Source organism: Megasphaera micronuciformis F0359 (assembly GCF_000165735.1).
Lineage (GTDB): Bacteria > Bacillota > Negativicutes > Veillonellales > Megasphaeraceae > Megasphaera > Megasphaera micronuciformis.
In genome coordinates, this window is sequence record NZ_GL538177.1 from 57,672 (window position 1) to 115,342 (window position 57,671).

The 57,671-nt window shown below is 42.8% G+C and carries 58 protein-coding genes and 1 other annotated feature (2 of these 59 cut by a window edge); of the genes, 36 read left to right on the plus strand and 22 right to left on the minus strand.

Annotation, left to right across the window (positions count from 1 at the left end):
• A protein-coding gene (locus tag HMPREF9429_RS00445) for a hydratase (protein WP_006940794.1) crosses the window boundary here: on the minus strand, nucleotides 1-766 show its beginning. 1,511 nt of this gene lie to the left of the window's left edge; only the first 766 of its 2,277 coding nucleotides appear in the window; its start codon is at nucleotides 764-766; its stop codon lies off the left edge, out of view.
• A gap of 289 nt (nucleotides 767-1,055) precedes the next feature.
• Between HMPREF9429_RS00445 and HMPREF9429_RS00450 the strand changes: the two genes are divergently transcribed.
• The 3 genes from HMPREF9429_RS00450 (at nucleotide 1,056) to HMPREF9429_RS00460 (ending at nucleotide 4,440) form a co-directional block, all read left to right on the plus strand.
• Nucleotides 1,056-2,396 carry a citrate synthase gene (locus HMPREF9429_RS00450; protein WP_006940795.1) on the plus strand — a complete coding sequence of 447 codons (1,341 nt, stop codon included), beginning with the start codon at nucleotides 1,056-1,058 and terminating at the stop codon, nucleotides 2,394-2,396.
• Between the two features lies 1 nt (nucleotide 2,397).
• A complete protein-coding gene (locus HMPREF9429_RS00455; RefSeq protein WP_006940796.1) occupies nucleotides 2,398-3,393 on the plus strand; it encodes an isocitrate/isopropylmalate dehydrogenase family protein in 996 nt (331 codons plus the stop codon).
• 87 nt (nucleotides 3,394-3,480) lie between these two features.
• Nucleotides 3,481-4,440: an NAD(P)H-dependent glycerol-3-phosphate dehydrogenase gene (locus HMPREF9429_RS00460; protein ID WP_006940799.1), complete on the plus strand. Its 960-nt coding sequence runs from the start codon at nucleotides 3,481-3,483 to the stop codon at nucleotides 4,438-4,440.
• Nucleotides 4,441-4,492: 52 nt separating this feature from the next.
• Here HMPREF9429_RS00460 and HMPREF9429_RS00465 read toward each other — a convergent pair whose 3' ends face one another.
• The 9 genes from HMPREF9429_RS00465 to dnaA all read right to left on the minus strand — a co-directional run bounded on the left by HMPREF9429_RS00465 (nucleotide 4,493) and on the right by dnaA (nucleotide 14,846).
• A complete protein-coding gene (locus tag HMPREF9429_RS00465) occupies nucleotides 4,493-5,854 on the minus strand; it encodes a hemolysin family protein (protein ID WP_040773056.1) in 1,362 nt (453 codons plus the stop codon).
• Between the two features lie 21 nt (nucleotides 5,855-5,875).
• Nucleotides 5,876-6,616, minus strand: a complete 741-nt coding sequence (locus tag HMPREF9429_RS00470) for a hypothetical protein (RefSeq protein ID WP_006940803.1) — start codon at nucleotides 6,614-6,616, stop codon at nucleotides 5,876-5,878.
• 16 nt (nucleotides 6,617-6,632) lie between these two features.
• The gene (locus tag HMPREF9429_RS00475) at nucleotides 6,633-7,796 is read right to left on the minus strand and encodes a pyridoxal phosphate-dependent aminotransferase (protein ID WP_006940805.1); all 1,164 of its coding nucleotides are present in this window, start codon (nucleotides 7,794-7,796) and stop codon (nucleotides 6,633-6,635) included.
• Between the two features lie 10 nt (nucleotides 7,797-7,806).
• Complete coding sequence (gyrB, locus tag HMPREF9429_RS00480) at nucleotides 7,807-9,720, minus strand: DNA topoisomerase (ATP-hydrolyzing) subunit B (protein ID WP_040773060.1); 1,914 nt, start codon at nucleotides 9,718-9,720, stop codon at nucleotides 7,807-7,809.
• 93 nt (nucleotides 9,721-9,813) lie between these two features.
• Nucleotides 9,814-10,677 (minus strand): DUF721 domain-containing protein, encoded by an 864-nt coding sequence (locus HMPREF9429_RS00485; RefSeq protein WP_156780680.1) that lies wholly within the window; start codon nucleotides 10,675-10,677, stop codon nucleotides 9,814-9,816.
• Nucleotides 10,649-11,761, minus strand: a complete 1,113-nt coding sequence (gene recF / locus HMPREF9429_RS00490; RefSeq protein ID WP_006940810.1) for a DNA replication/repair protein RecF — start codon at nucleotides 11,759-11,761, stop codon at nucleotides 10,649-10,651. The genes HMPREF9429_RS00485 and recF overlap by 29 nt, the downstream gene beginning before the upstream one ends.
• A 3-nt stretch (nucleotides 11,762-11,764) precedes the next feature.
• Complete coding sequence (locus tag HMPREF9429_RS00495) at nucleotides 11,765-11,983, minus strand: RNA-binding S4 domain-containing protein (protein WP_006940811.1); 219 nt, start codon at nucleotides 11,981-11,983, stop codon at nucleotides 11,765-11,767.
• Between the two features lie 7 nt (nucleotides 11,984-11,990).
• Nucleotides 11,991-13,109 (minus strand): DNA polymerase III subunit beta, encoded by a 1,119-nt coding sequence (gene dnaN, locus HMPREF9429_RS00500; RefSeq protein ID WP_006940812.1) that lies wholly within the window; start codon nucleotides 13,107-13,109, stop codon nucleotides 11,991-11,993.
• Nucleotides 13,110-13,328: 219 nt separating this feature from the next.
• The gene (dnaA, locus tag HMPREF9429_RS00505) at nucleotides 13,329-14,846 is read right to left on the minus strand and encodes a chromosomal replication initiator protein DnaA (RefSeq protein ID WP_156780681.1); all 1,518 of its coding nucleotides are present in this window, start codon (nucleotides 14,844-14,846) and stop codon (nucleotides 13,329-13,331) included.
• A 336-nt stretch (nucleotides 14,847-15,182) separates the two neighbouring features.
• On the opposite strand from dnaA, the gene rpmH reads away from it, so the two are divergent.
• The 16 genes from rpmH (at nucleotide 15,183) to HMPREF9429_RS00585 (ending at nucleotide 29,646) form a co-directional block, all read left to right on the plus strand.
• Complete coding sequence (gene rpmH, locus HMPREF9429_RS00510; RefSeq protein ID WP_006940814.1) at nucleotides 15,183-15,317, plus strand: 50S ribosomal protein L34; 135 nt, start codon at nucleotides 15,183-15,185, stop codon at nucleotides 15,315-15,317.
• A gap of 74 nt (nucleotides 15,318-15,391) precedes the next feature.
• Nucleotides 15,392-15,745 carry a ribonuclease P protein component gene (gene rnpA / locus HMPREF9429_RS00515; RefSeq protein WP_006940815.1) on the plus strand — a complete coding sequence of 118 codons (354 nt, stop codon included), beginning with the start codon at nucleotides 15,392-15,394 and terminating at the stop codon, nucleotides 15,743-15,745.
• 2 nt (nucleotides 15,746-15,747) lie between these two features.
• A complete protein-coding gene (gene yidD / locus HMPREF9429_RS00520; RefSeq protein WP_040773063.1) occupies nucleotides 15,748-15,957 on the plus strand; it encodes a membrane protein insertion efficiency factor YidD in 210 nt (69 codons plus the stop codon).
• Between the two features lie 83 nt (nucleotides 15,958-16,040).
• The gene (locus HMPREF9429_RS00525; RefSeq protein ID WP_006940817.1) at nucleotides 16,041-16,694 is read left to right on the plus strand and encodes a YidC/Oxa1 family membrane protein insertase; all 654 of its coding nucleotides are present in this window, start codon (nucleotides 16,041-16,043) and stop codon (nucleotides 16,692-16,694) included.
• Nucleotide 16,695: 1 nt separating this feature from the next.
• Nucleotides 16,696-17,415, plus strand: coding sequence for an RNA-binding cell elongation regulator Jag/EloR (gene jag, locus HMPREF9429_RS00530; protein WP_006940818.1), 720 nt, complete (start codon nucleotides 16,696-16,698; stop codon nucleotides 17,413-17,415).
• Nucleotides 17,416-17,469: 54 nt separating this feature from the next.
• Nucleotides 17,470-18,849, plus strand: a complete 1,380-nt coding sequence (gene mnmE, locus HMPREF9429_RS00535; RefSeq protein WP_006940819.1) for a tRNA uridine-5-carboxymethylaminomethyl(34) synthesis GTPase MnmE — start codon at nucleotides 17,470-17,472, stop codon at nucleotides 18,847-18,849.
• Nucleotides 18,850-18,860: 11 nt separating this feature from the next.
• Nucleotides 18,861-20,753 carry a tRNA uridine-5-carboxymethylaminomethyl(34) synthesis enzyme MnmG gene (gene mnmG / locus HMPREF9429_RS00540; RefSeq protein WP_040773066.1) on the plus strand — a complete coding sequence of 631 codons (1,893 nt, stop codon included), beginning with the start codon at nucleotides 18,861-18,863 and terminating at the stop codon, nucleotides 20,751-20,753.
• A complete protein-coding gene (rsmG, locus tag HMPREF9429_RS00545) occupies nucleotides 20,740-21,453 on the plus strand; it encodes a 16S rRNA (guanine(527)-N(7))-methyltransferase RsmG (RefSeq protein WP_006940821.1) in 714 nt (237 codons plus the stop codon). Before mnmG ends, rsmG begins: the two co-directional genes overlap by 14 nt.
• A gap of 16 nt (nucleotides 21,454-21,469) precedes the next feature.
• Nucleotides 21,470-22,441, plus strand: a complete 972-nt coding sequence (locus tag HMPREF9429_RS00550; RefSeq protein WP_232216628.1) for a D-alanyl-D-alanine carboxypeptidase family protein — start codon at nucleotides 21,470-21,472, stop codon at nucleotides 22,439-22,441.
• Between the two features lie 198 nt (nucleotides 22,442-22,639).
• Nucleotides 22,640-23,398, plus strand: coding sequence for a DeoR/GlpR family DNA-binding transcription regulator (locus tag HMPREF9429_RS00555; protein ID WP_040773069.1), 759 nt, complete (start codon nucleotides 22,640-22,642; stop codon nucleotides 23,396-23,398).
• Nucleotides 23,395-24,306 (plus strand): 1-phosphofructokinase, encoded by a 912-nt coding sequence (pfkB, locus tag HMPREF9429_RS00560; RefSeq protein ID WP_040773072.1) that lies wholly within the window; start codon nucleotides 23,395-23,397, stop codon nucleotides 24,304-24,306. Before HMPREF9429_RS00555 ends, pfkB begins: the two co-directional genes overlap by 4 nt.
• Nucleotides 24,307-24,317: 11 nt before the next feature.
• Nucleotides 24,318-26,228, plus strand: coding sequence for a PTS fructose transporter subunit IIABC (locus HMPREF9429_RS00565; protein WP_006940825.1), 1,911 nt, complete (start codon nucleotides 24,318-24,320; stop codon nucleotides 26,226-26,228).
• A gap of 72 nt (nucleotides 26,229-26,300) precedes the next feature.
• Nucleotides 26,301-26,558 (plus strand): HPr family phosphocarrier protein, encoded by a 258-nt coding sequence (locus HMPREF9429_RS00570; protein WP_006940826.1) that lies wholly within the window; start codon nucleotides 26,301-26,303, stop codon nucleotides 26,556-26,558.
• Between the two features lie 11 nt (nucleotides 26,559-26,569).
• Complete coding sequence (gene ptsP, locus HMPREF9429_RS00575; RefSeq protein ID WP_006940827.1) at nucleotides 26,570-28,201, plus strand: phosphoenolpyruvate--protein phosphotransferase; 1,632 nt, start codon at nucleotides 26,570-26,572, stop codon at nucleotides 28,199-28,201.
• Nucleotides 28,202-28,394: 193 nt separating this feature from the next.
• Nucleotides 28,395-29,063, plus strand: coding sequence for a DUF6803 family protein (locus HMPREF9429_RS00580; protein ID WP_006940828.1), 669 nt, complete (start codon nucleotides 28,395-28,397; stop codon nucleotides 29,061-29,063).
• Between the two features lie 244 nt (nucleotides 29,064-29,307).
• Nucleotides 29,308-29,646 (plus strand): helix-turn-helix transcriptional regulator, encoded by a 339-nt coding sequence (locus HMPREF9429_RS00585; RefSeq protein WP_006940829.1) that lies wholly within the window; start codon nucleotides 29,308-29,310, stop codon nucleotides 29,644-29,646.
• 108 nt (nucleotides 29,647-29,754) lie between these two features.
• Here the strand turns inward: HMPREF9429_RS00585 and HMPREF9429_RS00590 are convergent, their stop codons facing one another.
• The 6 genes from HMPREF9429_RS00590 to HMPREF9429_RS00615 form a co-directional block, all read right to left on the minus strand.
• Nucleotides 29,755-32,529: a heavy metal translocating P-type ATPase gene (locus tag HMPREF9429_RS00590; protein WP_006940830.1), complete on the minus strand. Its 2,775-nt coding sequence runs from the start codon at nucleotides 32,527-32,529 to the stop codon at nucleotides 29,755-29,757.
• Between the two features lie 8 nt (nucleotides 32,530-32,537).
• On the minus strand, nucleotides 32,538-32,852 hold the full coding sequence (locus tag HMPREF9429_RS00595) for a metal-sensing transcriptional repressor (protein WP_040773073.1): 315 nt from the start codon (nucleotides 32,850-32,852) through the stop codon (nucleotides 32,538-32,540).
• A gap of 271 nt (nucleotides 32,853-33,123) precedes the next feature.
• Nucleotides 33,124-33,552 (minus strand): OmpH family outer membrane protein, encoded by a 429-nt coding sequence (locus tag HMPREF9429_RS00600; RefSeq protein WP_006940832.1) that lies wholly within the window; start codon nucleotides 33,550-33,552, stop codon nucleotides 33,124-33,126.
• A 105-nt stretch (nucleotides 33,553-33,657) separates the two neighbouring features.
• Nucleotides 33,658-34,077: a GerW family sporulation protein gene (locus tag HMPREF9429_RS00605; protein ID WP_006940833.1), complete on the minus strand. Its 420-nt coding sequence runs from the start codon at nucleotides 34,075-34,077 to the stop codon at nucleotides 33,658-33,660.
• Nucleotides 34,049-34,798: a hypothetical protein gene (locus tag HMPREF9429_RS08795; RefSeq protein ID WP_006940834.1), complete on the minus strand. Its 750-nt coding sequence runs from the start codon at nucleotides 34,796-34,798 to the stop codon at nucleotides 34,049-34,051. The genes HMPREF9429_RS00605 and HMPREF9429_RS08795 overlap by 29 nt, the downstream gene beginning before the upstream one ends.
• 51 nt (nucleotides 34,799-34,849) lie before the next feature.
• Nucleotides 34,850-35,956, minus strand: a complete 1,107-nt coding sequence (locus HMPREF9429_RS00615) for an NADH:flavin oxidoreductase (RefSeq protein WP_040773074.1) — start codon at nucleotides 35,954-35,956, stop codon at nucleotides 34,850-34,852.
• A gap of 225 nt (nucleotides 35,957-36,181) precedes the next feature.
• Between HMPREF9429_RS00615 and HMPREF9429_RS00620 the strand changes: the two genes are divergently transcribed.
• On the plus strand, nucleotides 36,182-37,465 hold the full coding sequence (locus HMPREF9429_RS00620) for an adenylosuccinate synthase (RefSeq protein ID WP_006940836.1): 1,284 nt from the start codon (nucleotides 36,182-36,184) through the stop codon (nucleotides 37,463-37,465).
• Nucleotides 37,466-37,527: 62 nt separating this feature from the next.
• Here HMPREF9429_RS00620 and HMPREF9429_RS00625 read toward each other — a convergent pair whose 3' ends face one another.
• The gene (locus HMPREF9429_RS00625; protein ID WP_006940837.1) at nucleotides 37,528-38,184 is read right to left on the minus strand and encodes a hypothetical protein; all 657 of its coding nucleotides are present in this window, start codon (nucleotides 38,182-38,184) and stop codon (nucleotides 37,528-37,530) included.
• Between the two features lie 152 nt (nucleotides 38,185-38,336).
• On the opposite strand from HMPREF9429_RS00625, the gene HMPREF9429_RS00630 reads away from it, so the two are divergent.
• Genes HMPREF9429_RS00630 through HMPREF9429_RS00655 form a run of 6 tightly spaced genes read left to right on the plus strand, consistent with a single transcriptional unit; the run spans nucleotide 38,337 to nucleotide 42,364 of the window.
• Nucleotides 38,337-39,113 (plus strand): ParA family protein, encoded by a 777-nt coding sequence (locus tag HMPREF9429_RS00630; RefSeq protein ID WP_040773076.1) that lies wholly within the window; start codon nucleotides 38,337-38,339, stop codon nucleotides 39,111-39,113.
• Entirely contained in the window at nucleotides 39,103-40,005 is a 903-nt protein-coding gene (locus HMPREF9429_RS00635; protein ID WP_006940839.1) for a ParB/RepB/Spo0J family partition protein, read from the plus strand. The genes HMPREF9429_RS00630 and HMPREF9429_RS00635 overlap by 11 nt, the downstream gene beginning before the upstream one ends.
• 58 nt (nucleotides 40,006-40,063) lie before the next feature.
• Nucleotides 40,064-40,588 (plus strand): DUF4446 family protein, encoded by a 525-nt coding sequence (locus HMPREF9429_RS00640; RefSeq protein WP_040773078.1) that lies wholly within the window; start codon nucleotides 40,064-40,066, stop codon nucleotides 40,586-40,588.
• A 12-nt stretch (nucleotides 40,589-40,600) separates the two neighbouring features.
• Entirely contained in the window at nucleotides 40,601-41,563 is a 963-nt protein-coding gene (locus HMPREF9429_RS00645; RefSeq protein WP_006940843.1) for a M23 family metallopeptidase, read from the plus strand.
• Nucleotides 41,564-41,591: 28 nt separating this feature from the next.
• The gene (locus HMPREF9429_RS00650; protein WP_006940845.1) at nucleotides 41,592-42,068 is read left to right on the plus strand and encodes a peptidylprolyl isomerase; all 477 of its coding nucleotides are present in this window, start codon (nucleotides 41,592-41,594) and stop codon (nucleotides 42,066-42,068) included.
• Nucleotides 42,068-42,364 carry a GIY-YIG nuclease family protein gene (locus tag HMPREF9429_RS00655; RefSeq protein WP_006940847.1) on the plus strand — a complete coding sequence of 99 codons (297 nt, stop codon included), beginning with the start codon at nucleotides 42,068-42,070 and terminating at the stop codon, nucleotides 42,362-42,364. Before HMPREF9429_RS00650 ends, HMPREF9429_RS00655 begins: the two co-directional genes overlap by 1 nt.
• A 52-nt stretch (nucleotides 42,365-42,416) precedes the next feature.
• Here HMPREF9429_RS00655 and cysK read toward each other — a convergent pair whose 3' ends face one another.
• Together cysK and cysE are read right to left on the minus strand one after the other, a co-directional pair.
• Nucleotides 42,417-43,352 (minus strand): cysteine synthase A, encoded by a 936-nt coding sequence (cysK, locus tag HMPREF9429_RS00660; RefSeq protein WP_006940849.1) that lies wholly within the window; start codon nucleotides 43,350-43,352, stop codon nucleotides 42,417-42,419.
• A gap of 139 nt (nucleotides 43,353-43,491) precedes the next feature.
• Nucleotides 43,492-44,187: a serine O-acetyltransferase gene (gene cysE / locus HMPREF9429_RS00665; RefSeq protein ID WP_040773081.1), complete on the minus strand. Its 696-nt coding sequence runs from the start codon at nucleotides 44,185-44,187 to the stop codon at nucleotides 43,492-43,494.
• Nucleotides 44,188-44,234: 47 nt separating this feature from the next.
• Nucleotides 44,235-44,457 (minus strand) — a binding site (T-box leader).
• 177 nt (nucleotides 44,458-44,634) lie between these two features.
• On the opposite strand from cysE, the gene HMPREF9429_RS00670 reads away from it, so the two are divergent.
• The 5 genes from HMPREF9429_RS00670 to HMPREF9429_RS00690 all read left to right on the plus strand — a co-directional run bounded on the left by HMPREF9429_RS00670 (nucleotide 44,635) and on the right by HMPREF9429_RS00690 (nucleotide 49,125).
• Nucleotides 44,635-45,333, plus strand: a complete 699-nt coding sequence (locus HMPREF9429_RS00670) for an AzlC family ABC transporter permease (RefSeq protein ID WP_006940853.1) — start codon at nucleotides 44,635-44,637, stop codon at nucleotides 45,331-45,333.
• Nucleotides 45,333-45,668 carry a branched-chain amino acid transporter permease gene (locus HMPREF9429_RS00675; RefSeq protein ID WP_040773110.1) on the plus strand — a complete coding sequence of 112 codons (336 nt, stop codon included), beginning with the start codon at nucleotides 45,333-45,335 and terminating at the stop codon, nucleotides 45,666-45,668. The genes HMPREF9429_RS00670 and HMPREF9429_RS00675 overlap by 1 nt, the downstream gene beginning before the upstream one ends.
• A gap of 169 nt (nucleotides 45,669-45,837) precedes the next feature.
• Nucleotides 45,838-46,533, plus strand: a complete 696-nt coding sequence (locus HMPREF9429_RS00680) for an MBL fold metallo-hydrolase (protein WP_040773084.1) — start codon at nucleotides 45,838-45,840, stop codon at nucleotides 46,531-46,533.
• A 38-nt stretch (nucleotides 46,534-46,571) separates the two neighbouring features.
• Nucleotides 46,572-47,837, plus strand: coding sequence for a DUF445 domain-containing protein (locus tag HMPREF9429_RS00685; protein ID WP_006940859.1), 1,266 nt, complete (start codon nucleotides 46,572-46,574; stop codon nucleotides 47,835-47,837).
• Nucleotide 47,838: 1 nt separating this feature from the next.
• Nucleotides 47,839-49,125: a DUF445 domain-containing protein gene (locus tag HMPREF9429_RS00690; RefSeq protein ID WP_006940862.1), complete on the plus strand. Its 1,287-nt coding sequence runs from the start codon at nucleotides 47,839-47,841 to the stop codon at nucleotides 49,123-49,125.
• A 33-nt stretch (nucleotides 49,126-49,158) separates the two neighbouring features.
• On the opposite strand, the gene HMPREF9429_RS00695 is transcribed toward HMPREF9429_RS00690, so the two are convergent.
• Entirely contained in the window at nucleotides 49,159-49,896 is a 738-nt protein-coding gene (locus HMPREF9429_RS00695) for a gamma-glutamyl-gamma-aminobutyrate hydrolase family protein (protein ID WP_006940865.1), read from the minus strand.
• Nucleotides 49,897-49,984: 88 nt separating this feature from the next.
• Here HMPREF9429_RS00695 and HMPREF9429_RS00700 point away from each other — a divergent pair, with 88 nt between their 5' ends.
• Nucleotides 49,985-51,391 (plus strand): FAD-binding oxidoreductase, encoded by a 1,407-nt coding sequence (locus HMPREF9429_RS00700; protein WP_006940866.1) that lies wholly within the window; start codon nucleotides 49,985-49,987, stop codon nucleotides 51,389-51,391.
• Nucleotides 51,392-51,430: 39 nt separating this feature from the next.
• Here the strand turns inward: HMPREF9429_RS00700 and HMPREF9429_RS00705 are convergent, their stop codons facing one another.
• Both HMPREF9429_RS00705 and HMPREF9429_RS00710 read right to left on the minus strand, forming a co-directional pair.
• Nucleotides 51,431-52,351: a 4Fe-4S cluster-binding domain-containing protein gene (locus HMPREF9429_RS00705; protein WP_040773087.1), complete on the minus strand. Its 921-nt coding sequence runs from the start codon at nucleotides 52,349-52,351 to the stop codon at nucleotides 51,431-51,433.
• 107 nt (nucleotides 52,352-52,458) lie between these two features.
• Nucleotides 52,459-54,336: a carbon starvation CstA family protein gene (locus tag HMPREF9429_RS00710; protein ID WP_006940868.1), complete on the minus strand. Its 1,878-nt coding sequence runs from the start codon at nucleotides 54,334-54,336 to the stop codon at nucleotides 52,459-52,461.
• 334 nt (nucleotides 54,337-54,670) lie between these two features.
• Between HMPREF9429_RS00710 and HMPREF9429_RS00715 the strand changes: the two genes are divergently transcribed.
• The 4 genes from HMPREF9429_RS00715 to HMPREF9429_RS00730 form a co-directional block, all read left to right on the plus strand.
• Nucleotides 54,671-54,994: a thioredoxin family protein gene (locus tag HMPREF9429_RS00715; RefSeq protein WP_006940871.1), complete on the plus strand. Its 324-nt coding sequence runs from the start codon at nucleotides 54,671-54,673 to the stop codon at nucleotides 54,992-54,994.
• Between the two features lie 176 nt (nucleotides 54,995-55,170).
• Complete coding sequence (locus HMPREF9429_RS00720; protein WP_006940873.1) at nucleotides 55,171-56,175, plus strand: nicotinate-nucleotide--dimethylbenzimidazole phosphoribosyltransferase; 1,005 nt, start codon at nucleotides 55,171-55,173, stop codon at nucleotides 56,173-56,175.
• A 124-nt stretch (nucleotides 56,176-56,299) separates the two neighbouring features.
• On the plus strand, nucleotides 56,300-57,292 hold the full coding sequence (locus HMPREF9429_RS00725; RefSeq protein WP_006940875.1) for a DNA polymerase III subunit delta': 993 nt from the start codon (nucleotides 56,300-56,302) through the stop codon (nucleotides 57,290-57,292).
• Nucleotides 57,293-57,671 carry the beginning of a PSP1 domain-containing protein gene (locus HMPREF9429_RS00730; protein WP_006940877.1) on the plus strand. Its footprint extends 464 nt past the window's final position, so the window shows 379 of its 843 coding nt (coding positions 1-379); the start codon lies at nucleotides 57,293-57,295; its stop codon lies off the right edge, out of view.

Here is a 57,671-nt window from a genome sequence, read left to right on the forward strand (position 1 = left end):
AGGTTGTTTCCGTTGTCATGACATCAACACTGTTTCTGTAATCCGTATTCATAGATGCCACTCCGGGACCTATAAATTCCATGACCTTATTTTTAACATAACCATTCTTAAATACGGCTCCGACCAAGGCAATGGCAATGTCATGAGGCCCTACGGCCGGATTGGGCTTTCCGTCCAAATACACACCGACAATATCGGGATAGGCGATATCATAGGTATCTTCCAATAATTGTTTTACCAGCTCACCGCCACCTTCACCCATAGCCATAGTTCCAAGAGCTCCGTAACGAGTATGACTGTCTGAACCTAAAATCATGCTGCCGCAGGCAGCCATTTTTTCACGCATATATTGATGAATAACGGCTAAATGAGGCGGCACGAAAATACCGCCGTATTTTTTAGCTGCCGACAGACCGAAAACGTGATCATCTTCATTAATCGTACCACCGACAGCACACAAAGAATTGTGACAGTTAGTCAACACATAAGGTAAAGGAAACCGCTCCATTCCCGAAGCGCGTGCCGTTTGAATAATACCTACATACGTAATATCATGGGAAGCCATAGCGTCAAAGCGAATTTTTAAATGTTCTTGCGAATTCGCCGTATTATGGTTCATCAAAATAGAGTAGGCAATGGTTCCCTTTCGTCCTTCTTCAGGTGTTACACAACAGCCGCAAGCTGCTTTCAATTCATTTTCATTACTGGCTTCTACAATTTGCATACCGTTAATTAAGTACGCTCCGTTTTTATACAGTTTAATCACAGCGTCCTCCTCCGTTATTCCTAAATTAATTCCTTATTTCGAAAATTATGTAATCGAATTTCATATTGTAAAATAATAAACTCATATAGCTTATATTATATCATATTTATTCTACTACAAACATCCGACAATCCATTCGCTACCATTTAATTTTATTTTACAGAGCGTGTTTTTATGCTATAATTACAAGTGTATTATTCGTAGTTCGTAACGTTTCTTCTTGTTTGGATATTTATAAAATCAAAGGAATATTTACCAATACCCAGCCCCTAGGAAAGGAGCCTACGGCATGACTCAAAATATTCAATTAGCCCAATTCTACGGAAAGTCTCAAAACTATACTCAAATTCCCAGAGAACTTTACAGTCAATACGGTGTTAAGCGAGGTCTTCGTAATGAAGACCATACCGGGGTTCTTGTCGGATTGACTCGTATTGCCGATGTTGTCGGATACAAACGCGACACGGATGGTAATAAGGTTAATAGCGACGGTATCTTGTATTACAGAGGCATAAACATTAACGATATTGTAAATAAGGATACTTATAGCGGTTATTTGTACGAAGAAGCCTGTTTTCTACTTCTTTTCGGCTATTTACCGAATAGGGCTGAACTGAGGGAGTTCTGTAAGACCTTATCCGACTCTTACCAACTTCCCGATGATTTTCTGGAAATGAATCTGCTCCGTATGCCCGGAAAAAATTTGATGAACAAACTCCAACATGCTTTGTTAACCTTATATAACTACGATCCCGATCCGGATAATACGGACGTGTATCAAATGCTGGGTAAGGGGCTGGACATTATGGCTAAGTTACCCTCTATTGCTTGCTATGCCTATATGTCCAAAGTCCATTATTACGACCGACACAGCTTGATTATACACTATCCGCGCAAAGATTACTCGACAGCTCAAAATATTTTGTCACTTTTACGATCCGATGGGGTCTTTTCGGATGCGGAAGCTAAACTTTTAGATATTCTGCTCTTCCTTCACGCCGATCACGGTGGCGGTACAAACTCGACTTTTACCAATGTCGTCGTCGCTTCGACGGATACGGATATTTATTCCACTATGGCCAGTTCCATCGGGGCCTTAAAGGGCCCCCGTCACGGCGGCGCCAATATTCGTGCCTCTAAGATGATGCATGCTGTTATAGATAAAATAGGCCTGGATGCATCCAATGAAAAGATGGAAGAAACGGTACGGGAAATTTTAAACAAGACCTTTCCTCAAACAGACGGATTAGTATACGGTTTCGGACATGCCGTTTATACTCTCTCAGACCCGCGTGCGGAAATTATGCGTAAGTACTGTGGTGAAATCGCTAAAAAGAAGGGCTTGGAAAAGCAGTTCGACTTTTATCGCCGCTTTGAAAATGTAGCTAAAAAAATAATCAGTGCCGAAAAGGGTATGGATATTTGCAGTAATGTTGACTACTACAGCGGATTCTGTTATCAATTACTCGGTATTCCGCAGGACTTGTATACACCCTTATTTGTCGTCAGCCGTCTCGTCGGTTGGTTAGCCCATAATTTAGAAAACAAATTATACGACGGACGAATTATGCGTCCTGCTACAAAATTTGTCGGTTCTCTAGAGCCTTACATTGCCAGAAAGGACAGATAAAATGAAAACAATCACTGTATTCAAAGGTGACGGTATCGGCCCGGAAATTACGGATGCCGTTCTTTCCGTATTGAAAGCTGCTCATGCACCTTTAGAATACGATATTTATAATGTAGGTGAGGCAGAGTATGAAAAAAACGGAGCTCTCATACCTGATGCCGGTTTCGACTCATTTGAACGCACGAAGGTGCTCCTTAAATCACCGATTACAACGCCTATCGGTAAGGGTTTCCGTTCTCTCAACGTGACCTTGCGCAATAAGTACAACTTATATGCTAACATCCGACCGGCTAAGTCGAATACGGCGGTACATACACCTTTTTCCAACGTAGATATCATTACCTTCAGAGAAAATACGGAAGATTTATATGTAGGTGTGGAAGAACAAATCGATGAAAACACGGTTCATGCTATAAAAATCATTACCCGTACTGCAAGTGAACGAATCATTCGAGATGCTTTTGAATATGCTCGTCAGCACGGTAGACATAAAGTAACCTGCGTGCATAAAGCCAATATCTTAAAGCTTAGTGACGGTCTCTTCCTTTCCGTATTTAATCGTATTGCCGAAGAATACAGCGATATTGAGAGTGACGATAAGATTGTTGATAATGTCTGCATGCAGTTGGTTATGCGTCCTGAAACCTTCGATATTATAGTAACACCCAACTTATACGGTGATATTATTTCCGATTTGACAAGCGGCCTTATTGGCGGCCTCGGTCTTTTACCGTCCATGAATGTCGGTACGGATTATGCCATGTTCGAAGCGGTTCACGGCAGTGCTCCCGACATCGCGGGCAAGCATATTGCCAATCCTACGGCACTCTTATGGTCGGCTTGTATGATGCTCGAATACTTGAAAGAAGATACGGTCGCCGCAAAGATTAGACAAGCCGTAGACAAGGTTCTGCAAGACGGGCATATTCTGACTCCCGACTTAGGAGGTACGGCGAAAACGGAAGAATACACCCAAGCAATCATCGACAACTTATAATAAAAAGCTCTCCGAAAGGAGAGCTTTTTATACAGTGCCCGATTATTGTATAATAAAGCCATAACGACTTATTAAAGGAGACAGTCCATGAATATATCCGTCTTAGGCTGCGGCCGATGGGGAAGCTTTCACGCTTGGTATGCAAACAGTATCGGTCACAAGGTCACCCTTTGGGGACGTACAGGATCTACGAATTTGGACCGGCTCGTACAAACCGGCCGAAACGACTATCTGACACTGTCTTCCGATATACTTTTAACCGATAACTTGCAACAGGCCGTACAAACGGCCGATATATGCATTGTATCTATCAATGCTCAACAATTTCGTTCTTTAGCTAAACGTTTAAAAAAAGAAACGGATCTCTCCGAAAAGCCTCTGGTATTATGTATGAAAGGGCTTGAAATCGGTACCGGTAAACGACTTTCGGAAGTGGCATCCGAAGAGCTGGGAAGTCATGCCCCCGTTGCCGTTTGGGTGGGGCCCGGGCATGTACAAGATTTTGTTCGTCATATGCCTAATTGTATGGTCATTTCTTCGACTCGCCAGAAGCTCACGGAAAACCTGGTACAGACCCTTACAGGGCCCTTAATTCGATTTTATTACGGCAGAGATCTTCTCGGTACGGAAATAGGGGCGGCGGCAAAAAATGTAATGGGTATTGCTGCCGGTATGTTAGACGGCCTCAACTATACAAGTCTTAAAGGGGCTCTTATGGCTCGAGGCACTCACGAGTTGTCCCGACTTATTGCCGCTATGGGCGGACAAGCCATGACAGTTTACGGTCTTTCCCATTTGGGTGACTATGAAGCAACTCTTTTTTCTCCATACAGCAATAACAGACGTTTCGGAGAAGAATGGATTAAAGGAAAGCAAACATCCTATCTTGCCGAAGGTTACTATACATCCGAAGCGTTAATGAATCTTTCGGAACAATATAAAGTAGAACTTCCCATAAGCCGGACTGTTTATGAAATTACACATAAGGGAATCGATCCTAAAGCCGGTTTGGAAAGCCTCTTTTTACGTTCCTTAAAAGATGAATAAACCGATAATTCTATTAAAAACAGCACTGAAGATTTACTTCAGTGCCGTTTTTTTATGTATTTTCTTCATTCTCTTCTTCAGGAGTATGCGTAACTAATATTTTATCGACTCGTAAGTTATCCATATCAACAACTTCAAAACGGTAGTTTTTCCACTCATATACATCCGTTTCTCTCGGAATTCTGCCTACTCCGTAGACAACCAATCCACCCAAAGTTTTATAAAGATCTTCCTCTTCACCGGGAAGATCCTCATCAATTTTGAAAAAGTCTTTAAACTCCTCAATAGGAATCAATCCGTCAATCAACCACTCATTGACAGCCCGTTGAACGATTTTATTAGCTTCTTCCGCCTTTTCTTCTTCACCGACAGGCATAATACCTACAAGTTTTTCCAAAATATCATGAACTGATAAGATACCGCTTAAATTACCGTATTCATCCAAAACGGCTGCTTCATGGATTCCTTTTTCCTGAAACAGGTGAACTACCTTCATGATATCCATCGATTCAGGAATATATTCGGGACTACGACTTGTGTGCTCTAAAATAGAACGGATGGATACATTTTTCTTTAACAGAACGGCCCGATAGTATTGATTAAATACTTTATTTAAGGAAACAATGCCTACAAACTCATCTATGGAACCGCGGCATACGGGCACATTTATATGGTGAAAAGAGAGGAGATCGTTCATGATCTGTCCCTCTTCATCTTCCAAATCAATCCAATCCATCTGTGTCCGGTTTGTCATAATATCGCCTGCATCCATATCGGATAAGCGAAAAACACGTTCGACAAGCTTAGGTTCTTCTTTGTCAAAGGCTCCCGATTCAGCCCCTTGTTCCAACAGCAAACGTATTTCATCGGCCGTAACGGGTAATACTTCCGGATTATCGGCACCGATAATTTTTGTAACAAAGGATGTAGATGCCGATAGGATCCAAACTAAGGGGGTACATATCTTAGAAAAACACAGCATAGGTCTTGCTAAAAGACAGGCTATTTTTTCAGGACTGTCAATAGCAATACGCTTAGGTACCAATTCACCGAGAATCAAAGTTAAATACGTAATAACAACGACAATGGTTACCATACTGATTGTATAAGCATAGGGCTCCAATCCGGGTACCATCTTTACATATTGAGACAGGGGTCCGGCCATTTCCGTCCCGCCGTAAACACCTGTCAATAAACTTACAAGCGTCATACCGAACTGAACGGTCGAAAACATCTTATTCGGGTTTTCTCTTAATTTTAAAACAATTTTCGCCGATTTATTGCCTTCTTCGGCCATGGATTCCAATCTTGACTGATGGCTGCTGACAATAGACATTTCCAGCATAGAAAAGATACCGTTACCGACAGTCAGTAATAAAATTACCAAAAACTGTTTATATAAGGAAATTTCCAAAAAGAATCACTCTCTCCCATCTTACCAATCACCGAATCCGATACCGATACCACTACGAGAATGTCCACCTATCCCGATGCCTATGCCAATACCGATTCGCCCGTTTCCTGTACCGGTATAAGCCCGAGACGAAACAGTAACTGTCTTTTCAAACTGTCGTTCTTCCTTACCGATTCGTATGGTTAATAATGCTTTTGTTCTTCCTTCGGAAACAGCTTTAACGGCGTTCTTTTCTCCTATTTTTGCAATAGCTGTATTAATTGTTTCACCCGTAAGCGTATAGGGAATAAAGGCCGGCAAATTTACATAAAAGGTTCCCGTATCATTCACACCCAATACAGCAGGATACAAATCAATTCTCGTACGTTTCAATAAACTTTGAACATTACCGTATATAAGAACGGCCTTTTCTCCCGTATGCAAGATCCAAACATTGCTTTTATCCCTTGCTACGGCATACTCACGAATAAGTTCAGAACTTTGTTTATCATATTCTGTTATACGATAAAAATATCCGTTCATCATATCTTTATCGACAAGAAAATATGTGTGTTTTCTTTCTTTTACATCGATAGATGAAATAAAGGCCGTCAAGTCTTCAAACTTTCTTCCTTTTGTAAGATAGTATGAATCATTTTTTTCTTTTACGGTAGCAGTAACCGGTATCACTGCTGTATCCGTTACCGATTCCGTAGCTCCGACACTCATCAAAGAAAAAACAAATATAAGTGTTGCAAGGACCGTAATTTTTTTATTCATCATAAAATCTCCACTCAATCTATCGAGACAACTTACTTCTTATGCTTTCCAAACGATTGAGGGCCGCATAAAGGGTCTCATTATTGACGGCAAAATGAAGACGTACGTATTTTTGTACATCTTCAGCAAAAAAGGTAGACCCGGGAACAGATCCGACACCTACTTTACGAACTAAATCTTCACAGAACTCCGTATCTTTTTCATAACCGAATTCAGAAATATCGACGAGTAAATAAAAAGCTCCTTGAGGAATATTGTGTTTTAACCCCAGGTCATCAAGCCCCTTCATCAAAATATCTCTCTTTTCCGTATACGTTTTTACGAGGCCGTCATAATAATCACCGCCAAAACGAAGTCCCGTAACCGCCGCCTCTTGTAAAGGGCTGGGAGCGCTGATAGTAAAGAAAGTATGGACCTTCTTTATTTCATCAATAACAGCTTCAGGTCCGAGAATATAACCTACTCGCCAACCTGTAATAGAATAAGTCTTGGACAGAGAGCCTACGCAAATCGTACGATCATGCATATGCGGTAATTCAGAAAAATACGTATATGTATAGGGTTTATAAATAATTTGTGAATATACTTCATCTACAATCACAAAGGTATCATATTTTTCGGCATAAGCGGCTATAATGCCCAATTCTTCCCGCGTAAAAACCTTGCCGCACGGATTTGACGGATCACACAAAAGAACAGCCTTCGGACGTTCTTTAAAAGCTTTTTCCATTTCATCTTCATTAAAAGTAAAATCATCGCCACGAAGAGAAACAAAAATAGGCTCTCCTCCCGCCAATTTTACGTCAACGCTGTAAGCATCATAGTAAGGAGAGAAGATAATAACCTTATCACCCTTATCAACAACTGTCATAATCGTTGATATAAGAGCTTCCGTACCACCGCAAGTAGCAATCAACTCTTTTTTTGTATCAGGTTTGCGTCCCGTACATTTAAAACGAAATTCCGCCAAAGCATGCCTGAAGTTTTCCGAACCGGCATCCAAACTATATTGATGGGGTCCTTCATCGGCAATCTGTTTCAAAGAGTCAAGAATAGGTCGAGGCGGAGGAAAGTCGGGAAAGCCTGCAGATAAGTTAACAGCACCGTATTGTTCCGATAAGACGGACATTTTTGCAATAGGTGAATCTGTAAAAAGGTTAGTACGTTCTGATAATGCAGGCATAATGCCCTCCTTATAAATCCAAATTTCTTACTTTCTTAGCATTGTCTTGAATAAATTTACGACGCGGTTCAACTTTATCACCCATTAAAACGGAAAAAATGCGATCCGCTTCAACAGCGTCTTCCAATTCAACTTTTAACATAGTCCTAAATTGGGGATCCATCGTTGTTTCCCACAACTGTTCAGGATTCATTTCACCCAAACCTTTATATCGCTGTACGACAGCATTTTCATTTCCTACTTCAGCCAATTTATTTGTCAACTCGTCATCTGTATACAAATACCATACAGAACGCCCCTTTCGTACTTGGTACAACGGGGGCTGAGCAATATATACATGCCCTTCCGTAATCAAAGGCTTCATAAAACGATAGAAGAAGGTTAATAAAAGAGTTCTGATATGAGCCCCGTCAACATCCGCATCGGTCATAATAATAATTTTATCGTAGCGACGTTTAGTAATATCAAACTCTTCACCAATACCCGTTCCGAAAGCCGTAATCATAGCACGAATTTCTTCATTGGCAAGAATCTTGTCAAGACGAGCCTTTTCTACATTAATAATTTTTCCGCGCAAGGGTAAAATAGCCTGGAACTTTCTATCACGGCCCTGCTTGGCCGACCCGCCTGCTGAATCACCTTCGACGAGATAAATTTCTGTCATATCCGGATTTTTTTCCGAACAATCGGCCAATTTACCGGGTAGGCTACTGATTTCCAAAGCATTTTTTCTGCGTGTTAACTCTCTCGCCTTACGTGCTGCCTGACGGGCCCTTGCAGCATTTATATTCTTAGTTACAATACTTTTTGCTTCTGCCGGATGTTCTTCGAAAAATTCCTTCAATCCGTCGGAAATAATATTATCTACAATACCTTTTACTTCACTATTACCGAGTTTAGTCTTAGTTTGCCCTTCAAACTGAGGCTCCCTTACTTTAACACTGATAATAGCCGTTAATCCTTCACGCACATCTTCACCGGAAAGGTTATCTTCATTTTCTTTAATAATCCCGGAAGAACGACCGTAATCATTAATAGTTCTCGTAAGACCTGAACGGAAGCCACTCAGATGAGTACCTCCTTCTTCAGTAAAAATATTATTAACAAAAGTCAGTATATTTTCACTGTATCCGTCATTATACTGCAACGCTATATCAACGACTACATCACTCTTGATCCCTTCCAAACTGATAACTGTCTGATTTACGGGCGTACGGTTTTCATTTAAAAATTGAACAAAAGAGGTTAAACCGCCTTCATAATAATAAATTTCCTTTTTATCCGTTCTTTTGTCTGCAAGAGTAATAGTCAGTCCCTTATTTAAAAAGGCAAGTTCTCTCAGTCTGATTTTAAGTGTTTCAAAATCATAAACCGTATCAGGGAATATTTCACTATCAGGTTTAAACCATACTTTTGTTCCCCGTTCTTCTCCCTCTTCCAAAGGCCGAACTTTCTCCAATGAGTTTACTGTCAAACCGCGAGCAAAAGAAATTTTCCACAAGAATCCGTCACGTTTAACTTCGATTTCCGTCTGTTCGGAAAGAGCATTTACTACGGAAATACCCACACCGTGTAAACCGCCGGAAATAGGATATCCGTCACCGCCGAATTTACCTCCTGCATGTAAAACCGTCAAAACTACTTCAACAGCCGGTTTTCCGATTTTATGCATAGCTACGGGAATACCGCGGCCATTATCAACAACGGTAATACTGTTATCCTCTTCAATTGTAACTTCAATATGTGTACAATAGCCGGCTAAGGCTTCATCAATACTGTTATCTACTACTTCATAAACCAGATGATGAAGCCCCTTTAAAGATGTACTGCCGATATACATACCCGGTCTTTTACGGACTGCTTCCAATCCCTCAAGCACCTGTATTTGATCAGCTCCGTAAGAAACTTTCTTTTGTTCAGACATAAAAACGTGTGCCTCCTGTTTAATAATCACTCTATTATACAATATTCCTCAAAACTTACCAATCAAGGAGTTTTTAAGTCTAATTAAATTCTTTTAAGCATTATTCCTATACTTATTAACTAAATTGATGATAAATCTATCTGTTAACTCATGGGGCTTTTTTCTTGTAATAAAAATGGATAAAAATAAGTCATCCTCTTTTGTATCCGCATTATGATAAACTTTTTCTATTAACCTGTAAATACAATTCCGACGAACTTCATCATACTGTTTCTCCTGAAAGCTTTCTCTTTGATACAAGGATTGAACGTCCTCCCAAGTTAGCCAAGGCATTTCATTCAAAATTGCCGTTAATTTTACTTTTTTTTCTTGATTCTTTTCAGATAGACAATGTTCACAATCCTTATTTTTTTGTATCCACCTACCGCAACCCGAACAAGGTATATATCCTTCAGCTTCATAGGCTTTGCTTCTTCGTTTTGCCGCTACTTGCAAACGAAATATTTTTTCTTTTAATCCTTCCTGACACTTATCGGAAACTTGTTTTATTGTATTTACCGTTTCTTCTGCCAAAACAATTTCTGCCGGTTTTATCTTCAAAACAAATTCATGATCATCTGCAAGGTTTATCATTCTTTTTTCAGGAAATTTTGAAGCACTTACAAATTTTATATCACTTACATACTTTTCACCCAGGAAATCATTAATTTTTTCTTCAATATTATTCTTATACATGAATAACTGATTCATCCATGCAGAATTGAATACCCCTATTGTAATGACTCCTTCTCGTATATCTTTTATATAAGAATACTTTCCTATTCGATTGCCCATTAAAGAGGACCACTTTTTTTTCAATTCATAATGGCGATAAGGTTTCAATAAGTTATTATGTTCCAACACTTCTTGTATCAAATCACCGGCTTTTTCAGTTGTTCCTCTTCTCATGTTCGTCATATCGAACCTTTCCTTTTTCTACATAAAGAAACGAATATTCCTTTTCCTTACGAAAAAAAGAATCATCCGTTGTCGTAATAAAAGTTTGAACCTTTCCTTGCACAAAAGAAAGCAAAGCATTTCTTCGTTCTTCATCTAATTCACTCATAACATCATCAAGCAATAAAATCGGATATTCTCCGTTCTCTTTTTTTATAAATTCCAACTCCGCCATTTTCAATGCTAAAACAGCAGTCCGTTGTTGTCCTTGAGACCCGAATTTTTTCAATTCCCCCAAATCATTTTCCACAACGAAATCATCTCTATGAGGACCTATAGACGTAGACTGACGATAAATATCTTTTTCCCTATTTTTCCGTAATAATTCATAATAAACGTCTTCCGTATCCTCTACCGTCGAACCCTTATATGGCTGAATGTATGTCAATTTTACTATCTCTTTTTCACTCGTTAAGTTCCTGTATATTTCCTTTACGACAACAGATATCTTCTCTAAAGATTCTTTTCTTTTATTAACTATATAGGCTGCCAGACGTGCTAACTGGAGATCCCATTCATGAAGAGATATATCTTTTTCATATTTCATCCGCTTTAAAAGTATATTTCTTTGAGATACAGCCTTATTATACTGTAATAGCATCTTATAATAGGACGGATTGGTTTGAGATATTTCCATATCCAGAAAACGTCGTCTTAATGCCGGATTTCCTTTTATTAGTTGTAAATCCTCAGGTGAAAACATAACTTCTTGAAGTATACCGAAAAGTTCTCTCGTTCTTACCTTCGTATCATTTACGGACACGCGCTTTTTTTCATGAAGAGAAAAAACAATTTTAATATTTTGTTCTGTTTTATTCCTTATAAAATCGATAATAACGCTTCCGTTTGTAGCGGATTTTCTCAACAAATCCACATCTGTAACACCTCTATACGATTTACCTATACATCCGGTATATAAGGCTTCCAACAAATTAGTTTTTCCTTGACCGTTATTACCATATAAAACAATAACGGTCGCAGGAAAAGATATATCCGCTTCTTCATAGTTTCTTATATTAAGTAAGCGAATTCTCGATATATTCATTACTTACTGTTCTCCGACAACTCTAAACTGCCCTACATTTTCTACCTTCACTATATCATTAGGATAAAGTTTCTTTCTTTTTACAGTACAACTTTCACCGTTTACAAAAATCATTTTATTGGCAATAAGCATACTCGTTTGACCGCCACTTTCCGTAATATCGGCCCACTTTAAGAACTGATCCAATTGTATCGTTTCTGTCTGAATCTTTATTTCTTTCATGTTGCTCCTATCTTGCACGCATAGGCGTAACAACAAATACGCAATTTCCCGTATCCTTATCTTGTATCAACATAGGACTGTTTTCACGGCATTTAAGAAAAATTTCATCCTTACTGCAATGTTTTAATACATCAAGAATAAAACGTCCATTAAAAGATATGGACAAAGGATTTCCGCCGGACATGATACATTCAACCGAATCTTCTACAACACCGTGATCCGGGTCCTGACTATTCATGTGAATCTGATTATCCGCCATATCAAAGTTAATAACATTATATTGAGCATCTTTGGCGACAATTGAAATTCTTTCAACGGCAGCTGTAAAGTCACTGCGTCTTATAGTAATAATATTGCTGAATTCCGTCGGAATAACTCGTTTGTAATCAGGGAAGGTTCCCTCTATAAGACGTGTACGGATATATACATTACCGAATTGAATAGCCAAATAATTTCTTACAGCCGTAATCTTTACGACAACGGGAACATCTGTCGGTAACTGTCGGGCTACTTCAGATAATAATCTACCGGGAATAATAGCTTGAATATCTCCTGTTGACGGTTGATCCAATGTAACTGATTTTAAAGCCAAACGATGGGTATCCGTTGCAACCATAGATAAAGATTTTCCGGAAACATCTAAAAAAGTACCTGTAAACACGGGGCGGGATGTATCTGTTGCGCATGCATAAGAAGTATTGTCGATTAAATCTTTAAGGATAACACTGTCTGTTGTGAAGGAAGCATATCCCTGTTCAACAACTTCGACTTCATTAAAGTCCTCAGTATTCATAGTCATATATCTATATTTAAGCTTACCGCCCTCAATAGACATTTGTGAATCCGAATCACTTTTGGTCAGTATAATTTCTTCAGATGCTATACGTCTTGTTAATTCTGACAAATGAGGATCCCATAAAAATACTTCACCGGATTCTTCAATGATACCGGGAATGGTTGTTTTGATTCCCATATCATAGTCGTTGGCCTGAATTTCAATATTATCATTTATAGCTTTGATTAGAAGACCGTTTTCACTGGATAAGTTATTACTTTTATTGGATGCTACTTTTTGCACCGACTGTAAGGCACGTGTAAAGTCTTCTTTTTGAATTTTCAGTTTCATGGTATTCTCCTTTTTATATGAATATGAACTTAATTGGAGCTTATTAAATAGTAATAATAGTAATAGGGGGTGTGGATTTGTAAAAAAGTCTTTTAAAAGTGTAAGTTATCTTGTTTACCCGTGTTTATAAAAAGTGGATAAGTAAAATCGGATTATTCACAATTTTACAGGAAAATTACTTATTCACTTTTATAGAAAGGATATATACAACATATAAACCTATTTATCCACAAGGATAATTGAATTTTTTATTTGTTCAACAGCTTTTCGCAGAGACTCGTCTTTTTTGATCTCTTTAGAAATTTTATTAACCGCATATATGACTGTTGTATGGTCTCTGTCATTAAAAGCGACACCGATATGAGGATATGTGTGCTCTGTTAATTCACGGCATAAATACATGGCTATTTGACGAGGAAAAGCTATTTTTTTGAGTTTAGTTTTACTCATTAAGTCTTCATATTTTATTTTATAATATGAGCATACATGTTTAGTTATTTCATCAATAGTAATATATTTTTTTTCCTGTTTTGTTTTGACCAGCTCTTGAAGAGCCCTTTGTGTTACTTCCAGTGTAATGGGAGAGTTTTCGACAGATGCCTGCATTTGAGCTCGAATAAAGGCTCCTTCAAGTTCGCGAATGTTTTCGCTCACATTGGAAGCTATATAGTCGATGGCTTCTTTATCAATAGGTAGATGTTCGATTTTGGCCCGATTTCTTAAAATCGCTGTTCTCGTTTCCAAATCGGGAGGATCAATATTTACAACAGTTCCGCCTTGAAAACGGGATCGAAGCCTATCTTCCAGTTTTTTTATATTCTGTGGAGGTCGATCGCTTGTAAAAACCATTTGTTTATGGTCTTTGTAGAGTTTATTGAAGGTGTGGAAAAACTCTTCTTGTGTATGTTCTTTACTTTCTAAAAACTGAATATCATCGACGAGAAGGACATCTATATTTCTGTATCGTTGACGAAAACTTTCAGGGTTTTTATCCTGGATGGATTGAATGAGTTCATTGGCAAAATCTTCACTTGTAATACAGCGTAGTCGTAAATGAGGATAATGTTTTAATATATAATGACCGATAGCGTGCATCAAATGTGTTTTGCCCAGACCGCTGTCACCGTATATAAAAAAGGGAGAATATTTTGTCATAGGCGATTCGGCTATGGACATAGCCGCTGCATGAGCCAATCGATTACTGTTGCCTACAACAAAAGTATCAAAGGTATAAGCGTCGTTTAAAGTGGAGGCCCCTGTTTGTAAAATATCATCCTTTTCGTCAGAAAAAGGTCCGGATTGTTTTATATCCGGAGTATAAGTAGGTTCTGAACCTGTCTGTACCTGTTCCGTATGGGGGGGAACCGATTCCGTTGTTTCATGAGTTTTTAAACTTTCAATAGTATATACGTTGTTGGCATATATATCTTGAGACTCTTCTTTTTTTTGAGTATTTGACTGTCCCATATCGGAAAGATCTCCGGCACTGTGAATAAGACGAACTTTAATCTCTTGATCGGCCACGGATGAAGCCGTCGTTTCCAATAGGTGTGTATATTTTTTTGTAATGTAAGAACAGATAAAATTAGTAGTTGTATCGAGGGTAAACGTATTGTTTTCAAGAGAATAAGGTATTAAGGATGTTTCTATCCACGTGTTGTAAATTTGCGGTGGCAATGATTGTTTTAACTTTTCCAACATGCGAATCCAAAGTTCCGTAATATCAATAGTTTCCATAAGAGACCTCTCTTTAAAATGCATGTGTATATACGAGTAATTGTTGTGATATAATGTGTATAACTGTGTAGATAAAACTCTTTTTCTTACGATAAATATCGAAAAGAGAAAGAAAAAAGAAAGTTATCAACAATTGTTGATAATATGTTGATAACTTTCTTTTTATATATGTCATCTATCCACATTTTACACCAAAAAAGGTATGAATGGAATAGACCGACCTATTTACTTATAAATCTTATATATCCTCTTCATTGACAGTATATGGCCTATTGAGTATAATTACACTGTTATGGTGTAAGCTCAAAGTATTATGTGTAAAAGGAGGTGCTTCACTTGAAACAGACATTTCAACCGAATAACTTGTGGAAGAAAAGAACGCACGGCTTCCGTGAAAGAATGAAAACTAAAGGCGGTCGTATGGTTTTAAAAAAACGCCGCATGAAAGGTAGAAAGAAACTTTCTGCTTAATAACAATTACGAGATGAACAGAAAAATTCCTTGAGGGATTTTTCTGTTCATCTGCCATTATCAGGATAATCGTTATGTATGAGTTGAAAAAAAAAGACCGCTTATGCAAAAATCGAGAATATCAGCTCGTATATCGTCACGGTAAGTCATATGTGGCCAGATCCGTCGTTTTATATATTATGAAACGATCGCCGCAACAACCGATTCGATCGGGATTTGTGACGGGAAAAAAAGTAGGTTGTGCCGTCGAGCGCAATTACTGCAGGCGTTTAATGAAGGAAGTATATCGCCTACATCGGTCTGAACTGATAAGCGGATATGACTTGGTACTAATCGGCAGAAGCCGTATGAAGTACGGTACTTACGCAGATGCGGAAAAGACGATTATGAAGCTTTTTAAACAGGCCGGTCTTTTGAAAAAGGCTTAGTTATGAAATATATACTTATATTTTTTGTGAAAGTATATAGAATATGTGTATCTCCGTTGGGGTTACCTTGTTGTCGATTTTACCCTACTTGTTCTGCTTATGCCATTGAAGCCTTACAAAAATACGGTGCAGTAAAAGGGTCGGTTCTCGCTGTTAAGAGAATTTTAAAATGCCATCCTTTGCATAAGGGCGGTTATGACCCGTTGCCGTAACGGGACGGATGAAATTAAGGCCTGTCCCCGGATTTTTTTATACTTGATAGGAGTTGAGATTTTTGGGCTTTTTCAGCGGAATTATGGATGTATTGAGCGGCATTATGTCAACCTTCTTGGACTATTGCTACGCCTTTACTCAATCAGTGGGATACCCCAGTTACGGTATTGCCATTATAATGCTTACAATTATTATTAAGCTGGTACTCAGTCCGTTGACGGCAAAACAGATTCGTTCTATGGAAGGAATGCAACTGTTACAGCCGAAAATAAAAGAATTACAGAAAAAATATAAGGGCAACCAGAAGAAGATGCAGGAAGAAATGAGTAAGCTTTATCGTGAAATGGGTGTGAATCCCCTTTCGGGATGTTTGCCTATTTTAATCCAAATGCCTTTCCTCGTATCTATCTTCTATGCGTTGCGATCCTATCCGTATGATCCTGCATATGAAAGCTTTTTGTGGCTTTCCAGTTTGGGTCAGCCTGATGAAACCTATATTTTGCCGGTCTTGTCGGCTCTTTCTACCTTCCTTATACAAAAGCAAATGACAGGTGCACAGCCTGATGCTGAAGGTCCGCAGGCTATGCAACAAAAGATTATGAAGGTAGCTATGCCCCTTTTTATAGGTTGGATTAGCTTGACATTCCCGAGCGGCTTGGTTATTTACTGGATTATTTCCAATGTTTTCCAAGGAGCTCAGCAGATGATTATGGGACGTCTCAAAAAGGAGAATTAACATGATGATTATCGAAGCTACGGGAAAAACTATTGAAGAAGCGATTGAATCGGGTCTTAAAGAACTGGGAAAAGATATATCCGAAGTGGAAACGGAAGTATTGGTTCAGCCCAGTAGCGGTATTTTGGGTTTCGGTAAAAAAGAGGCCAAGGTTCGCCTTACGGTAATTGAGAAACAGGTTGAAGAAGTACCTGTTGAAGCTATACAAGTTGAAGAAGTTTCCGTAGAAGTAAAGCCCGTTGAATTAGATGGGGAAGAAGCGCGTAATGATGCTGAGGAAATCGCGGCTGATGCGAAAGAATTCCTGAATACAATTCTTGAAAAAATGGGAATTTCGGCTGTTATCGAAAAGATGATAAAGGCTGATAGAATTACACTTCACATACACGGCGACGACTTAGGAGTTCTTATAGGAAAACACGGGCAGACATTGGATGCCTTGCAATATATCATTAATTTGAAAGCTAATAAAGGCAAAGAAAATCGTTTCTTCATTATGCTTGATGTAGAAAACTACCGGGCTCGTCGTGAAGAAACGTTAAAAAACTTGGCTCATCGTTTGGCAAGTCGAGTTAAACGCAATCGTAACAAGGTTGTTCTTGAACCGATGAACGGGTTTGAGCGGAAAATTATTCACGTAGCCCTTCAGGACACGGAACATGTACGGACGGAAAGTGAAGGCCAGGACCCGTATCGTCATGTAGTTATTTATTACCAATAATAGAGGGCCCGGTGCATTGCACCGGGTTCTTTTCCTATATGAAGGAGAAGTTCTATGATTTACGATTTGTCACATACCATTGCGGCTATTGCTACGGCAACGGGAGAAAGCGGTGTCGGCATTATTCGTATAAGCGGTACTGAAGCCTATAACATCGGTGAAAAGATTTTTCGCAGTAAGGGGAAGACGCGGTTCAAGGATTTTAAAGACAGAACGATTCATTTCGGTACTATTGTTGATGAAAAAGGCCGTGAAATTGACGAAGCTCTTGTACTTATCATGAAGAGGCCTCATTCTTATACGGCGGAAGATGTTTTGGAAATACAATGTCACGGCGGTCGTCAATCTGTTTCGGGTATTTTAAAACTCGTACTTCGAAGCGGTGCTCGTCTGGCTCGTGCGGGAGAATTTACTCAAAGGGCCTTTATGAACGGCCGTATCGATTTGGTGCAAGCCGAAGCGGTCATGGATGTTATTCAGGCCAAAAGTTCGAAGGGATTAAGTACGGCTCTAAGCCAATTGGAAGGTCGGCTTTCAGGTATTGTGGCTGCCATGAGGACTGAATTGACGGATTTTATTACACGTCTGGAAGTAACGGTAGATTATCCGGAAGAAGATTTGGAAGATATTGTCGTTCATGACTTGGAAAAGACTATGAGATGTATGATGGAGCGGATGGAACAAATGCTGAAGGATTCGTCTAAAGGACGGATTATTCGTGACGGCATGACGGTGGCCATTGCCGGGGCTCCCAATGCAGGAAAATCCAGCCTACTGAATTATTTACTTGCAGAAGATCGAGCCATTGTGACGGATATTCCGGGAACGACGAGAGATGCTCTGGAGGAATGGGTATCTATACAGGGAATTCCATTTCGTCTTGTCGATACGGCGGGAATCAGAGAAACGACAGATACGGTTGAAGCTATCGGTGTAACTAAGGCCAGAAATTATATAGAAACTGCTGATACGGTTCTAATTTTGAAAGACAGGACGCAGCCGTTTAGTGATGAGGACAAGGCTTTGATAAACTCTGTCCCTGACGGTAAGGGTGCTATTGTTCTGACAAAGTCGGATTTAAAGCCTCTTCTGGAATGTAAAGATTTAGAAGTGTACGGCCTTCCTGTTTTTTCACTGTCGTCCAAGACAGGAGACGGTATAAGTTTATTGGAAGAGTACTTGGTTTCCCGTTCGGGAGAAAGCGGTGCGGGAGAGAATGAAGTTCTCTTATCCAATATGAGACATATTGAACTGATGAGGCAAAGTTTGAATGCTCTGAAAAGGGCTGAAGAAACGATGTATGCCGGCATGCCGACGGACTTAATACTCGTTGATTTACGTGAGGCCTGGGAGTTATTGGGTGCGGTCACGGGAGAGACGGTTCAAGACGATATGGTCGGTGAAATATTCAGTCGTTTTTGTTTGGGAAAATAGGAGGTTCTGTTGTGTTTGTTGCCGGAACTTACGATGTAATCGTTGTCGGTGCAGGACATGCGGGTTGTGAAGCGGCTTTGGCCGCTGCTCGCATGAAAATGCATACCTTATTGATTACGCTTAATTTAGATAATATAGCTTTAATGCCCTGTAATCCCGCTATAGGCGGTCCGGGTAAAAGTCACCTCGTTAAAGAAATTGATGCTTTAGGCGGTCAGATGGGTTTGGTAGCCGATAACACGGCTATACAAATGCGTATGTTGAATACGGGCAAAGGTCCTGCAGTTTACTCTTTGCGTGCTCAATCGGATAAAAAAGCATATCAGTCTGAAATGACACATATCTTGGAAAATGAAGCCAATCTGGATGTGAAACAACTGACCGTTACGGATCTTATCGTAGAAGATAAGATTGTAAAGGGTGTCTATACGGAATTGGGTGAAACCTTTTTGGCTAAAGCGGTCATTTTGGCAACCGGAACATATTTAAAGGGGCGTATCATTATCGGAACAACCGTACTTGAGTCAGGTCCCATAGGACAACGATCGGCCGAAGCATTATCCGATTCTTTGAAAAAATACGGGATTTCATTAATGCGTTTTAAGACAGGAACTCCGGCTCGGATAGACAGCCGTACGTTGCGAACCGACTCTATGGAAAAGCAGGAAGGAGATAATGAAGGACATGCCTTTTCTTTTCTGTCTGAACGGTTAAATCGTAATAAGGTTTGTTGTTGGCTTACCTATACGAACGAGAGAACTCATGAGATTATTCGATCCAATCTGGATCGGGCACCTATGTGCAACGGAGTTATTGAAGGTATCGGGCCCAGATATTGTCCGTCTATTGAATCTAAAATTCTTCGTTTTGCCGATAAGAAGAGACACCAGCTTTTTGTTGAACCGGAAGGATTAAAAACGGAAGAAATGTATGTTCAGGGAATGAGTACCAGCTTGCCCATGGATGTACAGTATGAATTTTTAAAGACCATTCCCGGCTTGGAAGATGTGAAAATAATGCGACCCGGATATGCTATCGAGTATGATTGTCTCGACCCTTTGCAACTCTTGCCTACTTTGGAAGTCAAGAAGATAAGAGGATTGTATTCGGCCGGTCAGGCAAACGGAACGAGCGGTTATGAAGAGGCGGCGGCACAAGGGCTGATAGCAGGTATTAATGCGGCACTGAAGATACAGAAAAAAGATCCCTTTGTATTGACACGGGCGGAAGCCTATATAGGTGTTCTTATAGATGATTTGGTTACAAAGGGTACAAACGAGCCGTATCGTATGATGACCAGCCGATCCGAATATCGTTTAATTCTAAGACAAGATAATGCGGATATGCGATTGACGGAAAAAGGCCGTGAATTAGGGCTTGTAACCGATGAGAGATATGCAGCCTTTTGTAAGAAAAAAGAGGAAGTTGATGAGCTTCTTTCTGTCTTAAAAAAATTGTCCGTTACGCCGACGACCCGGACTAATGAACTTCTCGAGTCGGTAGGGTCGGCTCCTTTAAAAACGGGAATCAAGGGCGTCGACTTGTTACGTCGTCAAGAAATGACCTATTCTTTAATGAAAAAGCTATTTAGTGAACTTAAAGACTATCCTCTTGATGTAACGGAAGAAGTGGAGATTACGGTTAAGTATGAAGGCTATATTGAACGTCAGCGGGAACAGGTAGCAAAGATGAATAAGTTGGAACAGCGTCTTTTACCCGATTCTATTGACTACGAAGCGATCGATACAATCTCTTCCGAGGGTCGACAAAAGCTTTCCGATATTCGGCCGCGCTCATTAGGACAGGCTTCGCGTATATCCGGAGTTTCACCGGCAGATATTACGGCGTTATTGATTTATACTGAGCAGATGAGACGGGAGGGGAAAGGTAATGTTTCCATGTAAGGGAGATGAGCTTTTCCGTCTTGCCTATCCGAACATAACGGATGATGAGCTGGAAAAATTCAAAATCTTTGCCGGGTTATTGGAAGAAAAAAATAAGGTTATGAACTTAACAGCCATTACCGATGCCGACGAAGTGACGGTAAAGCACTTTATTGACAGCTTAAGTTGTTATGATGAGCGCTTCTTTTTCACCGGGGCTAAGGTATTGGATTTGGGTACGGGTGCCGGGTTTCCCGGAATTCCCCTGGCTATTATGCACGACGATTTGAAGATTACCTTCTTCGACAGCCTTCAAAAGCGGTTAACCTTTTTAAAGGAAGTGACAACGACTCTTTCATATAAGCAGGCCGAGTTTTTGCACGGGCGAGCTGAAGAAGAGGCTCATAAAGATATATATCGGGAAGCCTTCGATATAGTTACGACTCGAGCTGTAGCCAGACTCCCTGTTTTAGTTGAATGGGCCTTGCCGTATGTAAAAACGGGAGGTTATTTCGTAGCTCTTAAAGGGGCGGCCTATGCAGAAGAAATTGAAGAATCGAAAAATGCGTTGAAAATTCTCGGGGGTATGGTGGAAGTCGTCGAGCCTAAGAAATTGCCCGGTCTTGAAGATAAGAGAGCCGTTTTATATATTAAAAAGGTTAAAAACAGCCCGGTGAAATATCCTCGCAAGCCGAAAGTGGCTGTAAAGAATCCGTTATAAAGAAAGGATGAGCTTTATGAAGATGAAAAAACTGGCCCTTTGTGCTATGGTATGGTGTCTCGGATTGGCCTCATCGTTTGCCGTTTCCGATGGGGAGATTCATGCCCGGGCAGCCGTTCTGATGGATGCTCAGACAGGAGAAGTACTGTATTCGAAAAACGGTGATGAAAAGCTGTATCCCGGCGGGACGACTATGATTATGACGGCCCTTTTAGGGGCCGAAGCGGGCGATACAGTATTGGACGGAGCCGTTCATTTTTCCGATGATGTAACTAAATTGGATAGAGACGTAGCCGTTTTGGGAATTTCCGCAGATCACCCCGTTACGCTTCGCAATGCCCTTACGGCTATGATGACCTATACGGGTTGTGATGCGGCCTTGGATACGGCTGTCACGGTAGCTCCTTCCGTAGCGGACTTTGTGCATATGATGAATGATAAGGCTGTCGCTATAGGTGCTACGAATACTCATTTTACGAATCCTCACGGATTGCCGGATGCAAACCATGTTTCGACGGCTAAAGATTTAGCTAAGATAGCTGTATATGCTATGCAAAATCAGACTTTTAAATCTTTTACGGGACGTACGAGTTTTGTCATGCCGTATACAAACGGCGGGTCCCAAGAAGTTTTTTCCATGAATGAGTTTCTCAATTCAGGATATAAGGGTGCTAACGGCATTAAAACCGGTGCCACCGACTACGGCGGAGCGACCTTGGTTGCATCGGCTACGCGCGGGGATAAGACTTATGTGGTCAGCATTTTAAACTCGGATAACCGTAGTGGTGATGCAAAGCTGTTGATGGACTTTGCCTTTGCTGAGACCACTGCAATCGATGCGGTGAGCAAAGAGGACGGAAAATCAGCGGTGGCAGAAAAGAAGGAAAATAAGACGACTCCTGAAGAGGATGCCGAAGCCTATACTTTACGAGATGCGCCGGAAGGGCAAACGTTGACGGGTATTGCAGCACAACATATTTCTAAATAAGTATAAATAGCATAATGGTGGATATAAAACCGCTTCCTGTTAGGAAGCGGTTTTTTTCATAAACCATACTATAATTATGATATTTAATCATTTTGGACATTCGTGCATATTCGTTTAGAATAATGAACGTTTTTGATTGATTATTATTGTTTGTGATTGTATACTAAGGGCGAAATTTACTTTCAGGAGGTACTCATTATGTTGACCGAAGAACGACAGAGAGACATAGCACGGCTTGTAATGATTGAAAGAGCCGTAACGGTACAGCAGTTGTCGGAGCGGTACGGGATCTCGGAATCGACGGCCAGACGGGATTTACTTACCTTACAAAAGATGGGCCTTGTCAATCGGGTTCATGGTGGAGCCACGGTTGTAGACGAAGTGGATGAATATAATGTCAATTCTGAAAGTATTCAGCAGAAATATGCCTATCACGTAGAAGAAAAGAGAAAAATAGCCGCTTATGCCGCTACTTTGATAGAAGAACAGGATTTTATTTATATAGACGGCGGTTCGACGACGGAACAAATGGGCGACTTTTTGACGTCACATGATATTTCAATTGTTACAAACAGTCTTCCCTTGGCACAAAAACTGGCTGCACGGGGGCTACAAGTAAGTATACTTCCCGGGACGGTTAAAGGATCGACTGAATCGGTTATCGGAGGAGACATGAGAGATATGCTCAGACGTTACCACTTCACGAAGGGTTTTTTCGGTACAAACGGGATTGATCTTCGTTTCGGGTATACGACCCCCGATCAGGAAGAGGCGGCCTGTAAGACGGCTGCACTTAAACAGTGTACCAAGGCGTATGTTTTGGCAGATACGAGTAAATTCGGTCGTTCGTCACACGTAACATTTGCGACTCTTGCGGAGGTCGCAATTATTACGGCAGGCAAGAAGGATTTAGATGTTTCCGTATACGGTGAGCAAACGGAGGTGTGTATGCTTTGATTTACACGATTACGTTCAATCCGTCCTTAGACTATGTTGTTCATACGACGGATTTTTCTACCGGTAATATTAATCGGGCAGAGGCGGAAGCCATATATCCTGGAGGTAAGGGAATTAACGTATCCCTTGTATTACAAGCCTTGGGAACCCGAAGCAAGGCCTTGGGCTTTGTAGCCGGTTTTACCGGCCGGGAAATAGAGCGTCTTTGCGTGAATGCCGGTGTACAATGTGATTTTCTTTATTTACGAGAAGGTAATTCTCGCATTAACGTAAAGGTTATCAGCCATGAAGAAACGGCACTTAACGGAATGGGGCCGCTTATAGGTCAAGAGGATATTAATCACCTGAAAAAAATAATAGGGTCTCTAAGCTCCGATGATGTACTGGTTCTTGCCGGAAGCATACCGGCAGGTATAGACAACCGTATATATGAACAGTTATTGGCGTCCGTAGCAGCTAAAGGCGTCAAAACCGTTGTCGATGCGACAGGCGAGCTTTTACGTAATGTATTGAAGTATAAACCCTTTTTGATTAAACCCAACCGAGAAGAACTGGAAGAATTATTCGATATAAAATTAAGGACAGATGAAGACATTATTTTTCAGGCACGGAAACTCCAAGAAGAAGGGGCACAAAACGTACTTGTATCCCTCGGCGGTGACGGTGCCGTATTAATCGGTGAAGATAATGAAATATATAAGGTAAAAACGCCCGAAGGAACGCTCGTCAACTCCGTGGGTGCCGGAGACAGTATGGTAGCCGGATTTATTTCGGCTTATATGAAATACGGGGGGAACTTGAGCGAGGCATTACGTTGGGGGATTGCAGCCGGAAGTGCTACGGCTTTTCATGAATGGCTGGCAACGGGCCGACAAATTAAAGATATGTATGAAGCTGTTTGGTTATAGGGGGAACCGTTATGAAAATTACGGATTTATTGAAAGTTGAAAGTATCGATTTACAGGCAGAGGTTGTCGATAAACGAGGCGCTGTTAATAGGTTAGTAGATTTAATGGAAAAAAGCGGTTGTTTAAAAGATAAAGAAGCGTATAAGGCCGCAGTCTTAAAGCGTGAAGGCGAAGGAAGTACGGGAATCGGTGAGGGTATTGCCATTCCTCATGCCAAGACAGATGCGGTTGTAAAGCCCGCACTGGCATCTATGATTGTTCGCACCGGTGTCGATTATGAAAGTCTTGATGATGAGCCGGCTCACCTTTTCTTTATGATTGCCGCACCGGCGGACGGTGCCGATGTTCATTTGGAAGTCCTTAGCCGTCTCAGCAGAATGCTTATGGATGACGACTTTAGAGAGGCTTTGATGTCGGCTCCCGATAGAGAAACGTATTTAAAAATTATTGATAATGCGGAGCAAGCCTTGGCAGTCGAAGATTCTGGAGAAGCCGGTCAAGCGGCAGTCTCAGCTGATGTGACGGAAAGACCGTTTGTCGTTGCCGTAACGGCTTGCCCTACAGGAATTGCTCATACATACATGGCTGCCGAAGCCTTAGAGAACAAGGGTAGCGACATGGGTATTGATATTAAAGTAGAAACAAACGGTAGCGGCGGAGTCAAAAATGCTTTGACTGCCGATGATATAAAACGGGCTGTAGGTGTTATTGTGGCAGCCGATAAGGACGTGCCGGTCGAACGATTTAAAGGAAAACACGTCGCTTTCGTTAAGGTGGCGGAGGGCATTAAGAATCCTGCCGGTTTGATTGAAGGCGCCTTGCAACAGACGGCTCCCGTATTTAACGGAAGCGGCAGTAAAAGTGAAGAAAGTACCTCCGGTGAAGGGACGGAAAGCACGGGTCGACGTGTTTATAAGCACTTAATGAACGGCGTTTCACATATGCTTCCTTTCGTTATCGGCGGCGGTATTTTAATTGCTTTGGCCTTCCTTTTTGACATGAATAATGCCGGGACGGCCACTTTCGGTTCGGGAACGCCTGTAGCAGCTTTTTTGAAAGATATCGGCGGTTTGGCATTCAGTATGATGATGCCTATTTTAGCCGGATATATTGCCGTCAGCATAGGTGAACGACCGGCATTGATGCCCGGTATTATCGGCGGTTTTTTGGCAACTAACGGAGGATCGGGATTTTTCGGAGCCCTTTTTGCCGGATTTATTGCGGGGTATGTCGTTATCTTTTTAAAGAAGGTTTTTGCTAAACTGCCTCAAGCCTTGGAGGGTACTAAGCCCGTATTACTTTATCCCGTTTTCGGGCTTATTCTCATAGGTCTTATTATGGTTTTTGTTGTTAATCCGCCTACGGCCGTATTCAACCAATGGCTGTCGTTTACTCTGGCCGGTATGACTGCGACCAGCAAGATTTTCTTGGGCCTTATTTTAGGCGGCATGATGTCTATCGACTTCGGCGGTCCTATTAATAAAGCAGCCTATGTTTTCGGAACGGCTTCATTAGTCGATGCGTCGGGAACAGCTGTCAGCTCCGGTATCATGGCTTCCGTCATGATCGGAGGTATGGTGCCTCCCATTGCAATTGCTTTGGCGATGCTTGTTTTTAAGGGCAAGTTTACAGAGAAAGAGCGACAATCTACACTTACGAATTTTATTATGGGGTTATCTTTTATTACGGAAGGAGCTATTCCTTTCGCCGCCTCCGATCCGGTTCATGTCATACCCTCGTGTGCCGTCGGTTCGGCTGTAGCCGGGGCTCTGTCCATGTTTTTTAATTGTACCGTTCCGGCCCCTCACGGCGGGATTTTCGTATTCGGTGTCGTTACGAACTGGCCCATGTACTTGGCAGCTCTTTTTGCCGGTGCCGTAGTGGCGGCTCTCTTGTTGGGATTAACGAGAAAGAATGCTTAGACTATTGTTTTTCTTATAAAAGTACGTTAAAGTAAAGAATACTGATTAAGTTGATTTTAAGGAGGCATTAAAATGAAAGAGTTTACATATACAATAACGGATCCCCAAGGGATTCATGCGCGTCCGGCTGGATTGGCCGTTAAGGAAGCTAAAAAATTTGAATCAAAGATTACTATTGAAAAAGGGTCTAAAAAAGGTGACTTGAAAAAGATTTTTACGGTCATGGCTCTGGGCGTGAAACAAGGTGAAGAAATAAAAGTTACTGTAGACGGTTCAGATGAAGAACATGCTGTACATGAAATAGAAAAATTCTTTAAAGAAAATTTCTAAAGGAGGTATTCATGCTAGTTGTAAAGGGAAAATCGGTTTTTTCCGGCATTACAATGGGTCCCCTTGCTTTGTTCCATAGAAATACCGTATCTACGGCCAGACGACGTATAAAGGATACGGATGCAGAAGTGGAACGCTTTCAAGAAGCTCGTTTAGCATCTATTGAACAGTTGAAAGACATGTATGAGAAGGCGGTTCAAAAGGTTGGTGAAGAGGAAGCGGCCGTATTTGAAGTTCATCAGATGATGCTTGATGATGACGATTATATTGATAATATAGTTACTTTAATTTCTCAAAAAAAAATAAATGCCGAAGCAGCTGTAGAAGAAACGGCGCAGCAGTTTTCCGAAATGTTCCGCTCCATGGATGATGCGTATATGAAGGAACGGGCAGCCGACGTATTGGATATATCAAGACGTATACAAGTACAGCTTTGTGGCGGTGAAGCCAATGATTTCTCGGCATACGACGGGGTTTTTTTGGCCGCCGACGACTTAGCTCCCAGTGAAACGCTACAACTCGATACGGATAAGATTCTGGGCTTTGTTACCTCCGGCGGGAGCACGAACTCCCACACGGCTATTTTGGCTCGTACACTGGGAATTACAGCCGTAGTCAATACGGGAACGCAATTGCATACGGATGTGGAAGGCAAGACGGTTATTGTTGACGGCTTTACGGGAACCGTATATTTGGATCCCGATTCGGCTACGTTGGATAAGATGAAGAAAAAACAGGCAGAGGCTGAGGAACGTAAAATTCGTTTAGAAGCATATCGAGGTAAGGAATCCGTTACGGTAGACGGTTATAAGGTCAACGTTTTCGCGAATATCGGAAATCCTGATAATGTACCTCAAGCCTTGGCTAATGATGCGGAAGGGATCGGCCTTTTCCGTAGCGAATTCCTATATTTGGAAAATGCTACCTATCCGACGGAAGAGCAGCAGTTTGAAGCTTATAAAAAGACGGTCGAAATGATGGAAGGCAAAACGGTTGTTATCCGTACCCTGGATATAGGAGCGGATAAGAAGGTGGATTACTTCGATTTAAAGGCTGAAGAAAATCCGGCTATGGGCATGCGTGCTATTCGTATTTGCTTAACTCGACCGACTCTTTTTAAAACACAGTTGCGAGCTTTGTGTAGAGCCAGTGCGTACGGAAAGATTGCCATTATGTTTCCCATGATTATTTCCGTTGATGAAGTGCGTCGCAGTCGAGAGTTATTGAAACAAGTGCAGAACGAGCTGAGACATGAAGGAATTGCTTTTGATGAATCGATGGAAGTGGGAATTATGATAGAAACGCCCGCAGCGGCTCTCATTAGTGACGAGTTGGCTAAAGAAGTGGATTTCTTCAGCATCGGTTCCAATGACTTGACCCAGTATACCTTGGCTATCGATCGACAACAGACGGACTTGGATAATTTCTTTAACCCCCACCATCCCGCACTTCTCAAACTTATTGAAATGACGGTTAAAAACGGTCATAAAGAAGGTATTTGGGTAGGTATTTGCGGTGAACTCGGTGCAGACTTAAGTCTTACGGAAGACTTCCTGCGTATGGGCGTAGATGAACTTTCTGTGAGCCCGCCGGCAGTTCTGCCCTTACGTGAGAAAATAGGATCTATTGATTTAAGTAAATAACGTATAAGAGGTGTGAAGGACCTGCTGCCCTTGCGGTTGGCAGGTTCTTTTATAAATGAGCTGAAATACTCTCTATACGGTTATCGTATACATAAAAGGCTTATAAAATATAGGTTTAAATAGCTGTTTCTCTTTACAATTATACCCCACCGGGGTATAATGAGTCAGACAAATTAATAAGGGGGAATTTACTATGGTAATGTCTAACTATATGGATTTACTGGGTATGTATGCACCGTGGTTTTTAATTCTTTTCATGGTAGTGCCTATGACCTTAGCCGAGCTGGTTCTTTGTTCGGAAATCTTTTCACTGCTTAACAAAGAAAAAGCAGAGAACTCATGGCCCGGTTTACGAAAAGGGGCATCTATTTGTTTAAGTATTATTTTTATTTTCTTGTTTATTTATCTTGTTGTCGCATATATACCGACAGTTGCTTGGAAGGGACCCTTGGATCGCCTGTCTATCTACTCCTTCTTAGCAGCTATTATTCCGGCCGTCTATTTACTTTTTATAGAAATCGGCATTGTAGGTAAGGCCTGGAATGAACATACCAAAGTTGTTCGTCATGCATTGACCGTATTTCTTTTTGTGGCACTTACCCACTTGGCTATGGTATTCGGCATGATTGATCCGCAATTAGGCGGGTATGTTCCGCCTCAAGGCCAAATGAATATGCATATGAATATGAACGGTAACAATCAAGGACATATGCATATGAACGGGAATCAGATGCCGGATAACTGCCCGGGAAATGCAGATAATCATATGCAAGGTAACGGGAATATGCAAATGAACGGTAATAATCAATCCATGTCGGGTCAGCATAACGGTCATGAAATGAATATGGAAAGCAACAAATAAGATAAACGACTACTCATTAGAATACTTTTTGGTAAAGAGGATTGTTTCACAAGAAACAGTCCTCTTTTTATCTTTACTACAGTTTTTGTTAAATGAATGAAAGAGATAGAACTACGAATGGTGATATAAAAAAGACAAGAAGATAAAAGTAAACTTTTGCCTTCAAGATGACAATGGTAGAATGACTATAGTATAGGAAATAGGGTACTAAAATAAATAGTATATCTTAATTAAGAGGTGATACATGATGGAAGAAAATGTAAGCCAACGGATTAACAGATTAAGAGAGCAAGAAGAGCTCGGCGTTTATGAATTAGCTCGTATGGTAAATGTATCGGCCAGAACTGTATATGAGTGGGAAAAGGGAGTCGTAGACACTGTAGAAGAAGCTGTCTTAACCCGATTAGCTCCTGTTTTAGGCGTAACGAAATATTATTTGAGAACGGGAGTTCATAGAGATCTTCTTTCGCCGGAAGTAGAAGCCTGGTTACGTAAACCTGAAAACATGGAAAAATTTATGAACTTTTATTATAAAGAATTAGGCAAAGAAAGTTGTAATCATGTGAATAGGCCGACACTTTAAGGTATAGTATTTCAATGGTGTCGGTTAATATAATATGGTAGTTTCACATGAAACATTTTCACATAGAAAAAAGTCCCGTCTCATAAAAGAGACGGGACTTTTTCTGTGTTATTTTACGAGTTCATAACCTGCATCAGCAATGACTTTTGAGAATTGGTCTGTTGAAATTTCTTTGTTTGTTGTAACTGTTGCTTTCTTACCTTCTAAATCAACGGTTACAGATGTTACCCCGTCCATGGCAGAGAGGGCTTCTTCTACATGTTTTTGGCAATGGCCGCACATCATACCTTCAATTTTTAACACTTGTTCCATTTTCTTTTCCTCCTTAGGAGATATTAATATATAGCCGGCATCTGTAATTACACGATTGAATTCAGATGCGGGTATATTCTGCTTACTTTCGACAATAGCCGTATTTGTGGATAAATCTACAGTTGCAGAGACGACACCGGGAATTGCTGTAAGAGCATCTTCTACACGTTTTTGACAATGGGCACACGTCATGCCGTCAACAACTAATGTTGTAGAAACAGTATGAGTTTGTGCATCTTTCGAGTTTGTTTCACGTGAAACATCCCCGTGTTCTACTTTAAAGAAGCGAAGCCTCAATGCATTCATGACGACGCAGAAGCTACTGAGACTCATTGCGCCTGCACCGATAATGGGGCTGAGTTTGATACCGAATAAGGGATAGAGGACTCCGGCAGCCAAGGGAATACCGATGACATTGTAAAAGAAAGCCCAGAAAAGATTTTCTTTAATGTTGCGAATAACGGCCTTACTAAGTTTTACAGCTGTTACGGCATCGAGAAGATCATTTTTCATAAGAACGGCATCGGCACTTTCAATGGCTACATCTGTGCCGGCGCCGATGGCAATACCCAGATCGGCCTTCATAAGTGCCGGTGCATCGTTAATACCGTCGCCGATCATGGCTACTCGATGTCCTTCCGCCTGTAAGGCTGAAATATGTTTTTCTTTATCTTGGGGTAATACTTCGGCAATAACTTTGGGAATCTGTAATCGCTGTTGTACCGCTTTAGCTGTGCGTTCATTATCGCCTGTGAGCATGACTACTTGAATACCCATATGGCGGAAGAGAGCAATGGCTTTGGCGCTGGATTCTTTTTCCATGTCGGCAACGGCAATGATTCCTTCTATTGCTTTGTCTGTTGCAAAGAGTAGGGGGGTCTTACCTTCATCGCCTAAGCGATTCAAGGTGTTGATAACAGAAGTCGTATCAATTCCTACGTCTTCCAATAAGCGGCGATTTCCGGCATACCAAGCCGTACCGTTTACAGTGGCCCGAATACCCTTGCCGAAAATGGCGGTAAAGTCCGATACGGGAGCGGGAACAATATTTTTATCTTTACCGTATTGAACAATGGCGGCACCTAAAGGATGTTCACTTTTATTTTCCAAGCCTACGGCAACGGAAAGAAGGTTATGAAGCTCCGTATTCAAAGGGAGGACATCTGTTACACCGGGTTTTCCTTCCGTAATAGTCCCGGTTTTGTCCATTACGACTGTGTCAATGGAATGAGCCGACTCAAGAGCTTCTCCCGATTTGATAAGAATTCCGTTTTCAGCCCCCTTGCCCGTACCGACCATGATGGCAACCGGCGTTGCCAGTCCGAGTGCACAAGGGCAAGAAATAACAAGAACGGAAATGCCGAGAGAAAATGCGAATTCAAGGGAAGCCCCCATTAAGAAATACCATACGGCTGCCGTAATAATGGCAATTGTAATAACTGTAGGGACAAAAACGCCTGCAATTTTATCAGCTGTTTTGGCAATAGGAGCCTTACTGCTACTTGCTTCATCGACGAGACGGATAATCTGACTGATAGTCATATCATCACCGATTCGTTTTGCTGTCATATGAATGGATCCGGCCTTATTCATAGTAGCGGCTGTAACGGTGTCACCGACTTGCTTGTCAACGGGAATGCTTTCACCCGTAAGGGCTGATTCATCAATACTTGTCGTACCTTCGGAAATGACTCCGTCAGCAGGAATACTTTCACCGGGGCGAACGATGATTTCATCCCCGATTTGGAGCTGACTTACCGGAATTGTTGATTCTTTGCCGTTACGAATAACTCGTGCTTCCTTAGGGGCTAAATCCATAAGTTTTTCGATAGCTTGGCTTGTTTTTCCTTTCGCACGAGCTTCCATGTATTTACCTACTGTGATTAAGGTAACAATCATACCGGCCGACTCAAAATATAAGTTTGTACTGTATGATTCGACTAAGACTAAATCATTGTGACCGAGTCCCCAAGCGATACGAAATATAGCGAAAATACCGAAAAGGGCGGAAGCCGCTGAGCCGAGGCCGACGAGGCTGTCCATATTGGGGGCCCCTTTAAAGAGATTGCGGAAGCCGTTAATATAGTAATGGCGATTTAAATAAATAATGGGCAAGACCAGGACAAATTGAGCAAATGCATAAATCATGGCATTTTCCGGACCGTCGAAAATACGGGCGACTGCATCCGGAACAGGTAAACCGAAGACGGCTTTAAATAGGCCGTGCGATGATACATACATTGTGGGAATGAGGAAAAGAACGGATAGGATTAGCCGTTTTTTCATGGCGTTTAGAGCATCAACTATTGTTGAAGATCCGCCGGTCGGTGGAGTAGCAACATTCTCAGCTTGTTGTTGGTCGGAGGATGAGGCTCCGTAACCGGCACCGATAACGGCATCAACAATATCTTGGGAGGATAGTTTTGTTTCGTCGTAATCCACTTGCATGCTGTTGGTCAGTAAATTAACGCTGGCTTTTTCCATGCCTTCTAATTGGGAAACCGTCTTTTCGACACGACTGGAGCAGGCAGAGCAGGTCATACCTGTTACAATAAACTTTTCATGTTTCATATAATCACCTACTTCATCATTTTTTGCAGTAATGAGACCAGCTCGTCTACAACTTCGTCATTCCCCTGTCGAATATCGTTGACTACACAAGTCTTTATATGCTCGCCTAAGAGTTCTTTATTGAAGGCATTCAATGCCGACTGGACGGCACTGACCTGTGTCAGTATGTCCACACAGTATCGTTCCTCTTCCAACATTTTTTTGATACCCCTGACTTGGCCTTCAATTCGATTAAGGCGACAGACTAACTGTTTATACTCTTGTTCTTCTCTGTGCTTATGTTTTATATCAGCCATGCATGAGCAAGATTTTTTCTCTGTCATGTGAACCTCCCAAACATATATTTAAGAATAATAATATAATATACCCCACTGGGGTATATGTCAATAATTATTTTCAAAAAATGGAAAAGGGCGAAAAATGACCTTATTTTGCGTTTAAACGAAAAATGATACTTTTTCATATAAATGGATTTAAAATTAAAAATAAGGGCTTATAATCCATTTTACGAAGGGCGATTTTCGAGTCAAAAATATAAAATCGGTAAATAAAAAAGCATGACGAAATGATTCGTCATGCTTTTAATGAAATTTCTTATTTCAGCAATGCGGCAACTGCCTGTGTTTCGTCAACCGCTTTGTCGGCACCGGCAATGATGGATCCCTGAACAACGATAGCATCCAAACCTTTTGCCTGGCGATCTTGTTCAACCTTATCCTGAATATCTTTCTGAATAGGGTTGAGCAAATCAAATTCCAACTTATTGAGGTCTTGGCTGAGTTTGTTGCCAAGTTCCTGTCTCTGTTGGTCGGTTGTCATTTTTGCACTCTTGCTCTTATATTCATCCTGAGCTTTTTTAACGGCATTTTGCATTTGAGCCGTAGCTTTCGGATAGTTTTTGTGAGCCTGTATTAATGCATCAAAGTTTACATAGCCTACGCCGGCTGCGAACGCGGAAGTTGCGGCAGCAACGCCGAGCATACCGACTACAGCAAAAGATGCAAGTTGTTTTTTCAAATTCATATTCCTATACCTCCTGAAACGAAAGATTGTCTTTCATTTGCCCATTATAACAAAGAACGGTGAAAAGCACAATGGATTTTGGTACTTTGTAACACGATAGAGTTTTTAATGTGCTTCTTCATCCTTATTAGGCGCTTCCATGTCCGTTTCTTCATCGTCTTTAATATATATATATTTGTCTTTCTTCATCTTTTCAATAATTTCCGGAGCCATGGTTAAGAGTTTTTCGAACCCCGATGCATGATACCCGTCTTGTTTAATAGAGAACATTTCGACACGATCTCCTTTAATGACCAGAATCGCCGTAGGTTCCAGCTTAGCGCCTCCTCCTCCGCCGGCACTTTCGTGAGCGGTATCGCCTTTACCGCCGAAACCGCCGGAGCCGAATCCGAAGGTTACGTCTACAAAGGGGACGAGGATGGCATCACCGATATGCAGGGCTTCACCGACGACTGTTTCAACTTTAATCATTTCCTGGAAACTTTGAAAAATAGATTCAAGATTGGTCTTTACTTCGTTGGACATGATTGTATTTACCTCCGAGTGTAATATAAGTACGTATAATACGGCGTACAGGTTGTGAGAATATAAAAGGCAGTACGCAGAAAATCAGGATAAGCGGAATAATGCGTCCACTGGAGGTAAGACGGGCATTATACTCTTTTTCCAAATAGTTGAATTGTAGTTCGTGAATACTCTGCGGGATAGTTGCATAAAGCCATCCGGCTAAGATTCCCGTTTCGTGAGGACTGCCTATGCCTATAGTACCGTTTGCAGTAAAAGTTCGCAAGCGGGAGTGATGAAGTATGTGACCGATCAAAAGCAGGACTTGGACGGCAAATTCTCGATTGAGTAGAAGCGGACGAAGGTGCACATGTATTTGCGAGACTTTTTTTGCCGCACCGGCATTGTCATCTTCGTTCCTTACAGTTGCCTGAACGGCCCTTTCTACCGCATCCGTTTCGCTCGTTTCAGCATCATTTTTCAGTAGTTCCGAATCTTGATTTATATCCGGTTCAGCAAGGGGCGAGCGGTGTCGCGCCCTTTTTATATATAAGCGCAGAAGCGGAGCTTTTCCGAGAACATAACGGAAGGAAAACAAAAAGACCCGTCCTGACCAGTTTACAGTTGCTGTCGCCTTAAAGGGCGAGGTTATATATAGACGAACTGTATAGGTCAGCGGTATGGAGAGTATCGTTACGATAAGCATTAACAGCAGTGTAATAATAATCAACAAAACCGCCATAAGACGAGCCTCCTCTTACGGTATGAAAAGTATCGGCAGAAATAAATCGGTTTAGTTGTCGGCCGCTTTTTCGTTAAAGATACAGTCTACGTTTTCCGCTTTAAAACAGCGAGAGCAGGAAATACACAGAGCCGGATCTTGAGAGCCGGCTCTCCAACGACGAGGTAAATCGGGTTCGCGAAGTAAGGGTCGACTTAAGGAGATAAAGGATATGTCCGTAGACTCAAGACAGGTTTCCATATCACTTACGTTGCGGAAACCGCCGACAACACCGACGTCGGCCTTACCTTTTAATACGGTAGCTGCTTCTGCGGCATAAGAAGCAAAATACATGGGTTCCTTCGTGCGACGAATAGCACGAATCGGGCCTTGGCGCGGTAAAGACGCCGTATTTCCGCCACTTACTTCAATGGCATTAATTCCTGAAGATACGGCCATAGACATGACTTCCTTGCTTTCTTCGAAGGTCATGCCACCCTCTTCCATGTAATCGGCACTGTTTAATTTAAGCCACAGGGGATAGTCGGGGCCTACGACAGTTCGAGCCGCCATAATACATTCGATAAGAAAACGAGCTCGATTCTCTAAACTGCCGCCGTATTCATCGGTTCTATGATTAAAGTAAGGCGTTAGAAATTTACTTGCCAAGTAACCGTGGGCACCATGAATCTGAATGCCGTCAAAACCGGCTTTACGAGCACGAACGACAGCCTTTGCCATGTCTTGTACGAGCTGTTTTATTTCTTTTGTTTCCAATATATGCAAAGGGCCTTCCGTCGTTACCACTTTTTCTTGAATTCCGCTGGGGCTTATGGCTTTTACAGAACCCTCCGGTAATGCGATGGCGGAACCCATGACAACTAATTGTGCTACTACTTTACCGCCGTGTTCGTGTACACAGGTAGTAAGCTTTTGTAACGGTTCGATACAATTATCCGAACTGATTCGAATTTGGCTGTGTTGATGCGGCTCCATCGGGCTGACTGCCATCATTCCCGTAATGATGATTCCGCTCCCGCCATCGGCTAAGGTAGCATAATTTTGAAGTAGCCGTTCCGTCGGGAATCCGTTGGTATCGGCCATACCCTCAAAAGTAGCGGAACGAATGATGCGGCACTTCGCATCAATACCGCCGATTTGAGTTTTATCAAATAACATAATGGTTCTCTCCTTAGACCGCAAAATTATAGCAATACGTTTATCCATTATAGCGTAAATGATTGCAAAAAGCTAATAATATAAGGGAAAATTCATTGTAAGCACGGGAACAGCTCTTCTGTGGAGGTCGGGGCCTGTAAATAAGGTATGAATTTACAAACTTTTAATGTATAATACTAAGTGTTTGATATAGTGAACATATACACTTGAAGGGATGTTGAATAGATGGCGACGGCTATGGTACTGGGAACCCAGTGGGGTGACGAAGGTAAAGGTAAGATTGTTGATTATTTGGCACAAAAAGCTGATGTGGTTATTCGTTCACAAGGCGGTAATAATGCCGGTCATACAGTGGTGGCAGACGGCCAATCCTTCGCATTACGGCTCTTACCGTCGGGCATCTTATTTTCCGAAAAAACATGTATCATCGGTAACGGTGTTGTTGTAAATCCGGAAGTTCTTCTAGAAGAAATTGACGGAATGGTTAAAAAAGGTGTTACGATCAGTAAATTGGAAGTTTCAACACGTGCCCATGTTATTATGCCGTATCATATTCGCATAGATGAAGAAGATGAAAAACTGCGCGGTGATGATAAAATCGGTACGACTAAAAATGGCATCGGTCCTTGCTATGCGGATAAGATTAACCGCGTCGGTATTCGCATCGGCGACTTGATGGATCGTGACGTATTCTATCAAAAATTAAAGACAAACTTAGAATTAAAGAACCGACTTTTTGCGACATACTACAACTGTGAAGGCTTTGACTTTGAAGAAATTTTTACTAAATACACGGCGTTAGCTGAACGTATTCGTCCGTATGTAAAGGATACGGAATATTCGGCGAACCAATATATTAAGGAAGGTAAAAAAGTTTTGTTTGAAGGGGCTCAGGCTACGATGCTCGATTTGGATCACGGTACGTACCCCTTCGTAACGAGTTCCAACCCTACGGCCGGTGGAGCTTGTGTCGGATCCGGCGTAGGCCCGCGTATGATGAGTAATATTATCGGTGTCGTTAAGGCTTACACGACTCGTGTCGGGGCCGGTCCCTTCCCGGCAGAGCAGAACAATAAAATCGGTGAATACCTGCGTGAAACGGGACATGAGTTCGGTACCGTAACCGGGCGTAGCCGTCGCTGCGGATGGTTCGATTCTGTCGTTGTTCGCTATGCAGCCATGTTGAATAGCCTCGATTACTTGGCAATTACGAGGTTAGACATTTTAGACGGATTGGATACAATTAACATTTGTAAAGGCTATATGTACAAGGGTATTGAATTGAAAGAATACCCGGAAAGCTTGAAGGTACTTCAGGATGTAGAGCCTGTTTACGAAGAATTGCCCGGCTGGAAGACGGATATTTCAGGTTGTAAGTCTTATGATGAATTGCCCGAAAATGCCCGTTATTATGTAGAACGAATCAGCCAACTTGTCGGGGTTCCTCTGGGAATTGTTTCAGTTGGTCCCGACCGGTCTCAGACGATGGTGTTGCACGACGTATTTTAAGGATGCAAAAAGCATCTCTTGCAAGACGGCACAAAGTATGCCGCCGGCAAGAGATGCTTTTATTATTCTTCGCCGCAGGCACTGCAACCGTTACAAGAGCCGCTGCAGGAACTGCATCCTCCTTGTAATGAGCGAAGGCCGGCCAAGGCTGTTAAGGTTTTACGCGGACTGATCATGCGTCCCGGTGAGACGGTGACTCCGATTTCTTCGGACTGTAGAGAGGCTAGAATTTCGATTTGTTGTGACAGGGGGAAATCACCTTCACCCGGGCAAATACGCCAAGCTGTTTTCAATTCATCGCGAGAATACGTGATATCAATGATTTCCGTCAATCTATTTAAAAGCGTATCCAGAGCTGCGGCAGCTGTGCAGTCGGCGAGCATGCCGGTAGCAAAATCTCCGGAAGTAAAAAATTTGTCGATGTAATCATCAATGTCTTTGCCCAAGGTGACGGACATGGCTATAATTGTTTCCGCTTGCTGCAGGAAAGGAATAATTTGTTCTCCTTCTACGGCAAAAGGTGCTTTTCCGCCAAAGCTGTCGGTGCATAAGTCGTAAGGGAGTTCATCATAGATTCCTTTTGCATTTATAAGAGGGAGAAGGGTTTGAACCGCCGTTTTTATAGTGGAAGTATCAAGACCTGTAAGGTTTCGTTCCGACAGGCGATATTGGAGACGTTTTTCGTCGACTGTATCTATATGAAGTGCTGTTGTTACCATAGTAATCTCCTTTCAATACATATATATATTTGTATTATAGCATTGTAGTGAAGTCGGGGGTAGAAGGAGAAAATCTATCGTATAATAAGCGGCTTTATGCTATACTATACGATAGACTGTAGATATGATGTGGGGACAGTGAGGTGAATCCGGTGGCGCGAATAATAGCCGTAACCAACCAAAAAGGCGGCGTTGGTAAGACTACGACAGCCGTTAATGTAAGCGCATGTTTGGCAGAAGCGGGAAAAAAATCCTTAATTATTGATTTGGATCCCCAAGGGAATGCGACGAGCGGCTTAGGCGTCGATAAAACGACCCTTGACGGGGGAACTTACGATGCATTAATCGGCAACCGGACCATGAACGACATTATCGTAAGTACGGATATTAAACGTCTTTTTGTGGCACCTGCAACGATGGACTTGGCCGGTGCTACTGTGGAACTGGTTAATTTGGAAGAAAGAGAATATATCTTACAAAAAGCCCTACAGGGTGTTGTGACCCCGAAGGGTAAGGATTTCGACTATATTATTATAGATTGTCCGCCATCTTTGGATTTATTGACTGTTAATGCTCTGGTTGCTGCGGACTTTGTTTTGATTCCCGTGCAATGTGAGTTCTATGCTTTGGAAGGATTGGCACAGCTGACGGAAACGATTCGACGCATCAGTGCGGATATGAATCGCAGGCTGTCCGTTCTCGGATTGCTTTTAACCATGTATGACGGCAGGACCAACTTATCCTTACAAGTAGCCGATGAAGTGCGTAAGTATTTTAAAGACCGTGTATTTAATACAATTATTCCGCGTAATGTTCGTCTCGGCGAAGCACCCAGCTTCGGAGAACCCATTACGACTTATGCTCCCTCGTCCAAGGGGGCGGCTGTATATAAGAAGTTGGCTAGAGAGGTGATTAGACGTGTCGGCTAAAAAGGGCGGATTGGGCAAAGGGGTAAATGCTCTTTTCAGAGATAAGGAGACGAACACGACCTTACACGGTGCCGTTACGGAACTCCCTTTGGCATCTGTTGTGCCGAATTCGCAGCAGGCACGGCGTATCTTTGATGAGCAGGCTTTACAGGAATTGAGCGAATCTATACGCACATACGGCATTGTACAACCTTTGGTTGTACGCGCTGTCGGAGAAGGGCGATATGAAATTATTGCCGGAGAACGTCGTTGGCGAGCCGCCAAGGCGGCAGGTCTCACTCAGGTTCCGGTTGTTGTGCGAACATATGAAGACCGTGTGGCGGCAGAAGTGTCTTTAATTGAAAATATTCAACGCGAAAATCTTAACGTTGTCGAAGAAGCGACTGCCTATAAAGTTCTTATTGATATGAACGGTTGGACGCAGGAGGAATTGGCGGAGAAGGTCGGTAAGAGTCGCTCGCATGTAGCAAATTTGATGCGGATTTTAGGTCTTTCGCCGGCTGTGCTCAAAGCGGTGGAGGCCGGGGTACTGACCATGGGGCAAGCACGACCTTTATTGGCCTTGTCGGAAGAAAGTGTGCAAAAGAAGGCGGCTTTACACATTGCTACGGCCGGATTGAATGCCCGTCAGGCGGAGCAGTTTGTTAAGCACTTACTGGAAGGTTCCCAAGGACGTTCAGATGTACCGCCGGCCGATGCCCATGTAGAGGCATTGCGGGATCGACTGAAAATGCACTTCGGTACGAATGTGGCCATTCGTATTAATAAGAAAAATAAAGGGAAAATCGAAATTTCCTTTGCTTCGGAAGCGGAATTTGAGCGATTAATGTCTCTTTTAACAGAAACCAATACACAGGAAACGATGCAAGACGGCCTCTCTTTTACGGTATAACGTGCATAAGACGGGTCTGTTGCAGGACCTGTTTTTTGATATAGGGAGGAAAGAGCTTATGTTTGAAGGATTGGATACGGAAATCTTTTTATGGGCAGGCGGCGGAGCTGTTATCGTACTTTTGTTGCTCTTACTCATCTACATCGGTCTTTTAAATTATCGTCTTGTGAAATTACAGAAAAAGTACACTTTTTTCATGCAAGATGAGATAGGACAAAGCCTGGAGGCGAAATTGCATGCAGATGTTGCGGAACTACAGGAGTTGAGAGGGTCTCTGGACTTAATGCACAGTACGCAGAAGGATATCTTATCCATGCAAAATCAATGCTTTCGTAAAATCGGCTTTGTTAAATATAATGCTTTTGATAATATAGGTAACAATCTGAGTTTTGCTTTTACTATTTTAGACGGCAAGAATGACGGATTCTGCTTGTCGAGTGTATATGGTCGAAATGAGTCGCGTATTTTTGCAAAGCCTATTATTGACGGTAAGTGTCTATACAGCATGAGTGAGGAAGAAAAAGAAAGCCTTGCCGATGCATTACGTTATACCGGAACGGTCAGTCCGGTACAAAAGGGATAGGAAGGCGATTTTTTGGACGCTAAGGATAAGGTGGTACAGTTCATTGAAACCGCAAAGTCTTGCGGGCTCAAAATGAAATTGCGTAGTATGAAGGCGCTGGAAGCTCCGGAAGAGCCGGTAGTTCTTTCGCCTGAACGATACAGGAAATATAAAATAACGGCTCTCATAGTTGTTATTGTAGGGGCCGTGCTTCTTATAGCCTTTGTTTTCGGGCTTGTATCATATACGACTATGCGAGAACAGGAAGAACTGCATCAACAGCAGTTAGAACTGTTAAGAGATAAGACTACATCACTGGAAGAAAAAATGGATAAAATGGACTCTTTGGATCAAGAGCTCCGCCAGATGGTTAAAGGCGCCGGCGCCGGTGAATCCCCAAAAGGTGAGGGCAGCGTAGCAGGCCAAAAAAAGAAAAGCGAAGATTTATCACATGCCGGATATAATGAATTACTGCACGCTGCCTCCCGTTTGGAAACAAAGAGTAATGCCCGAATTATCAGCTTTATTACGCTAAAAACAGTACTTGGCGATACGGCGGGACAGCAAGTTATTCATATGCAGCAGTCGACAAGTAAGTATAGCGCATCTACGTATCCCTCTATTTGGCCTGTAAACGGAACGATTACGTCCCAGTACGGATATCGGACAAGCCCTATGGCAGGGGCAAGTTCCTTCCACGAAGGCATCGATATCGGTGTTGAATACGGTACGCCTGTGCGGGCTACGGCATCAGGTAAGGTTACGGTTGCCGGCTGGGTTTCAGGTTACGGCAATCTGGTTGAAATCGACCATGGTAACGGAATTGTTACTCGGTACGGACACAACTCTATGCTTCTTGTCGTAGAAGGGCAGGAAGTAAAGACGGGTGATATTATAGCTCTGGCCGGCAGTACGGGAAACAGCACGGGGCCGCATGTCCATTATGAAGTACGGGTAAACGGATCCCCAACTAATCCCATCTTGTTTTTACCGTAACAGATAATATTTCAGGAGGATTTTTATAATGGAAAAAACATTGTATGCAAAATTTAAAACTAACGAAGGAGACTTTACAGTAGAACTTTTTGCCGATAAAGCTCCGATTACGGTGGGTAACTTTAAAAAATTGGCAGACAAAAAATTTTATGACGGGACAATTTTCCATCGTATTATTAAAGACTTTATGATTCAAGGTGGCGATCCTGAAGGAACGGGATTCGGCGGTTCCGATGAAATGATTCCTGACGAATTCGCTCCCGGCCTTACGTTTGCGGAGCCGGGTATCTTGGCTATGGCCAATGCAGGTCCGAATACGGGAAGCTCACAATTCTTTATTACGGTAGTTCCTACCCCGTGGTTGCAAAATCACCATTCTATTTTCGGTAAGGTTGTAGAGAATTATGATGTAGTTGAAAAAATCAGCCATGTAAAGACGTCCGGTGCAGATCGTCCGGTACAAGACGTTGTTTTGGAATCCGTTATAATTACGGACAGTCTCTAATGCTATATTACACGTATATGCTTCGGTGTGCCGATGGAACCTTTTATACGGGATATACGACGGACACAGTACGAAGGATTGCTACTCATAACAGCGGTAAAGGGGCTAAATATACGGCTTCCCGCCGCCCTGTTGAACTGGTGTGGCAAAAGGCTTTTACAGATAAACACGAAGCTATGCATTGGGAAGCTCGTATTAAGAAATGGCCGAGAAGTAAGAAAGCCAGACTTTTATCACCTACCGGCCGGCAGTTGGAACTGGCAATGGATCAGACTGATAATAAAGCGCACACATGAGAATATAAAAAACAGGTACCTTCTTTGAAGGTACCTGTTCGTTTTATAGTGCTTATTCTTCAATAAAACCGGGGGTGGAGAGATAACGATCTCCACTGTCGGGTAAAACAACGACGATGGTTTTACCGGCATTTTCCGGGCGTTTTGCCAATTCGGTTGCGGCATATACGGCTGCCCCGCCGGAGATGCCGATGAGGAAGCCTTCCGCTTTAATAAATGCTTGAGCCGTTTTGAATGCCGCATCATTGTCGACCGTAACTATTTCGTCATAAATTTTTGTATCTAAGGTATCGGGAATGAAGTTGGCACCGATACCTTGAATCTTATGAGGGCCGGCATGGCCTTCGGAAAGTAGAGGCGAACCGGTCGGTTCGACGGCAACGACTTTGACGGCGGGATTTTTGCTCTTTAAGTACTTACCGGTACCTGATAAGGTACCGCCTGTACCGACACCGGCAATGAAGATATCTACTTTTCCGTCAGTATCTTCATAAATTTCCGGACCTGTTGTTTCAAAATGAACCTGAGGATTTACGGGATTGGTAAACTGGCCGGGAATAAAGGATCCGGGGATTTCTTTTGCCAATTCTGCGGCCTTGTCGACAGCCCCCTGCATTCCTGTAGAACCGGGCGTAAGTACGATTTCGGCGCCGTAAGCGGACATGAGTTTACGGCGTTCGGCCGACATGGTTTCCGGCATGGTCAAAATGATGCGGTAGCCCTTAGCCGCTGCGACGGCCGCTAAACCGATACCCGTGTTACCACTAGTCGGTTCAATGATTACGGAGCCTTCTTTTAGCAGACCTTCTTTTTCAGCCGCTTCAACCATGCCCTTGGCAATACGGTCTTTTACGGAGCCCGCCGGATTAAAAGCTTCGGCTTTAACAAGAATTCTGGCAAGGCTTTGAGTTTGTTTGTTATAACGTTGCGGTTCGAGTAAGGGTGTACGTCCGATTAAATCTAATGTAGAAGTAGCTATTTTTGTCATGATAAATGTCTCCTTTTATATCTTAGCGAAATATAGTTAATTATTCTCTGCCTATGAGGCGACAACATCGCTTACAGAGAATAAATTTTTCAAATAGTTGTTCCATAGTTATCGCTTCCCCCTTGCAATACGATCGGCACTATTGATGATGTGCCGTATTATGACGAATGTTGGCGTTCCATGAGTCCAAATCATTCAGGCGCTTTTGTAAAAAGCACACTTGTTGCTTCAGCTCGGCAATTTCCTCTTCCAACGGATCGGGAAGACTGGTATGATCCAAGTCAATATCCTGTTCCGTAAGTACTCGGCGAATTCGCTTGCCCCGCTGTGAAACGATATGCCCCGGAATGCCGACGACTGTTGAATATGGCGGAACCTCTCTTAAGACGACCGAGCCGGCACCTATTTTTGAGCCTTCTCCGACGGTAAAAGAACCGAGAACCTTAGCTCCGCTGGCAACGACCACACCGTCTTCTATGGTCGGGTGCCGTTTCCCCTTTTCCTTGCCTGTGCCGCCGAGGGTAACCCCCTGGTAGAGTGATACATTATTGCCGATAATCGTTGTTTCTCCAATGACAATGCCTGTACCGTGATCGATGAAAAGTCCTTCGCCGATGCGGGCACCGGGATGGATTTCGATGCCTGTAAAGAAGCGGGCTATGTTGGAAATAAGGCGAGCCGTAACAAAATAACCGTGACGGTAAAAAAAATGAGAGAGTCTGTGTGCCCAAATTGCGTGTAGACCGGCGTAACAAAGCAAGATTTCCGCCACGTTTTTAGCAGCCGGATCTCGATCTTTGATTACTTGAATATCTTTACGTAATCTTGAAAACACGTAGTACAACCTCCTGATAAAAGAGTATAAAAAAAGACCCGTCGTCTCACAGAGACGTCGAATCCGCGGTTCCACTCTGATTGTAATCATATATTGATTACCACTCAAGGACTTGTAACGTCAGTCATACGGGACTATCTACTGTTGTTCGATAATCCTGCTCCCGAAGGCATTCGACATAAGTGGGCTGCTGTATCGGTTTTCAGCCGGTGGCCGATACTCTCTGTGTGACCCGTACATATGTGTACTTGTTTCGGTCATTGCATGTACTTGTGAAATTAACTGTAATTCTATACGTCGTTATAAGAATTGTCAAGAATAAAATATATTTTTATAAATTCAGTATATTTATAATTTTCTCCTATGCTATGGTAGTTTGTATATCTATTGATTTAGCCTGATTTTTGATGTACGTTATATCTTATAAAGTAATGGAAGGAGACAATCATGTTGTCACAAACTGTTTTACGGGCATTACGATTTGCCTTTCCACTAACTGTGCCTATTGCTGCCGGTTTTTTATTTATTGGCCTTACGTACGGGTTATTTACCGTTTCACAGGGGCTACCTTTAGGGTACCCCCTTATTATGTGTTTGCTTATTTTTGCCGGGTCTATGGAATTTATTACAGTGACGCTGTTATTTCAACCCTTTGATCCCGTGGGAGCCTTTATTATGGCTCTTATGGTAAATGGTAGGCATTTATTTTACGCGATCACGATGCTCGGTAAGTATAGGGGAAAAGGTTGGAAAACACCGTACCTCATTTATGGGATGTGTGATGAAAGCTTTGCTGTTAATGTAACTACGGAGGTCCCTGAAAATATTGATGAAGGTTGGTTTTATTTTTGGGTTACATTGCTGAATCAGGCATATTGGTTTATGGGTGTTTTAATCGGTTCTATAGCCGGAAGTACACTGACCTTTTTGCCGCTTAAGGGGATTGGATTTGTGTTGACAGCTATGTTTGTTGTTCTTTTTTTGGATCTGTGCCGCTCCAAATCGGCAAAATGCGGTATTATGGGGCTGGCTATTACCTTGGTAGCCCTATTCATATGCGGTCCCGCTTCCTTTCTGATACCGGCTATGGCGGGTATACTTTTTGTGTTTTTACTACGTTACCGCTTAGGGGGGGATTGCTCATGATGACTAGTGAACAGATGATGTGGACAATCTTTATAGTGGCTTTCGGTACCTGGGTTACACGGTTCTCGCCCTTTTTACTTTTTGCCCATAAACGGGACGGGAAGTTGCCTGATGTCGTTACGTATTTAGGAGAGGTGTTGCCCGCCGCTGTTATGGGGATGTTGGTTGTTTATGCGTTGAAGGACGTCAGTCTTATGACTTGGCCAAACGGAATTCCTGAAGGGCTGGCACTGATTGTAACCATTGGGGTTCATTTATATAAGAAAAACTTTCTTATCAGCATGTTTGTCGGTACCTTGTGCTATATGGTATTGGTTCAGACTGTATTTTTATAAATAAAAATTTCCGAAGCTTTTTTCGGGAGGGGTGTTTTTAGATATATTCCCAACGAGAAACGTCGACAAACTCTCATGTACAGGAATGGGCATAGGTGTTGAGTCTTTACATTCTGATTGTTATAATATAGTGATAGTAGCAGGTACTATTTTGATGCCGGAGGAATTAATGACTTTTGTGAAAGTGTATTATTTGAACCATAGCGGTTTTGCAGTCGAAACGGATACGAAGGTACTGATTTTTGATTATTATAAGGATCCGGAAAAGGTATTGCCGAGATTACAGGCAGGGGAAAAGCCTTTTTGGTTTTTTGTCAGCCATAGTCATGCCGATCACTTCAATCCGTATATAGTCAATTTTTCGGATGTGACGGCTCGACGTATTACGGATGCAACCGTACCGTTATCGGCGTGGAAGGACAAAAAAACAGTCGTTCTGAGGCCTTATGAAGAGTGGCGTGAAGATAATGTATATGTGCATGAGTTCGGCTCTACCGACGAAGGAGGCTCCTTTTATGTAGAAACGGACGGGTTACGAATTTTTCATGCCGGAGATTTGAATCACTGGCATTGGGACGGAGATACTGAAGCTGACAGACGAGAAGCGGATAAACTGTTTGCACGGGAAATGAGTCGACTGGATATCGGTGAAACGGATTTGGCCTTTTTTCCTGTAGACGCACGCTTGGGCCGTACTCGTGAATGGGGTGTTTCAGCCTTTTTAAATCAAGTAAAAGTAGACTTATGCTTGATACCTATGCATTATTTCGGAGCCGTGTGGGACCCGTCGGCGGAATTTACCGAGAAGTACGGGAGTACGCCCTTGTGGATACCGCAGAAAGACGGAGACAGCCGTCAGTGGTAGGCACTTGTGGATAGGCAGGCATATGTGAGGAGGATATTATGGCAGAAGAGATACGTCGGCGACGCACGCATATTGCCGATTATATATTGATAGGGGCGGCACTTTGTTTTCTCATTTCATTTCCTATGGAAGATTTCTTTTGGGGTGGATTGCTTTCTCATTTGAGCGGAGCGGCTCTTATCGGCGGTCTTGCCGATTGGTATGCTGTTACGGCCTTGTTTCGCAAGCCTTTGGGCATTTCCTTCAAGACAGCTCTGATTCCTCGCAGTAAGACGCGTATTGCTGAAACGGCCCGACATATGATTGTCAGCGAGATTTTGACGGTTTCTAATATGTATTCGGTGCTGAAAAATCATCCTGTATTGGAAGCCAGTTTAACTTATTTACATACAAAAGAAGGATTTCAGTCGGCTGAACGCGTTTTGGGACAAGTGCTGAACACCTTCTTGTATACCGTTGATTTACGAGCCATTGTCGAAGCATTTTCTCGCTATGGAGAAGGGGCTATTGAACGGATTCATATTGCGCCCATGATGTCCAAGGCCGTTAAGGCCGGTCTTTCGGGTGAAGCGGGAGATGCTTTTGTGGATTTTGTTGTTCTCACGGGCGAGCAGTTGACTGAAAGCAAGACTTTACATGCATATATCGGAGATATTTATAAAGAATCATTACATCAATATGAAAAACGGAACTTTGTCTATGCTCTTGTTGTCAAAGCGGCACTGGCCAGTGATGTATTCAGTCCCGAAAACGTAGCTACGGTTTTGCAACGCAAGCTAAGAGAAAAATTGGCACAAGTGAAGGTAAAAGGTACGCCTGAGCGAGAAGCGGTTGTAAGCTTTATTTGGAAGCAAGCCGATCGGTTAGAACACAATCAGGAATGGCAAGAACGTATTGAGGCATATAAGATTCGGTTTTACAGGCATTTAATTTCTCGACCGGATATGAAGGAAGCTTGGCAGCGTTATGTACTGGATGAAGATCGTCAGAGTCGGGTCTGCTATTCAGCTGCTTCATATGCTATTGAACGGTTGGAGTCGTGGAAATCAAGCCCTGACCAGGTAGATCAGTTAAATCGCTATATTCTGGCTTTAGCGGCAAGAGAGCTGAAGCGAGTGCAGGAATGGTTCGGTAAGACGGCGGAAGAAGAAATTCTCAAGTATGATACCGGTGTTTTGGCAAAGCAGTTAGAATCCGGTGTTTGGTATGATTTGCAGATGATACGTATTAACGGCTCTCTGGTAGGGGCTGCTTTGGGAACGCTTATTTATATCGGAATGTTCATTGCGAAGGGAGGCCAATAGTATGAATTATCGTCAACGGGCGGATTTGATTTTGGCCTTGTCTTTCATCTGCTTTTTCGGTGTTTTCTGGTATTGGTGTACCCATGAAGTAACACTTGGCATAAAGTTGGCCCTGTTTGTCTTTCAATCGGCTTTAATCGGCAGTATTGCCGACTGGTTTGCCGTTACGGCTTTATTTGAAAAGCCTCTCGGCTTTCCGTGGCACACGGAATTGGTGCATACACATCGCAATCAAATTATAGACGGCATGACACAAATTGTGTCGGAAAAGCTTTTACAGCCTCATATGTGGCGTGAAAAATTGTATAAAATCTCCTTTGTCGAAACTTTTAATAAGTGGTTGGATACGACTGAAGGTAGAGAACGGTTTCGTAACCTTCTGTATGAAGGGGCTAAACAGATTTATACATATACCGGTAAAGAAGATACGCAGGAAACGATTATCCGCCATATTCGCGATTATTTGAAACGGCAACCTTTATTAACTATAGTGCAGGATCGATTCATAGCCCTGTTAGAAGACGAGCAGAGTCACTTATTGGATGATGGAATAGGCCTATTAAAAGAAGGTGTCGCTACGGACGGATTCAGAAAAATTTTAGAACAATCGTTAAAGGAATGGCTGAACGAATCGAAGACGACACCTCATGTTATTGTTATGCTTAATCGCTTTACGGGTATGGTCGATATGAGCAAGATAGCCGCTGATGTACAAAGCGGTCTGTTGGCCTGGCTTACGAGTTGGGAAAAAGCGGATCCTGTTAAACGGCAGTGGTTGTGCCGAAAGCTGGAAATGCGCCTGTACTCCATGAACGGGCAGCTTACGTATACGGTACAGAGTTGGCAAGATAGATTTGTTGATTCTCTACCCATTGAAAAATGGTTTAAGGCCACCTATAAAACCAGTCAGAGCTATTTTGCCACAGGTCCTATAGGTAAGGAAAAGTTGCAGGATTTGTTGGAAAGTGAGTTTATGAATTATTTGGACTACTGCAATGAACATCCGGAAATCAAGCAATGGCTCGATGATCAGATTCGTCGCTGTGTTGAAGTGGTGCTCGAACACGAACACTCTCTTATCGGTGTCGCCGTACGTGAAGTATTGTCGGGGTTTGATAAGCGTAAATTCAACGAATTCTTGGAAAATAAAGTTGGTGAAGATTTGGCGTGGATTCGCATTAACGGGGCCCTGGTAGGCTCAGTTATCGGCCTTCTGGTCTTCGGCTTTGTAGAAGGTCTTTATGCTCCTCACGTAGCCCCTTTTATCCGAGCGTTCTTCCTTTCATAAGAAAAAGCCATGGAAAAATCCATGGCTTTTCTGTTATTTAAGAGGACTGATCATATATTTAGCAGACTCTTTTATGAAATCATAAAAGAGTTGTTTGGCGAAGTAGTTGGAGGCATACATTTCTTCAGGATGAAATTGATAGGCTTGTAAATAAGGATAGTCTTGCAGCTCCAAAGCTTCTACTACATCGTCTTTGGCTCGGGCCGTTACGACCAGACCTTTGCCGACCTCTTTTACGGCTTGATGATGTAGCGAATTGACAGACCATTCCGTCTTTTTTAAAATGTCTTGTAATCGAGAGTGGGCTTCAATCATTATGGTATGTGCCGGAAGATCTCGATTTCCTTTTAAATTATGGGCAACGGATTCTTCGGGCATATAGGAGATATCTTGATACAAGTTACCGCCGTGGAAGACGTTCACAACTTGTAGGCCGCGGCAAATTGCCAGAATCGGTAGCTTTCTCTTTTCTGCCGATTCAAGGAGCAGAAAGTCAAAGCGATCATTTCCGGGATTTAGGGGTCCGCATTTCGGTAATACATCTTCACCGTAGCGGGGAGGATAGATATCTTGCCCACCTGATAAAAGCAGTCCGTCTAAATGAGATATCATATTTTCCACAGCTTCCGTATCATCCGTATACGGGAGGATAAAGGGTGTACCGCCGGCATCGGTAACTGCACGGATATAGGCATCGTTAACACCTGAACGAAGGGGATCTGGGCGGGTGTCAAAACAATTTCCGCTAATTCCGATAAGGGGTCTTAACATATGAATCGCCTCGTTTCAATTAATTTACAGTGTCAGTGATTCTAGCATAGGCTCAGGCCGTGTGTCAATGTAATAAAGGGGGAAAATCATGCAAACCTATACGGTTGTGAATGAGAATATAATTAAGGACTTGGTCGCTATTGTAGGGAATAAGTATGTGCTGACGGAAAAGGACAGACTTGTCTTGTACGGTCAAGATGAGGGGGCGGAGCGTAAAGCTTATAGATTGCCCGAAGCCGTGGTATTACCGGCCACGACAGAAGAGGTAGCCGCTGTGATGCAAATGGCTGTCAAATACCATATAGCCGTCATTCCCCGCGGTGCCGGAACAGGTCTTGAAGGCGGGGCTGTGGCTAATAAATATGGAGGCATTATATTGTCGACAGAACGCATGAATGCCGTTTTGGAAATTAATGACGAGTGCCTGTATGCACGTGTCGAAGCAGGGGTTATTACAGCGGATTTGCAGAGAATGGCCGCTGCAAAGGGACTTCTTTATGCCGGGGATCCCTGTAGCGGTGACAGTTGCTTTATAGGCGGTAATGCGGCTACAAATGCCGGCGGCAATCGTGCCGTAAAGTACGGGACGACACGAGATCAGGTTTATGCTGTTAAAATGGTAACGCCTAAAGGGGAGATTGTCGAATTGGGCGGTCGCCTGAAAAAGTCCTCTACCGGATATGCTTTAGAAAAAGTTGTTATCGGAGCTGAAGGGACTTTGGGAATTATTACGGAAGTTACTGTCCGGCTGGTTCCCTTGCCCCCTGTAAGCGTCCATATACTGTCTGTTTTTTCATCGGCACAGGAGGCGTTGTCACTGGTAACCGTCTTACCTAAAAATCGGATAGAGACAACTTGTCTGGAATTTATGGATAATGAATCGATACGGGCCGTAGAGCGTTTTACAGGAGAGCGACAAGTAGCGTCTGAAAAGGGTAATTATATGATCATTCAGATAGATTGCCGTAATGAAGATGAGGCTGACGCTATTTGTATGCAAGTTGATGAAATATGCCGGACCTGCGGGGCCACAGATGTTTTTATGGCCGATGCCGATAAAATTTGGAGGGCACGAAAAATTTTTTCCGAAGCCTCCGGGGCAGAAGGGCCTGTCGCTATGGAAGACTTTGTTGTCCCTCCGGATTGTATTGCAGAGCTTCTTCAGGAAGTGCAGAATATCGGTGAACGTACGGGGTTGTGTTTTCGCGGCGTAAGTCATGCGGGAGACGGCAATATTCATTTGGATATTTTAAGAAACGGACTGACTGATGCAGAATGGGAACGACGTTTGGCAGAATACGAAAAAGAAGCTTATACCGCCGTCTATGCCAAAGGTGGTAAGATTTCAGGAGAGCACGGTATAGGAACTGTCAGAAAGGGCTTTATGTTAACGTATACGGACCCTGTGGAGCTTGAATTAATGAGGGCTCTGAAAAAGGCTTGGGATCCGGATTTAATTTTGAACCCCGGAAAAATTTTTGATATTGATGGATAAAAAAGGTAGCCCTTGCAGTATGAGTGTGTGGGCTGCCCTTTATTTTGCAGGGACGCCTGTGCCGTCAAACTTCGGAATGAAGCGACTGTCGGCACTTTCTTCTTCCTGTACAAAGCCGTCTTCAATGGCCGTCGAAAACAAGTATTGTTCTACTTGTTTGTATTCGGCAGTTGTCAAAGGATGAGCGATTTCCGGATACTCATGAGCCTTACCGTGCGGTGTGTACTGGCGCATAAGGCTGAATAGGACCTGGCCTTCTGAAAAGTTGTTTTCCACCCAATCTATGACTCGTTTGGAGTTTTCCGTGTTTCCCGGCAAAATAAGGTGCCGAATAATAATGCCACGCGTCAACAATCCCCGGTCATCCATCTCAAAGGGTCCGGTTTGTTCGTACATTTCTTTGATAGCTCTTGTAGCTACCCGGGGATAGTCGGAAGCGGCACCATAGCGAGTGGCTACAGCCTCGTCTAGATACTTTAAGTCGGGTAGCCAAATTTGAATTTTGTCTTTTAAAAGACGTATGGTTTCAATCTTTTCATAACCGCCACAATTATAGATCACCGGAACCGACAAGTGGGTATCCAGACTTTCGGTTACGGCTCGTATGTAATGAGTCGGTGTGACCAGATTGATATTATGTGCTCCTTGAGAGATGAGATCGGTATAGATCTTTTTTAGGATTTCAGGGGTTACGGCAATGCCTGAATCTTGATGACTGATTTCCGCATTTTGACAAAAAACGCATTGTAAGTTGCACCCTCCGAAAAAAACGGCACCCGATCCGTTTGTGCCGCTAATGCACGGTTCTTCCCAATGATGCAGTGCGGCTCTGGCCACAGTAGGTTGAAAGGCTTTACGGCAAAACCCTGTTTTCAGCGGCACGGCATTTGCGTAGAGGGAACGTGCCATATTACAATTTCGGGGGCAATCATTACAAATTAAGGTCTGAGAATCTTCCATGGTCTTACCTATCCTTGTTAGCTGGTTTTCATGTTTTTTCATAAAAGAAGAGGTCGACCTTAGTATAAGGTCGACCTCTTTCAGATGCAAGGTAGTCGTATAACGAATTAGTGTACTTCTACCGTTTCTTCATCAAAGTGTTTAGCAGCAGGATCGCTGTTTTCCATTTCCTTCAAACGTTTGAGTTCGACAGCTTCTACTGTTTCTGTAGTATCATAGCTTGCCGGAACTGTCTTAGCGAGGTAGATACATTTACGAATCGAAGCAATGCTGATGATAATAACGAAGACAGCCATGATTGCAGATACGCTAAAGAGCAACCATTCACCCTTCGGTAAGTAGATTTCAAACATGTTCAGGAAGTCTGCGTAGAAGATAACAACCGTGAGGAATACCCAGGGGATAATCGTTACCCAGAGGTAGCGTGCCTTACCCATGCTGCAGATAACAACAGAGGATACGGCAAGGGTAATGATGGCCAGCAACTGGTTCGATACACCGAAAATCGGCCAAATGGTGGATAAGTTACCTTGAAGTACAATGTAGCCCCAAGCACCGGAGATGAGAGCGGATGCAATCAATGCACCGGGGAGCCAGTGGGGGTCGGCAAACTTCGGAACTACGCGACCGATAAGTTCTTGCAACATGTAACGACCGACACGAGTACCGGCATCGAGGATTGTCATAATGAACAATGCTTCGAACATGATACAGAAGTGATACCAGTAGTTCATGAGGTGATCAAGACCGGGAATGCTGGAGAAGATGAATGCCATGCCGACTGCCAAGGAAACGGCACCGCCCGGACGATGAGCAACGTCTTCACCGACCATATGGCTGAGCTGAGGCAAATCAACTACAGGCATGTTGAGTGCTGCAAAGTGTTCTGCTGTCGAGTTGATTGCAAAGTAGTCGTTAGGAATTAAGCTTGTTGCCGCGATTAATGCCATCATGCCGACAAAACATTCCGTAAGCATAGCACCGTAGCCGACAGGCAGGATGGAACGTTCGTTCATGAGCATCTTCGGTGTCGTACCTGTACTGATCATGCAGTGGAATCCGGAAATAGCACCGCAAGCGATGGTAATAAAGATGTACGGAATAACAGGACCCGTAATAACAGGGCCGCCGCCGGAAACAAACTGTGTTACAGCCGGCATTTGGATGGTCGGCATAACGATGATAATGCCGAGAGCCAAAGCACCGATAGTACCGATTTTCATGTACGTAGACAAGTAGTCACGCGGAGCCAGTAATATCCAAACCGGCATTGCGGCAGCGACAAAGCCGTAGATAATGAGTAATACGCCAATGCCGTGAGCACTGATTGTAAAGAGAGGCGCCAAAGTGGGGCTGGCAGCTACAGACGGGCCGAGGACAACGGCGAGTAAGGTAAGAACGACACCGATAACCGTACCTTCACGGATTTTACCGGGACGTAAATAATGCATGTAAATACCGATAAATACAGCGATAGGAATCGTCATACCGATAGTAAACGTACCCCAAGGGCTGTCATGCAAAGCATTAACGATAACAACGGCCATACCTGCCATAGCCAGGATGTTAAGGAAGAGTACGGCAAGAGACGTTACCAAACCGATACTGCCGCCCATTTGGTGTTTAGCAATTTCGGCAATGGATTTACCGTCATAACGCATAGATGCAAAAAGAATAACCATGTCATGAACACTACCGGCTAAAACGCCGCCGATAAGAATCCACAATGCGCCGGGTAAGTACCCGAACTGAGCAGCAATGACAGGACCGACCAAAGGACCGGCACCGGCAATGGCTGCGAAGTGATGACCGAAAACAACGTATTTGTTTGTCGGTACGTAGTCATGACCGTCTTCAAAACGGAATGCAGGAGTTACTTTATATTGGTTTACTGCAAGCACTTTAGTTGCAATGAATGCACCGTAGAAACGGTATGCCAATACAAAGACTAATGCTGAAATAATGACTAGAAACAAGCCGTTCATATTAAGTGAACCTCCTTCTGAAAATACATATATATGTTACATTAACTATATATATCAGCTATATTATATACTACCGCCCTGAAAAGACAAGTGAAAGATAGTACGAAAGGCGACTAAAAGAGGTAATGCCACATTAAATATACCATATATTGTATATAGTAATAAGAACAGGGGCGAAATTAACGATAGTGATTTGATATAATTGTATATTCCTAATGCATACGTAAGTGGATTTGTGGGAATTCCGCATAGATGGTGTACAAAAAAGGTATGGTTTGTGCTATAATAACCACAACGGCCAGTCTATTATTATTGTATTGAAGGAGATTGTAATATGATAACGAAAGTAAACAGTACAAACTATAAAGAAGTTGTAGAAAACTCAAACGTTCCCGTCCTATTGGATTTCAGTGCCGAATGGTGCCCCCATTGCCAAGCTCTTTTGCCGGTACTTAACGGCTTATCCGAAAAATTAGTGGGCAAGGTGGCATTTGTAGCGATTGACACGGATGAAAGCCCCGAGTTGGCCCAAGCAAGGAGCATTGAATATATCCCGGCTCTCTTCGTTTATAATGAGGGAAAATACAGCGACATGCTGATTGCACCTAAAACGGAAGGAGAAGTAGAAGACTTTTTGAAGAAGAACGGCGCTTTATAGGGGCGGTGGAAGTACAACATAAAAGAGGGTCTGCAGTTTAAAATTGCAGACCCTCTTTGCATGAGTATTTTATTAAAAGCCATTGTTTTTAAAATGCCTTAGAACTTCGAGAAAAAGCAGATTCAGAGAAGGCTGGATTATGGTATAATATGCCGTAATATTAAGGAGGAGATGGGATGGAAAGGCTTATGGAAGAATTACGGGCTCGTATTGTCGCCCCGCAACGAAGCTTTGAAGTGCGAGTTCAAGACGAGTTGAAATATGGAGATATAAATAATCACGACTTAATCCGGACAGCAGCGCGTCTGGCCGGAATTTTCGGCTCTGTAAAACCACAACCTTTGCAAAAAGGATTGGTTATTTTTGCCGCCGACCATGCTGTAAACGGAGCGGAAAATAAGACGAAAGGGGCGGATAGCCATACAGAAGCAGAACGGATTGCAACCGGGAAGGATGAGTTGAACAAGGCGGCTCATAAGGCGGGAGTCGGAGTCCTTTTGTTGGATATGGGGTTACAAAAACCCTTGACTGAATCTCCGGGTGTTCAGTCATTGCGAGTAGCGGCAGGGAGTCGTTATTTTGCTCAAGGGACGGCGATGACGAGACAGGCGACGGAAGATGCCTTTATGATCGGTGTAGATATTGCACAACGTTTGGCAGATGAAGGCTATACGGCACTGGGCATGGGGAATGTAGGCGAACGCTGGCCGTTGACGGCTTTGGCCGTAACGGCTGTATTTTTCCGAAACCGACTTGTGACGGAACCGGAATCAACGAAACAGCGTGAAGCGGCTGAGAGATTTTTATCTCTTATAGATGAAACGGGTGTCGTAGCAGATCGACCGATTCAACTGCTGGAGCGAATCGGATCTCCCGATTTGGCGGCTATGACCGGATTTATCCTTTCGGCAGCAGAACGAAAAATACCCGTTGTTTTGGACAATGCATTGACCGTTGCGGCCTTTTTAATAGGAGAGGCTATTTGTGAAGGTGTGCGTGATTATGTGTTTACATCCGTAGCCTATGATGAGCCTGTACAGGTTATGCAGTTTAAAGGAGCCGGATTACAGGCACCGCTTGCGGGCAAGGGACTGTGTGATCGAGGAATGGGGAGTGTAGCCGGTTTGTCGTACTTGGAAAGTGCCGTAACAATTTTGCATGAACAGGGGTGTAAGCAATAATAACAATCATTCGACCAAATCCCTTGCGGATGACGGGATAAAGTGGCTGAGACGGCGGTATTACTGGACTTTGCCGCCGTTTTTTCATATAATAAATTAGATATGTATATTTAGGGAGGGCCTTATGGCGGATAGGGCGTTTTTTGATGAACTCATCGGTCATGAACAACTGAAAAAACGCTGGATTCACCTTATCGAGGAAGGTCGAGTACCACACGCTTCTATTTTTTCCGGCCCGGCAGGGACGGGGAAAACCGTGGCAGCAGTGGCTCTTGCGTCGGCTCTTGTAGGACGAAAAGTATTGCAACACATTGATTTTTCAGCACCTGACAGTATGATCCATGACGGGGAAGATGTATTTTATATAGGGCCTGAAAAATCTATGCTGAAAACCGCTCAGTTTCGGGATTTGCAGGAAATTATTTCTTTGCGGGGCAGTGCACAGGATATACGTGTTTTTATTATCGACCATGTAGAAACCATGAATGCCGAATTTGCGAATCGTATGTTGAAGACCTTGGAAGAGCCGGCAGAGGGTATCGTGTTTATTTTGATTACAGATAAACCCGCGGCCTTATTGCCTACAGTTGTGTCGCGTTGCGTCATGTTTAGGTTCGATTCGGTAGGAACGGATGAACTTACGGCAGCTTTGAAGACTCGCTATAAAGGGGATGAGGGACTTTGTGAAGAAGCGGCTTTTTACAGCGGCGGTAATGTTAAGGCGGCATTGGACTATTTGCATGCACGGTCATCTTTTGCGCCCGAGCGGGCATTTTATTTTTTGAAGACCGTTAAAGAAAGCCCCGTGCCTTTTGCCGAATGGTCTGCGTATACGGTGTCATTTCATGAATCCGAGTCTGTAGAGGTCATGCAATTTATATTGCGTATTTTACGGGATCTCTTGTTGTTGAGAGTCGGTGTCTCCATAGAAAAAATACAGTTAAAACGCTATGCCTCGGAGTTGTCGGTAATTGTATTACAATGGCCTGAGGATGAAATACAGCAGGGTATCAAGGTTGTAGAAGAGGGGCTTGAAGGCGTTTCCAGATATGTGAATATACATTTGATTTGGGATTATATTTGTCTCACATTTCTCCAAGGAAGGGGATTGTATTAGTTGATTGTAGTCGGTATTCGTTTTAAACCGGCCGGGAAGGTCTATTACTTTGACCCTGCCGGCATAGACCTGGATATACAAGACGGAGTTATAGTTGAAACCGCCAGGGGCACAGAGTTCGGTACGGTAGTTATAGAGCCGCGTGACGTAGAAGAGTCGGAGGTTGTGCAACCTTTAAAACCCATCGTTCGGCGTGCTACTACCAAGGATTTGCAGCAGGCGTCGAAGAATAAGGAACGGGAAAAAAGGGCGTTCGGGATTTGTCTTGAAAAAATTGAGAAGCACAAGTTGCCTATGAAATTAATTGATGTGGATTATACATTTGACATGGGCAAAATCATTTTTTTCTTTACGGCTGACGGTCGCATCGATTTTCGAG

Coding starts and splice junctions, on each gene's coding strand:
- HMPREF9429_RS00450 (WP_006940795.1), top strand. CDS start 1,056: ATGACTCAAAATATTCAATTAGCCCAATTCTACGGAAAGTCTCAAAAC.
- HMPREF9429_RS00455 (WP_006940796.1), top strand. CDS start 2,398: ATGAAAACAATCACTGTATTCAAAGGTGACGGTATCGGCCCGGAAATT.
- HMPREF9429_RS00460 (WP_006940799.1), top strand. CDS start 3,481: ATGAATATATCCGTCTTAGGCTGCGGCCGATGGGGAAGCTTTCACGCT.
- HMPREF9429_RS00470 (WP_006940803.1), bottom strand. CDS start 6,616: ATGATGAATAAAAAAATTACGGTCCTTGCAACACTTATATTTGTTTTT.
- HMPREF9429_RS00475 (WP_006940805.1), bottom strand. CDS start 7,796: ATGCCTGCATTATCAGAACGTACTAACCTTTTTACAGATTCACCTATT.
- gyrB (WP_040773060.1), bottom strand. CDS start 9,720: ATGTCTGAACAAAAGAAAGTTTCTTACGGAGCTGATCAAATACAGGTG.
- HMPREF9429_RS00485 (WP_156780680.1), bottom strand. CDS start 10,677: ATGACGAACATGAGAAGAGGAACAACTGAAAAAGCCGGTGATTTGATA.
- recF (WP_006940810.1), bottom strand. CDS start 11,761: ATGAATATATCGAGAATTCGCTTACTTAATATAAGAAACTATGAAGAA.
- HMPREF9429_RS00495 (WP_006940811.1), bottom strand. CDS start 11,983: ATGAAAGAAATAAAGATTCAGACAGAAACGATACAATTGGATCAGTTC.
- dnaN (WP_006940812.1), bottom strand. CDS start 13,109: ATGAAACTGAAAATTCAAAAAGAAGACTTTACACGTGCCTTACAGTCG.
- dnaA (WP_156780681.1), bottom strand. CDS start 14,846: ATGGAAACTATTGATATTACGGAACTTTGGATTCGCATGTTGGAAAAG.
- rnpA (WP_006940815.1), top strand. CDS start 15,392: ATGTATGAGTTGAAAAAAAAAGACCGCTTATGCAAAAATCGAGAATAT.
- yidD (WP_040773063.1), top strand. CDS start 15,748: ATGAAATATATACTTATATTTTTTGTGAAAGTATATAGAATATGTGTA.
- HMPREF9429_RS00525 (WP_006940817.1), top strand. CDS start 16,041: ATGGATGTATTGAGCGGCATTATGTCAACCTTCTTGGACTATTGCTAC.
- jag (WP_006940818.1), top strand. CDS start 16,696: ATGATGATTATCGAAGCTACGGGAAAAACTATTGAAGAAGCGATTGAA.
- mnmE (WP_006940819.1), top strand. CDS start 17,470: ATGATTTACGATTTGTCACATACCATTGCGGCTATTGCTACGGCAACG.
- rsmG (WP_006940821.1), top strand. CDS start 20,740: ATGTTTCCATGTAAGGGAGATGAGCTTTTCCGTCTTGCCTATCCGAAC.
- HMPREF9429_RS00550 (WP_232216628.1), top strand. CDS start 21,470: ATGAAGATGAAAAAACTGGCCCTTTGTGCTATGGTATGGTGTCTCGGA.
- HMPREF9429_RS00555 (WP_040773069.1), top strand. CDS start 22,640: ATGTTGACCGAAGAACGACAGAGAGACATAGCACGGCTTGTAATGATT.
- HMPREF9429_RS00565 (WP_006940825.1), top strand. CDS start 24,318: ATGAAAATTACGGATTTATTGAAAGTTGAAAGTATCGATTTACAGGCA.
- HMPREF9429_RS00570 (WP_006940826.1), top strand. CDS start 26,301: ATGAAAGAGTTTACATATACAATAACGGATCCCCAAGGGATTCATGCG.
- ptsP (WP_006940827.1), top strand. CDS start 26,570: ATGCTAGTTGTAAAGGGAAAATCGGTTTTTTCCGGCATTACAATGGGT.
- HMPREF9429_RS00580 (WP_006940828.1), top strand. CDS start 28,395: ATGGTAATGTCTAACTATATGGATTTACTGGGTATGTATGCACCGTGG.
- HMPREF9429_RS00585 (WP_006940829.1), top strand. CDS start 29,308: ATGATGGAAGAAAATGTAAGCCAACGGATTAACAGATTAAGAGAGCAA.
- HMPREF9429_RS00590 (WP_006940830.1), bottom strand. CDS start 32,529: ATGAAACATGAAAAGTTTATTGTAACAGGTATGACCTGCTCTGCCTGC.
- HMPREF9429_RS00595 (WP_040773073.1), bottom strand. CDS start 32,852: ATGACAGAGAAAAAATCTTGCTCATGCATGGCTGATATAAAACATAAG.
- HMPREF9429_RS00600 (WP_006940832.1), bottom strand. CDS start 33,552: ATGAATTTGAAAAAACAACTTGCATCTTTTGCTGTAGTCGGTATGCTC.
- HMPREF9429_RS00605 (WP_006940833.1), bottom strand. CDS start 34,077: ATGTCCAACGAAGTAAAGACCAATCTTGAATCTATTTTTCAAAGTTTC.
- HMPREF9429_RS08795 (WP_006940834.1), bottom strand. CDS start 34,798: ATGGCGGTTTTGTTGATTATTATTACACTGCTGTTAATGCTTATCGTA.
- HMPREF9429_RS00615 (WP_040773074.1), bottom strand. CDS start 35,956: ATGTTATTTGATAAAACTCAAATCGGCGGTATTGATGCGAAGTGCCGC.
- HMPREF9429_RS00620 (WP_006940836.1), top strand. CDS start 36,182: ATGGCGACGGCTATGGTACTGGGAACCCAGTGGGGTGACGAAGGTAAA.
- HMPREF9429_RS00625 (WP_006940837.1), bottom strand. CDS start 38,184: ATGGTAACAACAGCACTTCATATAGATACAGTCGACGAAAAACGTCTC.
- HMPREF9429_RS00640 (WP_040773078.1), top strand. CDS start 40,064: ATGTTTGAAGGATTGGATACGGAAATCTTTTTATGGGCAGGCGGCGGA.
- HMPREF9429_RS00650 (WP_006940845.1), top strand. CDS start 41,592: ATGGAAAAAACATTGTATGCAAAATTTAAAACTAACGAAGGAGACTTT.
- HMPREF9429_RS00655 (WP_006940847.1), top strand. CDS start 42,068: ATGCTATATTACACGTATATGCTTCGGTGTGCCGATGGAACCTTTTAT.
- cysK (WP_006940849.1), bottom strand. CDS start 43,352: ATGACAAAAATAGCTACTTCTACATTAGATTTAATCGGACGTACACCC.
- HMPREF9429_RS00670 (WP_006940853.1), top strand. CDS start 44,635: ATGTTGTCACAAACTGTTTTACGGGCATTACGATTTGCCTTTCCACTA.
- HMPREF9429_RS00675 (WP_040773110.1), top strand. CDS start 45,333: ATGACTAGTGAACAGATGATGTGGACAATCTTTATAGTGGCTTTCGGT.
- HMPREF9429_RS00680 (WP_040773084.1), top strand. CDS start 45,838: ATGACTTTTGTGAAAGTGTATTATTTGAACCATAGCGGTTTTGCAGTC.
- HMPREF9429_RS00685 (WP_006940859.1), top strand. CDS start 46,572: ATGGCAGAAGAGATACGTCGGCGACGCACGCATATTGCCGATTATATA.
- HMPREF9429_RS00690 (WP_006940862.1), top strand. CDS start 47,839: ATGAATTATCGTCAACGGGCGGATTTGATTTTGGCCTTGTCTTTCATC.
- HMPREF9429_RS00695 (WP_006940865.1), bottom strand. CDS start 49,896: ATGTTAAGACCCCTTATCGGAATTAGCGGAAATTGTTTTGACACCCGC.
- HMPREF9429_RS00700 (WP_006940866.1), top strand. CDS start 49,985: ATGCAAACCTATACGGTTGTGAATGAGAATATAATTAAGGACTTGGTC.
- HMPREF9429_RS00705 (WP_040773087.1), bottom strand. CDS start 52,351: ATGGAAGATTCTCAGACCTTAATTTGTAATGATTGCCCCCGAAATTGT.
- HMPREF9429_RS00710 (WP_006940868.1), bottom strand. CDS start 54,336: ATGAACGGCTTGTTTCTAGTCATTATTTCAGCATTAGTCTTTGTATTG.
- HMPREF9429_RS00715 (WP_006940871.1), top strand. CDS start 54,671: ATGATAACGAAAGTAAACAGTACAAACTATAAAGAAGTTGTAGAAAAC.
- HMPREF9429_RS00720 (WP_006940873.1), top strand. CDS start 55,171: ATGGAAAGGCTTATGGAAGAATTACGGGCTCGTATTGTCGCCCCGCAA.
- HMPREF9429_RS00725 (WP_006940875.1), top strand. CDS start 56,300: ATGGCGGATAGGGCGTTTTTTGATGAACTCATCGGTCATGAACAACTG.